Annotated in this window: 34 protein-coding genes and 1 pseudogene (1 of these 35 cut by a window edge); 22 read left to right on the plus strand and 13 right to left on the minus strand. The window is 38.2% G+C overall.

Annotation, left to right across the window (positions count from 1 at the left end; translation table 11 throughout):
• On the plus strand, positions 1-934 hold the 3' portion of the coding sequence (pseI, locus tag R7E42_RS12510; RefSeq protein WP_065275031.1) for a pseudaminic acid synthase. It extends 113 nt beyond the left edge of the window; 934 of the gene's 1,047 nt are visible here — the last part of the coding sequence; the start codon falls outside the window, past its left edge; it ends in the stop codon at positions 932-934.
• 228 nt (positions 935-1,162) lie between these two features.
• On the opposite strand, the gene R7E42_RS12515 is transcribed toward pseI, so the two are convergent.
• The 10 genes from R7E42_RS12515 to R7E42_RS12560 form a co-directional block, all read right to left on the minus strand.
• Positions 1,163-2,587, minus strand: a complete 1,425-nt coding sequence (locus R7E42_RS12515; RefSeq protein ID WP_065275032.1) for a hypothetical protein — start codon at positions 2,585-2,587, stop codon at positions 1,163-1,165.
• A 75-nt stretch (positions 2,588-2,662) separates the two neighbouring features.
• Positions 2,663-3,919, minus strand: coding sequence for a lipid IV(A) 3-deoxy-D-manno-octulosonic acid transferase (gene waaA / locus R7E42_RS12520; protein ID WP_318072714.1), 1,257 nt, complete (start codon positions 3,917-3,919; stop codon positions 2,663-2,665).
• Positions 3,913-4,968 (minus strand): lipopolysaccharide heptosyltransferase II, encoded by a 1,056-nt coding sequence (gene waaF, locus R7E42_RS12525; protein ID WP_318072715.1) that lies wholly within the window; start codon positions 4,966-4,968, stop codon positions 3,913-3,915. The genes waaA and waaF overlap by 7 nt, the downstream gene beginning before the upstream one ends.
• Positions 4,965-5,687: a glycosyltransferase family 25 protein gene (locus R7E42_RS12530; protein WP_318072716.1), complete on the minus strand. Its 723-nt coding sequence runs from the start codon at positions 5,685-5,687 to the stop codon at positions 4,965-4,967. The genes waaF and R7E42_RS12530 overlap by 4 nt, the downstream gene beginning before the upstream one ends.
• Positions 5,684-6,670, minus strand: a complete 987-nt coding sequence (lpxM, locus tag R7E42_RS12535; RefSeq protein WP_318072717.1) for a lauroyl-Kdo(2)-lipid IV(A) myristoyltransferase — start codon at positions 6,668-6,670, stop codon at positions 5,684-5,686. The genes R7E42_RS12530 and lpxM overlap by 4 nt, the downstream gene beginning before the upstream one ends.
• 126 nt (positions 6,671-6,796) lie before the next feature.
• Positions 6,797-7,738: an ADP-glyceromanno-heptose 6-epimerase gene (gene rfaD / locus R7E42_RS12540; protein WP_318072718.1), complete on the minus strand. Its 942-nt coding sequence runs from the start codon at positions 7,736-7,738 to the stop codon at positions 6,797-6,799.
• 148 nt (positions 7,739-7,886) lie between these two features.
• Positions 7,887-10,079 carry a YjbH domain-containing protein gene (locus R7E42_RS12545; protein ID WP_318072719.1) on the minus strand — a complete coding sequence of 731 codons (2,193 nt, stop codon included), beginning with the start codon at positions 10,077-10,079 and terminating at the stop codon, positions 7,887-7,889.
• On the minus strand, positions 10,076-10,834 hold the full coding sequence (locus tag R7E42_RS12550) for a YjbG polysaccharide synthesis-related protein (RefSeq protein WP_318072720.1): 759 nt from the start codon (positions 10,832-10,834) through the stop codon (positions 10,076-10,078). The genes R7E42_RS12545 and R7E42_RS12550 overlap by 4 nt, the downstream gene beginning before the upstream one ends.
• Complete coding sequence (locus R7E42_RS12555) at positions 10,831-11,511, minus strand: YjbF family lipoprotein (protein WP_318072721.1); 681 nt, start codon at positions 11,509-11,511, stop codon at positions 10,831-10,833. The genes R7E42_RS12550 and R7E42_RS12555 overlap by 4 nt, the downstream gene beginning before the upstream one ends.
• Before the next feature lie 76 nt (positions 11,512-11,587).
• The gene (locus R7E42_RS12560; RefSeq protein ID WP_025520696.1) at positions 11,588-11,806 is read right to left on the minus strand and encodes a hypothetical protein; all 219 of its coding nucleotides are present in this window, start codon (positions 11,804-11,806) and stop codon (positions 11,588-11,590) included.
• A gap of 408 nt (positions 11,807-12,214) precedes the next feature.
• On the opposite strand from R7E42_RS12560, the gene R7E42_RS12565 reads away from it, so the two are divergent.
• From R7E42_RS12565 to R7E42_RS12610, 10 genes are all read left to right on the plus strand, one after another.
• A complete protein-coding gene (locus R7E42_RS12565; RefSeq protein ID WP_172605925.1) occupies positions 12,215-12,733 on the plus strand; it encodes a porin family protein in 519 nt (172 codons plus the stop codon).
• A gap of 64 nt (positions 12,734-12,797) precedes the next feature.
• Positions 12,798-15,500 (plus strand): SLBB domain-containing protein, encoded by a 2,703-nt coding sequence (locus R7E42_RS12570; RefSeq protein WP_318072722.1) that lies wholly within the window; start codon positions 12,798-12,800, stop codon positions 15,498-15,500.
• Between the two features lie 82 nt (positions 15,501-15,582).
• Positions 15,583-16,563, plus strand: a complete 981-nt coding sequence (locus tag R7E42_RS12575) for a Wzz/FepE/Etk N-terminal domain-containing protein (protein ID WP_065275038.1) — start codon at positions 15,583-15,585, stop codon at positions 16,561-16,563.
• A 59-nt stretch (positions 16,564-16,622) separates the two neighbouring features.
• Positions 16,623-17,636 (plus strand): UDP-N-acetylglucosamine 4,6-dehydratase (inverting), encoded by a 1,014-nt coding sequence (pseB, locus tag R7E42_RS12580; RefSeq protein WP_065275039.1) that lies wholly within the window; start codon positions 16,623-16,625, stop codon positions 17,634-17,636.
• Positions 17,637-17,798: 162 nt separating this feature from the next.
• A complete protein-coding gene (locus R7E42_RS12585; protein WP_318072723.1) occupies positions 17,799-19,076 on the plus strand; it encodes a lipopolysaccharide biosynthesis protein in 1,278 nt (425 codons plus the stop codon).
• Positions 19,077-19,132: 56 nt separating this feature from the next.
• Positions 19,133-19,612 carry an acyltransferase gene (locus tag R7E42_RS12590; RefSeq protein ID WP_065275041.1) on the plus strand — a complete coding sequence of 160 codons (480 nt, stop codon included), beginning with the start codon at positions 19,133-19,135 and terminating at the stop codon, positions 19,610-19,612.
• Between the two features lie 9 nt (positions 19,613-19,621).
• Positions 19,622-20,887, plus strand: coding sequence for a hypothetical protein (locus R7E42_RS12595; RefSeq protein ID WP_065275042.1), 1,266 nt, complete (start codon positions 19,622-19,624; stop codon positions 20,885-20,887).
• Positions 20,888-20,910: 23 nt separating this feature from the next.
• Positions 20,911-22,194 (plus strand): hypothetical protein, encoded by a 1,284-nt coding sequence (locus R7E42_RS12600; protein ID WP_318072724.1) that lies wholly within the window; start codon positions 20,911-20,913, stop codon positions 22,192-22,194.
• Positions 22,191-23,378, plus strand: a complete 1,188-nt coding sequence (locus R7E42_RS12605) for a glycosyltransferase family 4 protein (RefSeq protein WP_318072725.1) — start codon at positions 22,191-22,193, stop codon at positions 23,376-23,378. The genes R7E42_RS12600 and R7E42_RS12605 overlap by 4 nt, the downstream gene beginning before the upstream one ends.
• Positions 23,379-23,387: 9 nt before the next feature.
• Complete coding sequence (locus R7E42_RS12610; protein WP_082240133.1) at positions 23,388-24,137, plus strand: glycosyltransferase family 2 protein; 750 nt, start codon at positions 23,388-23,390, stop codon at positions 24,135-24,137.
• A 52-nt stretch (positions 24,138-24,189) separates the two neighbouring features.
• Here the strand turns inward: R7E42_RS12610 and R7E42_RS12615 are convergent, their stop codons facing one another.
• Positions 24,190-25,197: a sugar transferase gene (locus R7E42_RS12615; RefSeq protein WP_318072726.1), complete on the minus strand. Its 1,008-nt coding sequence runs from the start codon at positions 25,195-25,197 to the stop codon at positions 24,190-24,192.
• 239 nt (positions 25,198-25,436) lie between these two features.
• Positions 25,437-26,753 (minus strand): MBL fold metallo-hydrolase, encoded by a 1,317-nt coding sequence (locus R7E42_RS12620; RefSeq protein ID WP_318072727.1) that lies wholly within the window; start codon positions 26,751-26,753, stop codon positions 25,437-25,439.
• A 1,145-nt stretch (positions 26,754-27,898) separates the two neighbouring features.
• On the opposite strand from R7E42_RS12620, the gene wecA reads away from it, so the two are divergent.
• The 11 genes from wecA (at position 27,899) to R7E42_RS12675 (ending at position 40,525) form a co-directional block, all read left to right on the plus strand.
• Positions 27,899-28,978, plus strand: a complete 1,080-nt coding sequence (gene wecA / locus R7E42_RS12625) for a UDP-N-acetylglucosamine--undecaprenyl-phosphate N-acetylglucosaminephosphotransferase (protein WP_065274082.1) — start codon at positions 27,899-27,901, stop codon at positions 28,976-28,978.
• Between the two features lie 377 nt (positions 28,979-29,355).
• Positions 29,356-30,363 carry an NAD-dependent epimerase gene (locus tag R7E42_RS12630; protein ID WP_318072729.1) on the plus strand — a complete coding sequence of 336 codons (1,008 nt, stop codon included), beginning with the start codon at positions 29,356-29,358 and terminating at the stop codon, positions 30,361-30,363.
• Positions 30,364-30,767: 404 nt separating this feature from the next.
• The gene (locus tag R7E42_RS12635) at positions 30,768-31,973 is read left to right on the plus strand and encodes a hypothetical protein (RefSeq protein WP_318072730.1); all 1,206 of its coding nucleotides are present in this window, start codon (positions 30,768-30,770) and stop codon (positions 31,971-31,973) included.
• Positions 31,927-33,033 carry a hypothetical protein gene (locus tag R7E42_RS12640; protein ID WP_318072731.1) on the plus strand — a complete coding sequence of 369 codons (1,107 nt, stop codon included), beginning with the start codon at positions 31,927-31,929 and terminating at the stop codon, positions 33,031-33,033. Before R7E42_RS12635 ends, R7E42_RS12640 begins: the two co-directional genes overlap by 47 nt.
• Positions 33,030-34,157 carry a glycosyltransferase gene (locus R7E42_RS12645; RefSeq protein ID WP_318072733.1) on the plus strand — a complete coding sequence of 376 codons (1,128 nt, stop codon included), beginning with the start codon at positions 33,030-33,032 and terminating at the stop codon, positions 34,155-34,157. The genes R7E42_RS12640 and R7E42_RS12645 overlap by 4 nt, the downstream gene beginning before the upstream one ends.
• Complete coding sequence (locus tag R7E42_RS12650) at positions 34,154-35,302, plus strand: hypothetical protein (protein ID WP_258515397.1); 1,149 nt, start codon at positions 34,154-34,156, stop codon at positions 35,300-35,302. Before R7E42_RS12645 ends, R7E42_RS12650 begins: the two co-directional genes overlap by 4 nt.
• A 162-nt stretch (positions 35,303-35,464) precedes the next feature.
• Positions 35,465-36,352, plus strand: coding sequence for an ATP-grasp fold amidoligase family protein (locus tag R7E42_RS12655; RefSeq protein ID WP_318072734.1), 888 nt, complete (start codon positions 35,465-35,467; stop codon positions 36,350-36,352).
• A gap of 232 nt (positions 36,353-36,584) precedes the next feature.
• Entirely contained in the window at positions 36,585-37,697 is a 1,113-nt protein-coding gene (locus R7E42_RS12660) for a glycosyltransferase family 4 protein (RefSeq protein ID WP_258515400.1), read from the plus strand.
• Positions 37,698-37,880: 183 nt separating this feature from the next.
• On the plus strand, positions 37,881-38,678 hold the full coding sequence (gene kdsA / locus R7E42_RS12665; RefSeq protein WP_258515402.1) for a 3-deoxy-8-phosphooctulonate synthase: 798 nt from the start codon (positions 37,881-37,883) through the stop codon (positions 38,676-38,678).
• Positions 38,679-38,852: 174 nt separating this feature from the next.
• A complete protein-coding gene (gene kdsB / locus R7E42_RS12670; protein ID WP_318072735.1) occupies positions 38,853-39,599 on the plus strand; it encodes a 3-deoxy-manno-octulosonate cytidylyltransferase in 747 nt (248 codons plus the stop codon).
• Positions 39,599-40,525, plus strand: a complete 927-nt coding sequence (locus R7E42_RS12675; protein WP_258515405.1) for an SIS domain-containing protein — start codon at positions 39,599-39,601, stop codon at positions 40,523-40,525. Before kdsB ends, R7E42_RS12675 begins: the two co-directional genes overlap by 1 nt.
• A 353-nt stretch (positions 40,526-40,878) precedes the next feature.
• Here the strand turns inward: R7E42_RS12675 and tnpC are convergent.
• Positions 40,879-41,910 (minus strand): annotated as a pseudogene (gene tnpC / locus R7E42_RS12680) (IS66 family transposase); the annotation flags it as partial.
• Positions 41,911-41,991 lie beyond the last annotated feature (81 nt).

Raw genomic sequence — 41,991 nt, forward strand, 5'->3', positions numbered from 1 at the left:
CATGGAAGAAGCGAAGAAGGCGGGTGCAGACGCGATAAAATTACAAACCTATACTCATGAAACTATTACTATGGATTGTGACTCTGAAGAGTTTCAAATTCATGGTGGTTTATGGGATGGGCAGACTTTGTATGAGTTATATAAAGGTGCTCATATGCCATGGGAATGGCATAAGCCGTTATTCGAAAAAGCTCAAGAGTTAGGTATTACTATCTTTAGTTCTCCTTTCGATTTTAGCGCAGTAGAGCTTTTGGAAGAACTCGATGCTCCGGCTTATAAGATTGCTTCGTTTGAAGTGATTGATCTACCTCTTATTAAACGCGTTGCCCAAACAGGCAAGCCAATGATCATTTCAACGGGAATGGCGAATCAAGAAGAGATTGCTGAAGCTATTAAGACAGCAAAAGATAATGGTTGTCAGGAGTTGGTTGTGCTTCATTGTGTCAGTGGTTACCCTGCACCTGCAGACCAATACAATCTAAGAACGATTGCAGATATTGCCGAGCGTTTTGATGTTCTTTCAGGTTTATCTGACCACACTATTGATAACGCGACAGCAGTGACATCTATCGCCCTTGGTGCTTGCTTAATTGAGAAGCATGTAACAATGGATCGCAATGGTGGTGGCGCTGATGATAGCTTCTCACTGGAGCCTCTAGAGTTACAGGCATTGTGTAAAGATACGAAAACAGCGTGGCAAGCTCTTGGTAAGGTTAATTATGAAAGAACTGAAGCGGAAAAAGGTAATGTGAAGTTTCGTCGCTCTCTTTACATTGTGAAAGATATTAAAGAGGGCGAAATATTAACGCCAGAACATGTTCGTAGTATTCGTCCCGGATTTGGTCTAGCACCAAAGTATTATGATGAAGTGATTGGAAAAACTGTAAAAAAGAATATTAGTCGTGGAACTCCAGTCTCTTTTGAACTTATCTAACGGTTATAACTAAGTTCAATCCTCTTTTTATATTCTAATAGCGAGTAAAAAATCACACACTCCTATCTATACTTTAAAAGTAGTGTGTGATTTTTAGAAAGTAGTAATAAATTGAAAGGTAAGACGATTAAAGAGGATTTAAGTGCTTTAATGATGAGTTTTTATTTTCTAGTCTAGACATAAGCAATACCTAGCTGAGCATTGCTTATGTTTGGTTAAAAAGTAGAACTACGATTTTATTGATTTTAAGTAATATTTTGTATATTTACTCTCTATTTTTTGTAGTAGAGACTTCTTCCTTTTTATTTCTTTGCCATTTATATAGCCTTTCTTGTTATTAAACGAATATCCGTGAACCTTGAATCCTGGATTTATCATATGGCTTGCCATTTTTAGGCAACCTAATTTATTATCTATTGGCTCCAAATCGCTTTCTATTAAGGTAATTAGTTCTTTGGTTGATGTTGGGTTGTAAGTTATATTTAAATGTCGATAGAAACAGTTACCTAATAGGATTGATGGTTTGCTCCAGTATGTCGCCTCTACACCAATACTACTACCAAATGTTATAATTGCATCGCAATTATACATTAGATTATAAGTTGAAATTTTACTTTCAGGTGGAATTACAACAAAGTTATCACTTTTTAGTGCCAATAGTTTTTCTAGGTAAGATTTTTGAGTGCCACGAAGATTTGGGTGAATCCTAAGATAGAAAATAATATTATGATCCTTCGCGTAATTAGAAATAAACGTAAGGCCTTCATATTGGTTTTTAAATAATCTGTTTTCTTCCCAGCTTCCTCCAATGGCCATAAATTCATCTTCTGAACTATTGAATATAGCGATCTTCTTTTTTTTTGGATCCCAGTTGTCAGGTAAGAGGTCTTTATTCTGCTGTTTGGTATAAGACTCTTCATTGCTAAATAGTGATTTTGCTCTATTATTGAAGAATTCTATCGCTCTTTGTTCAGTCTTTGCATAGCCCAGATTTTTAAACAAGCTTTCTACTAAATATCCATTATATGCAATATCATGAGGCATTGCATTTTCAAAAATCATTGCATTGTCTTTGCTAAAGTTTAACTCAACAACAGTAACTGGGATATTTTTTATTTTTGCTAAATCAAAAAAACTACGATAAGTATTCAAACGAGAGTTAAATAATACGAACTTATCAAATGAAAAATGTTGTTGTAACTGCACAACAGAATCGGTTAGCTTACAGGCAGTAGACAGATATTTATCTATAATTAATCTAGTTTTTTTATTACTATAGTCAATATCAACACTACGTGTAAGAGATGCATAACTAGATAAGGCTGAGTAGCCCACATTTGTACCTTTATATTTAATAGCTTTTAGTTCTTCAGTGGAATGGTAGTTAAATTTATAACTTCTTAATCCTAAAGTTTCCTCGTGTTTATAGCCACCGATAAGGTGAGACAACGCTTCTCGAGTCCGACGTTTACAAGAACGGCAGGTAGATGGAAGGCCTAGAGGATTGTATAAGCAGCTATCATCGGAACCCGAGCAAGTTAATATCGTAATATCATTACCTTGCTTAATCAGTTCATTAGTATAGCTAAGCGTTATTTCTAGGTTTGGACTATGAGCTCCAATTGGAAGTTGGACTAAGATTTTATTAGTCATTTTGCCTCTCAAATACGATAAAAACTAGAAAAGAGTTGTTCATTAATAATGGGGTTGAATTTTTATGTTAGATACTTATATTTTGTTAAGAGTTCTATTTAATGCGCCTTTATTTTCTTTTAGCCACAAGTTAGCTCTATGAACACTTTTTGACGCTGTGTTACATGATAGAATGATTAGTATTGTTTCTGCTAAGGATGTAAAATCATCAATTAGGTAGATCGCCTTACATTCACGAAGACTATTTATTATTTCTATAAAGTTGAAGTAGCTTGGTCCATTGATAGTTGGTTTAGAGAGTGCAATAGGCTCTAGCACATTATGACCGCCAACCTTATCTCCAATTAGGCTTCCACCCATAAAGCAGATGTCTGCTGCACCCATCAACGTTAGCATCTCACCCATTGTATCGCCGAGATATACTTGAGTATTTGTCTCTACTGCATGCGTTGAAGTACGACGCACAGTGTTAAAGCCTTGCTGTTGGCAAAGCGTGAATACATCATCAAATCGTTCCGGATGGCGAGGAACCAAAATAAGTAATGCATTTGGATGAGATTTTAAAACTTGTCTATGTGCATCTAATACCTGTTCGTCCTCGCCTTTGTGGGTGCTAGCTGCAATCCAAATTGGACGATCCTTTCCAAGCTGGGCTCGAAGCTGCTGTCCTTGCTGTTTCACTTGCTCTGATATTTGAATATCGAACTTAATCGAGCCGGTAACGGATAGTTTCTTTTTCTCAACGCCTAAGCGTTCGAAGCGCTCTGCATCTGAATCCGTTTGGCAGAGTACTTGAGTTAGGCATGGATGAAGCTGGTTAAAAAGCCGCTGTATTTTGGCGTAGTTCTGACACGATTTTTCAGATAGGCGAGCATTCACGACTGTTATAGGGATACCCGCTTTGTAAACATGGTGAAGCGTGTTTGGCCACAGCTCAGTCTCAATGATCAACATTTGTTTTGGTTGTACTGCTTTAAGAAAACCTTTGATAGCAAACCCAAAGTCAATTGGCATATAGCGGTGTTCAATTAAATCACCCAACTTAGCAATCTGTTCAGCTCCGGTACTTGTTGTTGTAGTAACTAGAATAGATTGTTCGGGGTTTTGTTCCTTAAGGGCTTTAATTAAAGGTGTTGCTGCTATGCTTTCACCAACAGATACGGCATGTATCCAAATAGGTTTGTCGTTGCTTTTTAGCTTGGGAGTGATACCAAAGTGCTCTTTCCAGCGAGAGCCGAACTTAGGCTTATTTGGTTTGCTCTTGTACAAACCAAATAAAAGCAGCGGTGACGCTAGAGCGAGTAGTAAGGTATAAACAATACGAACTAACATGAGCTTATCGTAATGGCGTCAAGTTTTTGGATGCTATCTAGCACTTGCTTAGGCGAAAGTTCTGTCAAGCACTTAAGGTGTTTGTATTGACATTCACGCTGGAAACAAGGGCGACAATCAATATCGGTATGAACAATCTCCACTTTTTCTGCGAGTGGGGGGGTGTACTTCGGTGAAGTTGAGCCATACACGGCAACAACATTACAACCAACCGCAGCTGCCACATGCATTAAGCCTGAGTCATTCGCGACAACAGTCTTACATGCAGCAAGTAGATCGACTGCTTCAATTAAGCTGGTTTGGCCTGCCAGAACATGAATGTGCTCATGGAATTGCGTCGGAACAAGTGCGCGAATATTGTTACAAGTCTCTAAGTCTTTTTGAGAACCAAACAACCAGATTTGATGCCCAGATCGAGCCATTTGCGTCGCAACTTCAGCGTAGTGTGTTTCGGGCCATTTTTTTGCAGGACCAAACTCTGCTCCTGGGCACAGTCCAATGATTGGTTGGTCTTGCGTTAAGTTGAATTTTTGGATCGTGGCTTTTTGCTCTGCTTCGTTGATTGCGAGGCGTGGGCGAGGTAAGGTTTCAAGCCCGCCAAGAGAGTTAGAATCCACCATTTCTGCTTTTGGATAAGCTAACGCTACATAGCGCTCTACCATGTACTGAAAAGACTTCATGTTAGGGCGTAAGTCATTCAATAAACCATAGCGCATTTCTCCTTTCCAGCCAGTACGAAGAGGAATGTTGGCAAACCATGGGATCAGTGCTGATTTCGCTGATTTAGGCAAGATATAGGCGTGGTCATATTGCTTTTCACGTAATGATTTACCAATTTCCCTGCGGCCTAATAAGTTAAACTCACCATGACCGATAGGCATTTCAATCGCTTGGTGGATTTCTGGCATACGCTCAAGAATCGGTTTACACCATCCTGGAGCGATAACGTCAATTTGGCTATCTGGATGACGTTGCTTTAATACGATATATAACGATTGCGACATTACCATATCGCCGACCCACGCAGGGCCAATGACTAAAATCTTCATGCTTTGTTTTTCCAGTATAGGAATTTCAAAATTGACTCATAAGTTCTAAAAAGTTCAGCGTATATTTTATTCGCAGGAGTCATTTTGGATTTATCTTTTCTTTTACCACCAATCGTCGAAGCAATCTCGGCTCTAGTAAAAAGATCCGGAGACACGCTGTAAACTTGAACACCATGTCTCCATGGTTTTTCCATGTAGTCATCGACTGGTTCAATAAACTCTTGAGCATGCATAACAAACTTTGAGGCTGCTTTAGGTGTGACGATATAAGCGGTGGTACCACAAGTGCCTGCTGAGTATCCCCCTAGCATATGATTATCATCAATAGGTACGATTGGGGTGAATACACGCTTCTGAGTGGCAGACAACTTGATGTAGTCATAATTAGAAGTCAATGGAAGGGTATGTTCGAGTACTTGCTTCAACCCTTCTACGGGGTCGACGTTGTCTTCTAAGATGACGATCGGTTCATCAAGCTCAACACAGCGAACCCACAACTCGTAATGGCTTGCAAAACAGGCGACTTCACTGGTTTTTAATTGATACCCTTTGCGGCGTAGAGTAATGGTTGGACAACTTTTTTCTGAATGAAGAAAACGGCCAACAGAGCCATCTACGGCATCAAAAAACTCAAACCTAATGCCTTGTTGTTTTAACTTTTCTTCAATACGTTCTCGGCGATCCAGCGATCGAGCCAAGCTTACGACAAATACTTTCACTGCACTTTCCAGTCGCTGTTATATCTTGGTTTAAACAAATTGTAATAGTTATTGCCGTCTTCTTGAGAGTGCAGCAACTGCAGTACCCACATATATTGTTCGGGTTTATCACCGACAAAATATTCAATGGCTTCATTACAGGTACGAGCGTCTTGCTCTTCGCCTTTATCCAGCTCAAACGCCGGTAAAATCTCAATATCAAACGTACCATCTTCAGTGTTCATCGACGCAAATAGAGGCAGTACTTTTGAGCGTGATAGTTTCGCAATTTTGCCTAAACCAGGTAGCGTTGCTTTACGTGTAGCAAAGAAATCTACGAACACACTATGCTCTGGGCCGTGATCTTGATCGGGTAGATAATAGCCTACATAGCCATCTCGAATGGATTTCAGAAAAGGCTTAATGCCACCTGAGCGTTCATAAACACGACCACCGTATTGAACTCTTTGCTTGTGCATCAGCCAGTCAGCAACATCATTCTTTTGTTTCTTCGCCATTGCAGAAACTGGCATTCCCATTGAAGCGAGCAAGATAGCAGGCACATCAATTGCCCAAGAGTGGGGAACCATTAAAATCACATTTTCGTTGTTATCAATGTGCTGTCGTAAAATGTCTAGGCCGCGAATTTGGCAACGGTTCTGAAGCCACTTTGGTGAGCGTAAACTTAGTAACCCGAAGCGAAAAAAGAACATGGCCGCTGTGTAGAGTGTTTTTTCTATCAAAGCTTCACGTTCTTGGAACGACTTTTCCGGAAAACACAGCTCAAAGTTAACTCTTGCTCGGTGAGCTGGCCCCTTGTGGGATTTCGACAGTTTTTGGGCTATGGTTTTCGCCAACCACTTTTGTAAATCCAGTGGCATTAATGATAAAGGTAAAAATAAGATAACACCTAACCACGTGCCCCAGTACTTAGACGACAGAAAGTGGCGCTTAAACTCAGGGTTATATGCTTTAGGGTCGAAGTCATCACGTTTTATGGTCATGGCGTGTCTAGTTACCTATTCGTGTACTGGCGAAGTGGTTTTAATGAGAAAAAGATAGTTAGGAATGATACAGGCTATTACAGTGGAGTAAAGGTGGCAGGTTATGGTTCTGCCACCTTGTGGTGCTTAACGGTTTTGGATAGTTAAGTATTCGGCAACGCCTTCTGCAACTGTCTTGAATTCAACATCACAACCTGCGGTGCGCAGTTTGGTCAGATCCGCTTGTGTGAATTCTTGGTAAGCGCCTTTTAGGTGCTCAGGGAATGGGATGGTTTCAATTTGGCCTTTGCCATGATACTTGATAACTGCATTTGCTACCTCTTCAAAAGATTCAGCACGGCCAGTACCACAGTTAAAAATGCCTGATACGCCGTTTTCTAAGAACCACAGGTTTACTTTACATACATCACCAACGTAAACGAAGTCGCGTTTGAATGATTCGCTGCCCGCGAACAATTTAGGATTTTCACCTGCGTTAAGTTGGTTGTTTAGGTGGAATGCAACTGATGCCATGCTACCTTTGTGGTCTTCACGTGGGCCATATACGTTGAAGTAGCGGAAGCCGGTGATTTGAGAAAGGGTCTCACCATGTTCTTCAGCATCTTGCCATAGGCGACGAACGTAGTTATCAAACTGCTGTTTCGAGTAACCGTATACATTCAGTGCGCCTTCGTATTCGCGTTCTTCAACGAAAGTATCTGTATCGCCGTAAGTGGCTGCTGAAGAAGCGTATAGGAATGGAATCTCGCGATCTAAACAGTAATGCAGCAGCTCTTTAGAGTACTCATAATTGTTTAGCATCATGTACTTACCATCCCACTCAGTCGTTGCAGAACAAGCACCTTCGTGGAAAATTGCCTCAATCGGACCAAAATCATCGCCCGCCATAATTTGGGTCAGAAAGTCGTCACGATCCATGTAATCTGTGATGTCCAGATCAACTAAGTTCTTAAACTTTTTGCCATTTTTTAGGTTGTCGACAACCAGGATATTGTTAATACCAGCTTCGTTTAGTGCTTTAACAATGTTGCTGCCAATCATGCCAGCGCCACCAGTTACGATGATCATAGAACTTCCACCATAGATTAAAATTTTCTCAGGAATTCTAGCAAGAAACGAAAAGTAGCGCTATTGGAAGCAGGAAGATAGGTTTTAGTCTTCTATGACTCAGTATCTAGATATGAAAAAGGGAGCCGCAGCTCCCTTGATTACTTTATTATTCCACATCCGAACGGTTAGGCCTTTGATACCAAGGATTTCGCTCATCGGTCAATTCAATCAAGCTGTATTTACGTCCGAGTTTCTGTCCTCCGTCACGAGTAAGAGGCTGCCAACTAAAGTTCGCACGATTGTTGCTTGGCTTAACGGTCATGATGTCAAATGGAATCGACAAGTAGAAACCTTTGGTAAAGCTACCTTCACCAAATTCATCCGCAGACAAGTCTGTAAATGACGCAAAAGCACCAGCAATTACGCCACTCTTGAACTGCTTAGAAACATTGATTTGTGTACCAACATCACCAGCTAGGAATTGACCAACATCGACTTGGATCATCAAATCTTGTAGGAAATCCCATTGAGGGTAGTAGTACCCAGATACAAAACCAGTGAAGCCTTTATCAATAACTTGGAACGGACGTCCATATTCTGGCACGTTTTGCCATTTCTCATCGTAAACACCGAAGTAACTTTGTGGATCACGTTGAGAAATTACGTTGACGTCAGCGCCAATCGCCCAGTTAGCTCCTTGTGGACGGTAAAGAAACTCAGTACCGACTCCAGCAAACATGCTCTCCAGATAACCCGCGTAGAATTGCTGCTCCATGGTATTGGAATACTCTTGGAACCAAGTCAATTGTAGGTTTGACATGGTTATAGCATGTTCATTTTGGTAAGCACGGAACATGGTGCGAACACGAGGAACGGTAGTGCCATCAGGTGGAGTGACATAGATAAACTTATCGTAGTTGTTATACCAATCCCAGTATAACGAACCGCCAATTTCAAGGTTGTCCGTTAGCCAGTATGAGGCATTACCGCTTAGCCCTACACTAAAGAGATAGAAATCTTCAGCGTTTCCGAGAGTTTGAACAAGCTTAGGTGCAAAGCCCCAATCAAAACGTTTAAAACCATCATAGACAGATTCTCCACTTGGCTTATTGCTAGCTTTTGCGGTTGCATCTTCTATTTTGGGGTTGATGTAATTAACTTGGGCAAAGTCGCGATATTTCTCCTTGGAAATAATCGTTTGTTCGCCGACTAAGCCTCGGCTGCGTTCATTGATCGCATAGGTATCAATATCGTCAGGCATTTCATTGTGAAGTACAGCCGCCGCTTTTTCGTGTGCCTCTGTACGGTCACGATATTTCTTCTGCTCACCAACGACAGTTACTGTACTGTCATCAACATAAATACGCGTGTTTTGGTAACCAGCAATTTTGTCTAAATCTTCTGTTACACGTTCCCAATCAACATCAGACAGTTCTTCAGGCTGGCTATCTTCGATTTCTGGTGTTGGTGTGTCTCGCCAGAATGATGGCATGTCATTGAAATTAGTGTTTAGCGTTAAGCCCGCGACCAACGTGTCGCCGCGTTCATAACTTAAACGAAAGTCGGCCATTCCGATACGGTAGAGCACACCAAAGTTCCATGGCGTGTGGGGAGACATATCTACACCGGCCTGAACTACAGGGTAGTCTGTGCTGTAATCGTTGCCGTCGTATTCAAGCTTGAAGCGAAGAGGCTTATGAAGAGTTTGATATTCAATACCACCAAAAAGGGCAGCAGGGCCTTTAAAGGCTCTATCGAAGTTAGTTGTTCCGCCAGTAGATAGAAATTCGGAAGGTCTATTACAGAATTTGTCTGATGCTTTACAAAAAGGATTTGTGACTGTATCTCTAGTTCCTAGGTAGCCCCAGCCCATACCCAAAGTAAAATCAAAAGCACCTAATTTCGAATTAGAATATCGTTTTGTCGCTGCAATAAACTCAGCATCAAAAAGGCCGGTACCAGCAAAGTCTCTCACTCCTAGGGCAATTTCTGGCATATATTCAGATTCTTCCCATAATCTAAATTTAAAATCTATCCCCTTGTCTGTATATTCATTGTCAACATCGGGGAATGATGACGAATAAGGCAGATCGTGAACTCGAGTGTACCGGATAGTTGTTTCTAACCACGGCATGAGTTGCAGAGTCACATTGTAAAAAAGGTACTCATCACTACCTGTTACCGAAAAGTTGAATTCCCCTTCAGGAGCCATACGTCCGGTTGGCATCTGCATTAAGCCAACACCACCAAAGTCAGATTGAGAAGGCTGTAACGAGGGAGCCTCAAAGGGTATTTCTTGAGCCCAAACCAATGCTGGGCCCATTAAAGAAAGGGTTAAGCTTTTTCTAATTGGCATCATTGTGGTCTCTTTATTGAATTTGGTATCAGTTGAGTGAGTAGTCGGACAATATCTTGGTCCATTTCGGAGTATTCAAGATCACCAAACGGGACATATACCAATGTCAGCGGTGGTAAGTAATATTGTGTTGTTAACCAAGCTCCGTGATGCGGCTTAACTACATGACCATCTGGGTAGATCAACACTGGCGGTGTTGATAACGTACCAATATTACTTTTCAAACTCTCTATTTGTGTCTGCAAAGGGATGCCTGCTTGCTCCTTAATGGAATACACGCTATTTAGGTTTCCCAGGAAGTACACTTTTTCTTCGCGTAGAGGGCTTGCGAGCAGGTAATTGCCGCGTAACAGAGGGTTGTCGAATTTATTTAGTCGAATTTTATCAACATCGATCGCAGACAGTAATCGTGGTGCAAAGCTCTGCTTCTGAATGAATTTGTAGAATGGATGTGCAACCAAATTGTGTTGAATCATTTGATTGAGCACCGAGTTCTTTAAGGCGGTAGAGGTCTTATTAGCTCGTTCCGATTTATCAAACAAAGTAGTACCAAGAGGGTATTGCAGCGAGACGCTTTGCTCCTTAGCAAGTGCTAACACACTTTCTAAACGAGCCGGCCCTTGAAATTGTAGCTGTTTACCTACCTCCAATAACTCAACATTTAATGACTGTGTAGTAGAGGTTTCTGTTTGAGCGAAGCTATGTATGCTCAAAAGCGGCATGATCAAACCGAATAATGTGAGTAGTCGCTTGCTCATGATTTGCTATACCCCTTTAAAATGGTTAACTCAACCGGAATCATATTTGGCCCTAAATGTTGTAAGGTTTTGACAACCTGACCTTGTTCATCTACCCAATAGTAGTTTTCGACCGACTGAGAAAAGCTGCTAAACTCAACGACTTCTTTATATACGTCGGTCGTGGCGTTAGAAATAGGTGTCGTCAACGTTTCTTTGCCTGCATAAAAGCGATTCACATTTGCAGGAAAGCCATAACGATATTGTTTTGTCCAATCGTATGAGAGCGTGTAGTTGACAGAAGCCGAGTTTGAAGAAAAGTCTGGCACATCACCATAAACGCCCGCTAAGTCTCCATTCTGTAGTCCAATCGTTTTGACGATATGCCCATTCTCTGTAACGAGCATAGCTTTGTCAGCACTTACCCATTTCAGTTGTATTTTTCCATTGAGAGAGTTTCGTTCTGCAAAAGCTAAAACAACAAAGACCTGTTTTTGATTCCCAAGTTTCAAATAGGCACTGGCATAAGGAACGGCATTTATTTCTTCTGGGGTCATCTCTACATCGATGTAGTTACCATATGCTTCTTGGACTGTGGCTGATACATCATTGAACTTTTGTGTGCAACCAAAGAGTAAGGAGAATAGCGGAAGAGTGAGAACTGTGCGTAGCCATTTAGACGTTCGGAAGATATTCATTGATCCCTCTTATCAAATAAAATCGCCCTGAGTGAATCAGGGCGATTGTCTTCTATCTACAAACTACAAAACAAAATTAGTTAGTAGTAGGAGCTGATGCTGAAGTAGACGTCGTAGTCGAATCGCTATCTGACGCTGCAACTGCTACTACAGTCACTGCTGCTGCCGCACCTACTGCTACAGCTGTTGTGCCTGTTGCAGAAGCAGAAGCTGCACCTGCTGAACCTGCTTCTTCTGCTGCAAATGCAGTTGATGCGCTTAGAGCCATAAGAATAGCTAGAGCTGTATTCTTCATTATTAATCCTTGTGTATCCGGTATAAAAACATCGATGTTTGGTAGCATAAAATATGCACCAAATTATATTCTAGATAAAAAAGCATTGGCATGTAAATAGTTTCTTATTTTGCCATGTCTGTCGTTCTCATTTCTAACACCAACGTGACATTACGCGGTTATCTTGCTCCGTTGCTTGCTGATAAACTACCAAGAGTGCATAATTTGTCGGCTCGTTTCGTTCAGTATTAGATTATTTGGGGTAAACAGGCCGTTTCACTTATACCATATAAAGAGCGATACAGTGGCTTACGCTCAACGCCTCGGGGCGGTAGCGTGCCATTTATGACGACAGCATTTAATGATCTGCATAGCAAGCTTAACTTTGCCTAGCAGTCCATAATTATTACCAGTACTAGGAACTTTTACGTGATAAGAAATCAGCATTGTTTGGGAATACTTAGTGCACTGGGCTTGAGCCTGACTTCTTTTTCAGCGTCAGCCGATTTTTACGCGGGCGCTCTAGTGAGCTACTCAAATGCAGAATTGAAAAGCTCGTCTTCCGGATCCGTGAAAGAGGGAAGTCCTTTCCTTCTTAGTGCGCAAGCTGGTTATTTTTTTAATGACTATATTGGCTTAGAAGGGCGTTATGGGACGTCGGTTCAACGCGACAGTGGTCTTGCGGTTGATAGTGCGATGAGTGGCTTTGTTAAGCTGAATATGCCGGTTTCAGGGCAAATTGCACTTTATGGTTTAGCTGGGTATTCAAGCGTTCAGCTCGATCTGCAAAATGTAGGCTCACATAAAGAACAAGGATTTAGTTTTGGGCTTGGTATGCACTATGCGTTGAACAACCAAAGTGCAGTGATATTTGAGTTTGTTGATAACGTATCGGAAGATCAGGTTCGCCTTAACTCGATTACACTGGGCTTTCAGCACCGATTCTAATTTAAATACCTAGAGCTCAAATTTGGGGCTAGGATTTTTTATTCAATTATTATAGTGACATACCATGTTTAAAGGATTTCTTTCTGTTGCCGCTTTTATACTAGCAAGTACGTTTGCGTCTTATTCGATGGCACAAACACCTACTCCAGAACAAATAAAAATGTTTCAAAACTTACCCGCCGACCAACAGCAGGCACTGGCGAGTAAATATGGTTTCTCAATTCCCTCTAGTTCGTCCTCAAACAAATCTCCTTACGAAAACCCGCAAGTAATCAAACCTAGAGCTGAAGCTAGTGGTGCCTTATCTTCCAATATAGAAGAACAATGGCTAAAAAAAGGTGAGCAGGAAGAGTTAAAACGTTTTGGTTTAGATCTTTTTGCTGGTTCTCCAAGTACTTTTGCTCCGATCAGTGATGTACCTGTACCAGCAAATTATACCGTGGGAGCAGGCGATGAAATCATTGTACAGTTGTTTGGTAAGGAGAATGAAACACATCGTTTACGTGTAAATCGTGCAGGTACAATCAACTTTCCTTCTCTTGGTCCGGTAAATGTTGCAGGTATGCACTTTTCCGATGTTAGAGATTCTCTGACACAACGTGTAAAAGAACAAATGATAGGTGTTCGTAGTGATATCTCATTAGGTGAACTACGCACCATGCAAGTGTTTGTAATGGGGGATGCATATAAGCCTGGTGCCTACACGGTTAGCGCATTAACGACAATATCACAAGCTATCTATTACAGTGGCGGTTTTGGTGAAAGTGGAGCGTTGCGAGATATTCAGCTAAAGCGTGATGGTAAAATCATTCGTAAGTTGGATATGTATGACCTGTTACTAAAAGGTGATGCAAGTAATGATGTGCGCTTACTACCGGATGATGTTGTTTTAATTGGTTCTGTTAACGATACAGTGTCTATAGAGGGCGAGATCAACCGTCCGGCAATTTATGAAGTCAAGGCCGGTGAAACTTACCAACAACTTATTCAGATGGCAGGTGGTTTTACTGCGAATGCTCATGTCGAGCAGTTGGAGATAAAACGCTACGCTTCACATGGCGCTCGTGAGGCTTTGACGCTTGATTTCAATAAAACGCAAGATCGACAGAGTAAAGTTAAAAATGGCGACGCCATCAAGATCTTGAAAAAAAGCGAAGAGCTTACTCGTTACGTGCAGATAGAGGGGGATGTTCGTCATCCTGGCTATGTGGAATGGCGCAATGGCCTTCGTGTTGCCGATCTTTTCAAATCTGTTGACTCAGCTTTTAATTCTACAGCTGATGTTAACTATGCCGTTGTGGTAAGAGAGATTAATCCACAGCGTGATATTGAAGTGTTCCAACTAAGTTTAGCCAACGCAATTCTATCACCAGGTAGCCAAGACAACCTCCAGTTACAATCACGAGATCGTATATTGGTTTTCAACCGCTTTAATAACGAAGATTTGGATACATTGGTAACACAAGAGGCTATTTCAAAAGCAAAAACATTGGAGCAAGCGCAAGAGCAAGCTGAGCTGGAACAACAGAAAGAGCAAGAAGTGATGAGCTCTTCTGTTGCCGTTTCGCATTCAGAAAATGGTATGCTTAACAACCAGAACGCCACAGAGCAGGCTAAACCCGCTAAAATCATTTTCCGTGGTAAAGAGATTACAGAGGAAGATTTTGAAAAGCTGAAGCAAAATACTCGTCGCACTTTACTTGCCCCAGTTTTGTTACAACTTCAGCAACAGTCTCGTTTGGGGCTAGCCCCTCAAATTGCTGAAGTCTTTGGTGAAGTGAAGCACCCAGGGCGCTACCCGATCACTCCAAGAATGACGGTATCAACGCTTATTGAAGCTGCTGGTGGATTGACTTACAACGCATTCACAATTAATGCAGAACTAGCGCGAACCGCGATTAATAGTGCGGATGAGCGTGCGTATATTGATGTTGGACGTATTGATTTGCGTAAAGCAATCCAAGGCAGTGCTTCGGACAATGCACTTATCGTAGGCCGAGACCGTTTGAACATCCTAGAAAAGCCAAATGTGAAGCTACAAAGCACAGTAACTCTACAGGGTGAAGTTCGCTTCCCTGGAACCTATACCGTGCGTCAAGGTGAAACCTTAAGTGAGTTATTGGACCGAGCTGGCGGTCTGACAGAGTTTGCTCACCCTCAAGGAGCAATATTTACGCGTGAAGCATTGCGTTTACAAGAGCAGAAGCTTTTAAACCAATACGCCGCAGATATGCGAAAAGAAACAGCGAAGAAGACGTTCCGAGCTGATAGCAATATAGGTTCTGTAATTTCAGACCCAGAAAAAACGTTAGCATTTGTTGAAGAAGCAAGTCGCAGCAAAGCACTTGGCCGTATGGTGGTACAGTTAAACCGTATTTTAAAAGGCGAGCGTTCAGCAGACTTTATGCTCGAGGACGGTGATTTCCTCTTTGTTCCGACTTTCCGAAACACAGTATCAATCATGGGGGAAGTTCAGGTTCCAATTACCTACTTGTTAGATAACAAACTTGACGTCAACGATTATCTGAACAAAGCGGGTGGTGCTAAAAAGCAAGCGGACGAAGATCGCATTTTTGTAGTGCGTGCGGATGGTTCTGTTTACAAGCCTTCATCAGGTTATTGGTTCGGAAACAATAAAGAAGGGTTAAAAGCTGGTGATACTATCGTTGTACCAATTGACACTGACTATAGAGATGCACTAAGTACCTGGACAGCTGCGACACAGATCCTATATCAAACCGGTGTAGCGATAAACGCACTTAAGTAACAAGGATATTGTACTGGAGGCTCAGGTATTTGAGCCTCCTTTAAGTTATAGAAAGTTCTTAAATGGGAATCCTTTACACAGCATGATAGAGAAAAAAGACACTAGTCAAAGTTATGAGAAGTCAATAAATCAAATAGATGATGAGAAGAAAGATATAGATCTAAGAGATTTATTTTCTGCATTCTGGAAAGGTAAATTGCTTATTATCATATTTACGGCAGTTTTTGCTGTTGGGGCCGTATTTTTTGCGATCAAACAACCTAATATATACTCAGCGAATGCCCTGCTAGCACCAACTGAAAGTTCAGATGGAGGGGCCCTATCTAAAATGTCTGGACAGCTAGGTGGCCTCGCTGCGATTGCTGGAGTTAACTTAGGTGGAAGTGAGGCTAGTCGTACAGACCTCGCTGTTCAGGTAATTCAATCTCGTCAATTTATAAATAAGTTCATATCTGAACACGAGATTTTAGTTCCTTTAATGGCAACAAAGGGCTGGAATCTAGATAAAAACACGTTATTAATTGATAGTGATATTTATGATGCAAAGACCAAATCATGGCTGAGGTTAGCTGAAGGTTTAAGGACTAGTGAGCCAACGCTTCAAGAAGCATCGAGTTATTTCAAAAAAGAAATATTTAGTATTGAAGAGGACAAAGAAAGCGGCTTTTATTTAATCAAAGTTTCACATTTCTCACCTTATGTTGCTAAACAATGGGTTGATCTTTTAATTGATGATATTAACAAGGTGATGCGAGAACGAGCCATTAAAGAATCAACTAAAAACTTGGAGTATTTAAACAATCAGCTCAATAAAACGGCAGTGGCAGACATGCAAAGCATGTTCTACAAACTAATCGAAGAGCAGACTAAAAGTTTAATGCTTGCTAAAGCTCAAGATGAGTTTGTCTTTAAAGTAATTGATCCTGCAGTTGTGCCTGAGATTAAAGCAAGTCCGCAGAGAGCCCTTATATGTGTACTGGGCACAATGCTCGGTTTTATGTTAGGGGTGTTTATTATTTTTGTTCGATTTCTCTTTGTTGGATATAGCTCTAATAGAAAATAATCGTAAACTAAGAGTATACATCCAAGTTATTATATAAAGATATACTATAAGGCATGAAAATGTTAAACCATAAGACGGCCCTTATCACAGGTGGCACCGGTTCGTTCGGTAAACAGTTCATTAAAACCATTCTTGGACGCTATCCAGAAGTTAAAAAAATCATCATTTTCTCTCGTGATGAACTAAAACAGTTTGAGCTGAAACAAAAGTATCCTGCAAAAGACTTTCCTCAACTTCGCTTCTTCATTGGCGATGTGCGTGACCAAAATCGTATGATTCAAGCTTGTGAAGGCGTTGATGTCATCATCCATGCCGCGGCGATAAAGCAAGTTGATACTGCAGAATATAACCCAACTGAGTGTATACGAACTAATATTACGGGCGCAGAGAACGTTATTAATGCGGCGTTACATTGCGGTGTAAAAGATGTTGTAGCTCTTTCCACAGACAAAGCGTGCGCTCCCATAAACCTTTATGGTGCAACGAAACTGGCGTCTGATAAGTTGTTCACTGCTGCCAATAACATCAAAGGCTCTAAAGATATCCGTTTCAGCGTTGTACGTTATGGTAATGTCATGGGCTCTCGTGGTTCAGTGATCCCATTCTTTTTGAGCAAACGCGAAGAAGGTATTCTACCAATCACTCATGAAGATATGACGCGTTTCAATATCTCATTGCAAGATGGTGTGAACATGGTGATGTACGCTCTGGAAAATCACTTAGGTGGTGAGATTTTTGTACCGAAAATCCCATCTTACAAAATCTTAGATATCGCTGAAGCTATTGCTCCTGAGTGTGAAACTAAAGTGGTTGGTATTCGTCCTGGTGAGAAGCTCCATGAAGAGATGATCACTGATACTGATTCTCTAAACACGATAGATCTAGGTAAATACTATGCAATTCTGCCTTCTGTTTCGTTCACTTATACAGAGAAAGAATACCTCGAACACCACAAAGCTGAAAAAGTACCGTTTGGTTTTAAATACAACTCAGGTACGAATACAGAGTGGGAAAGTATTGAAGGCCTACGAGAGCTAATCAAAGAGCACGTTGACCCAAACTTTACAGTGTGAGAACAGTTGTGATTCCTTACGGCAAGCAAGATCACAACTGCAGATGTTTTATTGGAGGCTTTGAGTTAGGGTGAAGCAAAGAGCCGCGTATCGAAACGGATTTATCAATTAATATGCCAGCTATTACCTTACTGGTCTTACCTGACTTTTTATATACACGTTATGTCCTTAACTAAGAATTCAATAATATACTTATCAGCCAATATAGCAACTGCTGCTATTCCTTTTTTACTGTTACCTGTTTTGACGCGAGCCCTTCTTCCAGAAGAGTATGGACAAGTGGCTATGTTTCAAACGTTAGTAGCGGGGTTAGTTGCATTCGTTGGATTAAACACAGTTGGTGCTGCAAATAGAAAGTTTTACGATCATACAAATGAGAAAGAACTTGCACAGTATAATGGGGCCTGCATTCATATTCTCGTTATAAGTACAATAGCATTACTTTTTATCTGTTTTTTATTCTCTGAACCTTTGAGTCAGTTTTTATCCATACCTAAAAGCTGGTTGTATGTAGCATTAATTTATAGCGCATTAAGCTTTGTCATGAATTTACGTTTAGGGCAATGGCAAATACGGAGTAATGCAAAAAAATATGGGCTAATGCAGTTATTTTATGGTGTGTTTAATATGGTGCTGTCTTTAATCTTTGTTTTATATTTTGAATATGGAGCACAGGGACGAGTTGATGGGCAAGCATTAGCTATGACATCTATTGCATTTGTTGCGCTGATTAGTTTGTTTAAAGACAAACTAATCAATGTTACTTTGTTCAGATTAACTTATATTAGGGAAGCATTAAATTTTGGTTTGCCATTGATACCACATTTTTTTGGTGCATTTCTTTTGACTACGGCTGATAGATTTGTAATAAATCAGAATTTGGGTTTAAGTCAAGCTGGCATATATATGGTCGCAGTGCAGATAAGTATGGCTTTTAATATAATCTTTAATGCTATTAATAAAGCATATGTACCTTGGTTATTTAATATATTAAAGGAAAATGATAGTAAAAAAAAGAAACTAGTTGTAAAGTATACGTACATATATTTCTTATTCTTATTGGCTTTCTCACCGTTACCTTTTGTTTTAGGTCCTTGGTTAATGAATCTCATCGCGGGTGAACAATATCAAGAGGCCGGTAAAGTTATAGGGTGGTTATGTTTAGGACAAATATTAGGAGGGATGTACTTGATGGTCACAAATTATATATTCTTTTCAAAGAAAACGGGAAAGCTATCTATCGTTACTTTGATATCTGGTGCTATCAACCTCCTTTTGTTGGTCTACCTTGTTGATATAATAGGGTTTGTTGGCGCAGCAATTGCTTTTACTGTGGCAAAATTATTCCAATTTTTATTTACTTGGCTCTTGGCATATAAAGCAGTTGATATGCCTTGGTTTACGATTGAAATTATTAGTGATCAAAAGAGAAATGTCTAGCGATTAATTAATTCTTATGAAAGTTTTAATCTAAATATATTATAGAGTTAGAGGCAATGAAGAAAAAGATAAAGAAGTTTCTATTTACAAAGCTAGCAAAAAGGAATATTCAATCATTTGGTGATGGCCTTACAGTTAATAATAGAACAATATTTAACAAAAGAACAATAATAGGTGAAGATTGTCACTTTAATGGGCTTAGAGTTCAAGGTGATGGTCAAGTTACTATCGGAGATCATTTCCATTCTGGTCATGGATGTATATTGATTACAAGTAATCATAATTATATGGGAACGGCTCTTCCATATGATCATACGAATATAAGTAAAGATATAACGATTGGTCGTAATGTTTGGCTAGGTCTCAATGTAATTATTTTACCTGGTGTTCGAATAGGAGATGGTGTAATTATCCAGGCTGGTTCAGTTGTGACAAAAGATGTCCCAGATTTAGCGATAGCAGGCGGACATCCTGCTAAAGTATTCTCTTATAGGGATAAAAAACATTACTATAATCTTGACAAAAATAAAGTATAAGTGGTTTATATGTTTAAGAAGCTTAAACAATTCGATTACCTTACCTTTTCAACAACCGATAGCTATCTAAGGTATAGAATCTTTTGTCAAGGAAAGCATGGTCTGACTTATCGAATTGCGAGCTATTTTTATAATTTCATAAAGTCATTAAACCGTCTTAGTTTTAAAATTAAAAAAAGTGATGTTATTTTCATATATAGTACTGAAAACCAAAAAAAATCATTAGATTTAATACAAGAAAAATATAAAGAAAAGCATGGTAATGAATGTGGTGTCAGCTATTCATTAAAAAATAAGTTAAAATCTAACTATTATTTTCCTGAATTATACACATATTTAATTTCTCTAGTGTTTTTTCCTTTAGCAATCGTAGAGTCATTATATTCTATTTTGTTTAAAAAGGACTATGATAAATATGCTCATGGTATAGATCGTTATATATTATCCTTCGGTCAATATATAGTATACTGGTTTTTCTTGTCATTAATTAAGCCGAAAATAATAATATTAAGCAATGATCATAACTCTGAGATTAGAGTGGTTTTAAGCATAGCAAGAAAGAAAGGAATAAAAACAATCTATGTTCAGCATGCTTCTCCCAATGCTCAATTGCCACCTTTAGAACAATTTGACAAGTCTCTTCTCGATGGACAGGCTTCACTTGATGTTTACCATAGCATTGGCGAGTTATCAGAAGATGTTGACTTAGTTGGAATATCAAAACTTGATAGAGTAAAAAGAATAAAAGAAGACGATTATTCTCGTGAGTTTATATCTGTCGCAATAAATTCTAGTTTTGAGATATCTAATTTGATTCGTTTGATAAAAGAAATCAACTCTTACGGGGAAGCTGTCAGATTAAGACTTCACCCCGGTCAAATGGGAAGTCAGAATTCAATTAAAAAGAAGCTCAATGGACTTGATGTGATTTTCAATGACCCGAAAAGAGATGACCTATTTGAGTTTATTCTAACGTCTAAGTCATTAATCGCTGGTAACTCCAATATATTGCTTGAAGCAGCGTTGCTAAATACCCCTACGTACTATGCAAAGTTAGATAACTCTGAATTTGATTACTATGGTTTTGTGAAAAATAAAATCAGTGTGGAAATTAAGGAGGATTTTAGCAACATCAATCAAGTCTTTGATATTAATTCGGTCAGAAGTAAAGAAAGCTTAAAGTATTATGACCACTCTGTAGGTGAAAGTTACTTTGGCTATAGTGATGAACTCATATGTGAGCATATCGATAATTTACTGAATAAGTGTAATTAGGTTAAAAGATTTATGAGTCATATATGAATAATGAAAGGATATTTCTTAAAATAAAGTACGAAACGATTATCAAGTTATTGTTATTAATAAACTTCTTCTTTCCTACTTTCAATAATATATTTGAAAGTACAGGTGATACGGGGGTGATGATGATCAACTTGATGATGCTTTCTCTTTCATTGCTAACGATATGTTTTATTGTCAGAGATTATGGGTTTGAGTTTGAATTTGGAATTAATGTTTTTTTAATCATTGCGTTTCTGTACCTTATACTAACAATTTCCGGTAACTTTATTAATAACAGAGTTATTTTCTCTGATGTATTCGAATTGTTTAGGCCAGTGTACTATACGATATCTTTTTTGCTTTTTTATTTACTTGTTAAGTTTGATATTGTAATACCAGAAAAAATACTTAAGCTCTTTAGTCGATTTATATTAGCTACAGCCTTTTTTAGCTTCATTTGTTTGCTCTTTTACCAACACTTTGGGCGAGAAGTGATGGCATTCTATGCAAAAGCCTCTTTGTTATCTACTCGCCGTTTTACAGGAACGTTCCAAAACCCATATGATTTTGCTTTTGTCGCTGTTCTGCCATTAATGTACTTAATCATGAAGTTCGTAACAGAAGGTAAAGTATATCGTTTGGTTTGCATTTCAGTTTTATTTATAACGATTCTTTTTGGTCAAAGTAAATCAGGCTTTGCAAGTTTTCTTGTTGCAACAACAATAGCATTGTTTGCTTCTTTATTTATCGTTAATCGAGATAAGATTAGAAAAAGTATTGGTTATCACGTTAGGTTTCTTTTCTTTCCTGCTTCAGTGGCAATATTCGCGCTAATTATCGTGCTATTCTATTTTGATGATTTTTCATACTTGTTAAATGGAATTATTAAGATAATTTCTGGGGATGGAGATAAATCAAGTCAAATAAGAATATATCAAGCTAAAGTGGCTTTAGATATGTTGGAAAATAGCTTGCTTGAATTGATGATGGGATTTGGTTCATTCAAAGCATCTGGTTTGAAGTTTGAGTCTCTATACTTCCTATATCTTTTTAGGTATGGCTTTCTTTCCGTGCTGATTCTGTTTTTCTGGATAATATTTCCTATTGTTATACTTGCTTTTCAAAAGGTTGAGCTAGAAAAACTTTACAAGGTGTTGCTGTTTGGTCTGTTTGTGTCTGTTATACCAGCCGGTTTTGGTAACAATGTAATAGATCAATCTAGAATTCCATTCATTTACTTTGGTTGTTTGGGCGTTACCTACGCGTTAATTCATAAAAGAACTGTAAAGAGGTCAGTTTGAAAACTATTTTACTGTCATCACTATCCTATGAAGGCTGCTATGGTGGTGTTGAAAACTCATTACGTTATCTATCTAAATCCTACAAGCGCAATGGTGACAATGTGATCATTTTGGCGTCTGCCTATTTTGATAAAAAGTTTGAGCGATTTGGGGGGGAAGATGGCGTCACGTTAGTTCGTTTTAGACGTGAATTCTTTGTCAATAAGTATCTAAACATGATGCTTTTCCCTTTGTTTATTTTGGATCTTGTTTGGGCGTTGGCACTGATAAAATACAAATATCCAATAGATAAATCTGTTTGTCGAAATCAATTTGTTTGTTTCTTCGTCAATTTGCTTTTTGCTGAAAAAAACGTTTACTTAGCCCCAGGCTTTAGCCATCGACAGTCAGCTAAAGAGAATATGACCAATGGGGGCTTTACGCTTACTTTGAGACGTAAGCTACATATGCTGTTTGATTATGCTGCGTTACGGTTTAGTAAGTCTGTATGTGTCTTTTCTCATAATATGTTGCAGCAAGCTCAGGAAGTCTCTTCAAGTTTTTCTTCTGGGTCTATCGCTAAAAAAATTTCTCTGACAAAACCAGGTGTCGATAAATCAGTTTTCTTTCCTATTTACGGAGAAGAGAAGGATTCTCTTAAGGCATTTTTGGGCCTACCACACGATAAAGTAATTTTGCTTTGTGTGGGACGTTGCGTGAAGGCGAAAGGCTTTGAGTTAGCACTGCAAGCGATGGAGAGCAATGAACACTGTCATTTAGTCATAGTTGGTGATGGGCCGGAGCTTGATAATTTAAAGGAGCTTGCAAGTTCACTTTGTGTCGAACAAAGTGTAACGTTCTTTGGAGCTCGTAGTGATGTTAAGAACTTTTATCAATCTTCAGATTATTTCTTTATGTCTTCTACTTATGAGCCGTTAGGTCAGACTATTCTCGAGGCCATTTCTTGCTCTCTTCCTGTTTTGGCATTTGAATCAGGTGTACTGACAGCAACTAAAGAACTGATGCAGGATAGAGGAGTCATTTTTATCAAAAGTACCGATCGTGATACTATGAAAGCTTCCGTTGCTTCACTGCCAGCTGTAGAGTCGAATGACTATAAACTCCTTTCAGAAAGTGCGTTTGAGTTATCCGCTCTTTTTGACTGGGACAAGCTAGCACAAGATTTAGTCGCAGATATTGAGTAAAGGTAAGAAATGCTTGTATCCATAATAATGCCTGTATACAACGGCGAAAAAACGATACTTGGTGCAATTAATTCAGTATTGGCTCAGACTTATGAAAACTGGGAGCTAGTTATCGTGGATGATTGCTCTAAGGACCAAACTTATTCGGTTGTGAAAAGTGTTGACGATGAACGAATAAAGTTCTATCAACTGGATTCTAACACTGGAAGCCCAACATCTCCCCGAAACTTCGGGTTATCTGTATGCAACGGTCAATATGTATCATTTCTTGATGCAGATGATCTATGGGAGCCTAAGAAGCTAGAGCTGCAAGTCGCTGTACTCGAACGTGGATATAATATTGTTTGCTCTAATTACTCTGTATTTGTAGATGAGAATTGGGAAGCTCCGATTTCCTATCGCCAGTTTCCAAAAGAGTTCAACTTTCGTAAAATGTTGAGAGGAAACTGCATCGGCAACCTTACTGGTATCTATAATAGAGATAAACTTGGTATTGTGCCTCAAAAACATCAAGGTCACGAAGATTATATTATGTGGCTAGAATTGGTGAAAAAAGGTGGAAACGTATACTGTGTTCAGGAACCATTGGCGCGATATCGGCTATCTTCGAGTTCTGTTTCTTCAGATAAGCTACGGGCAGCAAAATGGCAATGGCGAATTTATCGAGAAGAGCTAGAGCTAAATGCCTTAGTGAGCAGTTACTATTTCTCGCAGTATGCCCTTAACGTAGTAAGGCGAAACTTTTTTAAGTTTTTATAAACAAAAAAGGGCCTATACTGATAGCCCTTTTTTATTTATTTGTTTTCGTTTTCTAGCGCCCCATCCCAAACAACACTGTTTTAACCGTAAGGAAAAGAATCTTCACTTCCATCACCCAGTTTTGGTGTTTGATGTAGTAGATATCGTATTTATGCTTCCAAATAGCATCTTCTACCGATGCGCCGTAAGGGTATTTTACTTGGGCTAGACCAGTTACCCCAGGTTTAACGGCGTGACGAAAGCGGTAGTAAGGAATGGCTTTTTCCAATTCAGAGATGAACACCTCGCGTTCTGGGCGAGGACCAACCATCGACATCTCTCCCTTTAGTACATTGATTAACTGAGGGAGCTCATCTATGCGAGTTTTACGAATAAAACAGCCGACTTTCGTTACGCGAGCGTCGTTCTTGGTCGCCCATTGGGCACCGTTCTTTTCCGCATCGTTTCGCATCGAGCGAAACTTGATCACTTCAAATTCTTCATTATATTGGCCAGTGCGACGCTGCTTAAAGAATACCGGGCCTGGTGACTCAAGCTTAATGAGCAGTGCCGTAATAAGCCCTACTGGGATAGCAACCCATGACAGCATAAAAACAAACAAGAGATCGATGAAGCGCTTTTGCCAGCTGTTCTTACGATTAGAGAGGATAGAAAAAGCTTTTTGGTGTAAGAAGTAGCCGCTATGCAAGAGCTCAGTTTCAGTGTAGCCAAGTGAACGATCAAAGTAGCTAACTAGAGGCTCAACCCAAGCACCTAGTTCTGTCGCAGCTACAAGAAACGCTTGCTGCTCAGGGTTTAGATGTGAGCTTTTGAAGTGGCAAAGCGTTTTACTCTTGAAATCCCTAAGAGCATAGTTATTAACTTGTGCGTTAATCTCAGGATGTCTCTTAAGCACTTGAGCAATCTTTGCTTCGTCTTCTTTCGGACAGTAGATATAAAGGCAAGCGTCTGTTTCACTTGCGGATAACTCGTCCAATGCTGATGTTATGCTGATAGAATTATTTTTAGTTAATTCAGAAGCTTCTCGTTCTTGAAGCGTGTCGCTCATACTGTCTGTCATAGGAATGGAATAAGTTGTTTTCGACTAGCCAATTGCTTACAAGTCGGCGATTATAATTTAATTCGTATAGAAATTATATCCCTTAATCCAGAACATGCTTGTAACTTTGTTAATTTTCTTGAACCTGAGTCCTTACTTATGGCTTGTTTTTGAATCTTGACGTAACTATATCAATGAATTCGACAAACTATGTTTGCGATATATTATGTTGCCTCGAAATTAAATGATTATCTAATTCACTATATTACGCAGTTATATCCGAGGTTGATTAGTTTTTGATAAAGCGCTTTTTTCGAATCTCCCTCACCATGTATAAGGTGAACCTCTTTAGGAGGAGTAGGAATGGCAGTTACAAATTGTATTAAGTCGTTCATATCGGCATGCGCAGAGTAGCCTGACATCGTATGAACTTGAGCTTTCACTTTCACGCGCTTACCTTCAATCAATACACTTTCTTCTCCATCCTGGATACGCCGACCTAAAGTCCCTTCCGCTTGATAGCCAGCAAATAGAACATCATTTCTTTCATCAGGCAGTAAAGCTTCCAAATAATTGACGACACGGCCACCTTCACACATTCCGGAGGCTGCAACCACGATAGCGGCTTCTGATGTACTTGCGAGACGGTTAACGAGCTGTAAATGGTCTGCGTGGCTTTCGATCGTAATGCATTGGTCAAACGCGAGCGGGTGTCGATGATGATCGAGTCGCTCTTTCGCTTCAGATCCCCAAAGTTTTTTAAAATGGCGATAGGTATTGGTCACCTTTTTAGCCAAAGGAGAGTCGAGAATAATAGGCAGTGAATCTTGCAAAGCGTGCTCATGTATAAGCTGCTCTATATCAAAAAGTAACTCTTGGGTTCTCCCGACACTAAAAGCTGGTATCACAATTACGCCACCATCCCCAAGGGCGTGCTCAATAATAGAAAGTAATCTCCTGCTGCGAGACTCTACATCCTCGTGAATTTTATTGCCGTAAGTCGACTCGATAAACAGGTAGTCAGCTTTTTCCGGTGATAAGGGATCCGGTAGGAGAGGTGTGTTGCGAGGTCCCAAATCCCCAGAGAAAACAACAGCCTCCTGGTTTGATAAATGAAATTCAACATATGCTGAGCCTAAAATGTGCCCAGCAGGTTGAAAGCGAAGAGAAGTACTCTCTTCTATTTCTACCCACACTGAGTAAGGACAAGGACGAATAAGCGCTCGAATAAAATCGAGCACTTTCTCTCTTTGATGACGTCGCATACCCAATTGGAGCTTTAAACCATCTTCTAACATAAGCGGCACGAGCTCAGCGGTGGCTTCCGTACAGTAGATAGGGCCCTTATAGCCAGCTGCTAATAGCCAGGGCAGCCTACCAATATGATCGATATGAGAATGAGTCAGCACTACCGCTTTGAGATGAGCGATAGAAAAGTCGATACCCAAACTCTGCTGCTGAGTATTGTCTTGGCCTTGTAGCAAACCACAGTCGATCAGCACACTTCCATTTTGTAACACGAGCTCGTGGCAAGAGCCAGTAACCGTATTTTTCCCACCGTGGTGCAGTACTTTCATAACAAAACGACGCTTTTACCTTTGCTAGCTTACACTTGTGAGTATCTATTTTACACATAGTCAAACCTCACTACTTGGCAGCGATTCGGTAAATCGCTCAGTAGGTAGGGTAAGCAGGCAGATAGTGAATAAGTGAGCGTATTGTAGGCAAGCAAAATAGGAGAAAGAAAATGGCAAAACTGAAAGTTTAGAGAGACTTAGATATTCGTCATAAATTTGACTACGTTTCATTGCAACCGCTTGTGATGCAATTCATATTATTGCAACTATTTTCATTTAAGCTTTTGGAATCAGCGTCACTGGCTGTTTAGTGCTCGCTGCGTAAATGAGTGTCTGATAATTATAATCTTATAAAACACGCCACATTTATGACGGAATAAGTGTCAGAAAAAAGACATTTTTTTGTAAGCTTTTTACACGTTCTACTTTTAGTTGCAACGTGTTTACTATACAATTCGTCTCCTGTTTGGAAATGCAACCGTTCACATTACGTGCAAAAACTTGCTTCTAGGAGCCAGACCTAGGGGCGGTAGCGTGCCCAAATCATCGGTGAAGCCTCCTTCCTAATAAAAGAAAGAGGTCAAACTAAAGAATGTTCAATAATAATAAGCACCTAAGTGCATTTCTGGCAAGATTGATTTATAAAAAACGAGAACTATTACAAATTTATGTAATTCCCTTTTGTCAGAGGGACGCTCAAAGCTAACAAAGTGGCGAGCAAATGTTGGTTAGGCATAGGTTACAATTTAAATCTCCATTTCTCATACCTATCAAAACCAAGCACTAAGCGTGTAGAAGTAGTTAACTGTCGGCCCAAACCGTTAGTTAGCATATACAAGCTTTGTATTTGGCCTGCCTATAAAAAGCTATGAACCCGTGACCGTCATGAGCGAGTATCGGAGTGATTCAGTTACTTACATATCAATATTAAAAATTAGCGTTTGCTGTGCGTTACAACCCATGTTGTCTAATGTGGTTTTGTCACGCCAAAAAATCACCTGCTTGTTCTTGGGTTCGGCTTATTCAGATATGAGCGAAAAAGAATCAGCAGTATCGGACCTGTGATGCAATGGAATCCGTAAAGGGAATCAGTCGGATGCGTTATAGATTTACTTCAAACTTATTTAATAACACAGTTGGCTATCATGAATAATGCATATTTATTTGTATTTATTTTGTCGTTCGTTCTACTTTTTGTTATGCGCAAGGTCGCTAAGCACGTAGGTCTAGTAGATAAACCCAATGCAAGAAAGCTTCACCAAGGTGTGGTGCCACTTGTAGGAGGGATCTCCATTTTCTCTACTATATTGGTGGGGTTCCTTCTGTTCTTACCAATGAATGACAACCTATCACTCTACTTATCTTGTTCGGCTGTACTCATCGTGCTCGGCGCATTAGATGACTATTATGATGTAAGTTTCAAAATTCGCCTTATTATCCAAGCAGGAATATCCCTTGCGATGATTTACATCGGAGGCCACAGCTTACACGATTTAGGCTACTTAATGGGAAGCGAAACCATTGCCCTGAATGAAGTTACTGGCGCGGTGATCACCGTGATTGCGGTAATAGGCGCCATTAACGCATTTAATATGGTTGATGGTATAGACGGCTTGCTGGGCGGGTTAGCCTCTGTCACCTTTACAGCATTAGGTGTTGTATTTGTCTACAACGGAAACGAATACTTAGCCACGATCTGTTTATTGATCGTGACTGCGATGCTCCCTTATATCTTCCTGAACTTAGGTTTCCCACTTGGTCGCCGCTTTAAGATCTTCATGGGTGATGCAGGTAGTATGTTTATCGGCTTTACCGTGGTCTGGATGCTGATTCGCGGCACGCAAGAACCAGGAGCTGTAGCCTTCAAGCCAGTCACAGCACTATGGTTGATAGCTTTACCGTTGATGGACATGGCAACCATTATGATCCGTCGTATTCGTAAAGGTCAGTCACCATTCCAACCAGACAGAGAGCACCTACATCATATTTGTCAGCGTATCGGGCTTTCTCCAGGTGCTACGTTAATTTTCATCTGTTCGTTGGCATCAACTTGTGCCGCTATCGGTTTGTGGGCTGATTTTGTTGGCATTAGTGAATCAATAATGTTTATTGCTTTCTTGATTTTGTTTACGTGCTATTTTTCGGTAATTAGCCATATTTGGCGCATTTCTTCTTGGTTCAATAAGCTATTTCATACTTTAGGACTGCAGTTTACGTCTAAGTAGAAGTTAAAAAAGCCTATTGGGGCAGGGTAGCCAAAATAGGCCAAATCAAGTAATTACAGGCGGTTAGTGAAAACTGACTGTCTCAAAATGAATAAAAACCGTCTCAGCTTGAAAAGAAAACTGAGATGAAATGTAGAAAACTTCACGATTTTAAATGAAGATTTCTATAGATATCGCTGGAAAAACGCTTCGATTGCACAAGCGGTGATGTGTTGAAGCACAGACCCCAAAATGAAAATTAAATAGGAAAAATGCTGGTTACAAACACTAATTTTGTTTAACACCAGTACGTTTTCTTTACGCGTCCCGTATTGATAAATATAAACCATAATATGCCCCTTACGTTCAGGGGGATTTAGGTTGTCTAGGAAAATAATATGAAATACTTAGTAACAGGCGCTGCTGGATTCATTGGCAGTGCGGTTGTCGAGCGCCTGACAGAAATGGGCCACGATGTCGTTGGCATTGATAACATTAACGACTATTACGATGTTAACTTAAAGTATGCTCGGTTAGAGCGAATCAAACACCCTTTATTTAAGTTTGTCAAACTGGATATTGCCGACCGAGTGGCGACCCCAGAGCTATTTGCCAGTGAGCAATTTGATCGCGTTATCCACTTAGCAGCGCAGGCTGGTGTACGCTACTCTCTGGATAACCCGCTTGCTTATGCAGACAGTAATTTAGTGGGACACCTAAATATCTTAGAAGGGTGTCGCCACAATAAAGTGAAACACCTCGTTTACGCTTCCTCCAGTTCCGTTTATGGTCTAAATGGAAAGGTGCCTTTCAGCACCGATGATTCTGTCGACCATCCTATCTCTCTATATGCAGCGACCAAAAAATCTAACGAGTTGATGGCGCACACCTATTCCCACCTTTACGACATTCCTACAACCGGATTACGCTTCTTTACTGTTTACGGTCCATGGGGGCGTCCGGACATGGCGCTGCTCAAGTTCACCCATAAAATCGTGAAAGGTGAAACCATCGATGTTTATAACAATGGCGATATGAGCCGTGACTTTACTTATATCGATGACATCGTGGAAGGTATTATCCGTATCCAAAATGTTATACCTGAAAAGAACATTGATTGGACTGTAGAAGATGGTTCGCCTTCAACCAGTTCTGCTCCTTATAGCGTATATAACATTGGTAATGGTCAGCCAGTGAAACTGATGGATTATATTCAAGCATTAGAAGACTCATTAGGCATTGAAGCGAAGAAGAACTTTATGCCAATGCAACCTGGTGATGTTTATCAAACCTTTGCGGATACAAATGCGCTTTATGAAGCTACTGGATACAAACCTGAAGTAGATGTGCGGAAAGGTGTGGCACTGTTCGTTACTTGGTATAAAGAATTTTATCTGAGTAATTAACTCAAATTACGACAGCCTAGCTTATAGAAAATGATAGAGTTTTAATGGAAAACTTACTCTTTTAACTCGGTGTTAGTAATCTGATTAGAAAAATGAATTACATTAATTAAGTCATTAACATTTGGAAGTTTGAATGGTTTTTTTGGTAAAGATTGAGGGGCTGTTAAAAGTTAAATTTTTTGTAACAACTATAGCGCTTTATATCTATTACCATAATAATATTATAAGTAAATTAATTAACTATATCTGTCCAAAAGAGCTATAGTAACTTTGATGTTGTAATCAGTTATAGAGATCCTATATTTAAAGGTTGTTATAACGCCTGATAGACTAAGTATAGCAATAAAAATTGCACTGTCCTATTAAAGTTCAGATGAAAAAAGTAACGTTAAAACTTAATAAATATGTCAAACAAAATTATATTTACATTAATTAATATATTATATGCTATCAGTCAGTGGGCCATAGTTGTCGTTATAGCAAGAGGTAGCTTACAGGATACTGGTAGTTATAGTTATATATTAGCACTTATAATGCCAGTGTTAATGCTATCAACACTTGGATTACGAAATTTATTAGCAATAGATGAAGATGAAAACTCATTTTTTTCATACCTAGCTATTAGGGTATTGTCAACAATATTTAGCTTGATACTTTGCTTGCTTATCTACCAAATGCTAGGTAATAATAAAGTTAATCTGTTGCTATTTATATATGTTTTCGCATTTAAATCATCTGATTTAATTTTTGATATAATATATGGAAAGTATCAACAGCTTGAAAAGATAAATATAATCAGCGTGTCAAAATTAATAAGAACTATAGTTGTTGTTAGTATATTAATAACATCAACAATTCTAACGTTTGATTTAGATACAATGATGTTTTATTTGATGCTATCGTCTGCTATATGTTTAGTGTTAGAGTTTCTTATTTTATTTAAACGTGAAAAAATAAATACGAATATAAATTTCAAACCAAGCCTTATACGCGCTGGTTGCAAGTTGTCGTCAGTTCTTTTACTCGTAATGCTTATATCCAGCATGCCTAAATATTATGTGGAAGATAAGTTTGGACTTATTGCTTTAGGTGTTTTTACTTTTATAAATCAACTCGTTCAATCTGGAAATATAATAATTCAATCAGTATCATTCTTATACGTTAAGAAGATATCAAAACTATATAAGAGTAATAAAATTCAAGCGTTTAAATTTTTTGAAAGAATTCTTTTGTCTGTTCTAATTATAACTATCATTCCAGGAATATTTATAAGCTTTTATTTTTCTGAAATAGCCAATATAGTGATAGATAAAGAAATAGTTTTAACAAACTATGAAAAGATATCGATTATATTTTTTGCGTTTTTCTCATATAGTCAAGCTATGATTGGTCATTTCTTAACTTCGGTGAAAATAATTACAGTGCAACCATTAATATTTATTAGTAGTATTGTCTTTATGGTAGTGACATTCTCATTATTTGATCTGAGCTTTTCTGGTATATATATGGTAATTGGTTTGTCATATATGATCGTTCTAATCTACTACTTATATATAAGAGTTAATGTTAAAAATGAAAATCTTGGTTCTAGAAAGCAAGCTATACTATAGACGCTCAAATATAATTGACTTTGAAAAGAGTTTTAAGAATGCGACTATAAGTTATAATGGTAACTTGTTATATTGGATGCCGTTTAGCTATTTTAAAAAATATGACTTAATAGTTTCAACGCTTTATCAATCAGTCGCTAACAATATAGTAATTATGACATGTAGAAGACATGGTATTAAAACACTTTTACTTTCAGATGGGATAATTGAATGGCAAAACCTATACAATAATCCATATATGAAAAAGCTTGGTGTTAAATTATACGATCCTATATTTCATGACTATTTTGCTGTAATGGGAAGAGATGAGAAAAACTATCTAAGTACTAATGGTTTAACAAGTTGTATAGGGTTTATACCAAAAAGAGCAAGTTTTGAAATGGATAAAAGTACTCAAGAGAGAACGATGTTTCTTATTACAACTGCAAATAATCCATATATGGATAACGAAGAAAAAGAAGAACTATTCTCCTTTATTTTGAGTGTTCAAAAGTATTTTATTGAAAATAGTATACCTTATAAATTGAGGATATTTGATGAGGAATTAATTAGTCTATTACAAGACAAAGATAAAGATGTATTAAATGATGTAAATACATCTTTTGATTTTTGTATAGATAACGTTCTTGGGTTAATAACAACGCCAAGTTCTATTATTCTAAAGTCTATGAATCAAGGCATACCCACTGCTCAGTTAATCTATAGAAATAGTCCTCTCTTCTTACAATCTGGCTGGATGCTTACATCTCAGAGAAATATATCTTCAACTATAAAGCAGATGCAATCTCACTGTCATGAAAGAATGAAGTTTCAGTCTTCCGTAATAAATAGCTATATGGATGACATTGGAGAAATTGGTGATAAAGTTTTGTTATCTGATGTAAATAAAAATGGATATGAAGATTGTTTTAATAATTTAATTTCTCGTAGCAGATATGTGTTGGACTTTGAACCTATAATAAGAAATTTCGATGATATATTGAAAACATTTTTACCTAAATCAATGTTAAGAAATTGGAAGGTTTTTGTAAAAAAAGCGAAGTATCGAGGTATAAAATGAAGCGTGTATTATTTGTTGTAAGAGGGCTAGGTGTTGGAGGGATTCAACGAGTTACTATAGACTTAGCTAAGGGAATGAAAAGCCTTGGACATGAAGTTGATATACTTACATTCTCTGATAATGCATTTTATGACGTGAGTGAACTGTCTGTTATTAAATTTGAATATCCTTTAAAATCGTTACTTGGTGTCACGATTAGAGTACTGAACAAATTTATTCCATTGTTAGGTTGTATATTATTTAATAAGTTAATTAATAATAAGTTTGAAAATAAAATTAGGGAATTAGAAAAACTTAATAACACAACATATGACCATATATATTTTTGTGGTTTCGGTGTCTCTAGTCTCACATATAAATCTTTTCCTGAAAAATCGACATTTGTTTTTCATAATACAAAAAGTCAGATGTTGAAGTTGAAGTCTAAACGTTTATATAAGTTTACAAGATACTTATACAAAAAAGTATTAAGTGAAATGAATTCATCTATTGCTGTTTCGGATGGTATTAAGAAGGATTTAATAACAGAGTTTAGTGTTCCATCAAAAAAAATTAAAGTAATTTATAATCCAATAAATTACCCGTTAATTTCTAGAATGGCTAATGGTCCAATTTCAAGTGAGTTCAAACCTAAAGAGTATTTTGTATATGTTGGTCGTTTAGTTAAGGAAAAAAGACTAGATATCTTGATTGAGGGGTTTCTGGCTTCTAAGTTTCAGGGTGATTTACTGGTTTTTGGTGAGGGACCAGAAAAAGTCAAATATGATGAATATGTGAAGAATAATAATATTAAAAATATAAAATTTATGGGTAAAACTGATAACCCTTATTCATGGATGAAAAACTCCAAAGCTTTAATATTAACGTCTGACTTTGAAGGTTTGCCTACAGTTTTAATAGAAGCATTAGTGAGCGGGACTAGTGTAATAAGTACCGACTGTCCATCAGGACCCAAGGAAATATTAACTGGTAAGCTTAGTCACAACTTATTCCCTTGCGGGGATGTTAAGTCCTTAGCACATAAAATTAATGACTTCGTTGATGATAATAATGGCTTTAATGTGGAAGTTTATGACATTGTAAATGTAGTAAACAATTACTTGTCGGTATTTGATAAGCGATGAACTATATATTTACGATTGTAATATTTCTACTGTCCACAATAAGTCACGGCCCTATTCCTTGGATAGTAGCCTTAACTATTCTTTTAACTTTATTATTTTTTAAAAGAAAATATATTACCGTTAGTGTTACCGAACAAGTAATTTTATTATTAATGCTAACGTTAATTTTTTTGGATGGTTTGTTTTTTGTTACGGATTTACTATATGGCCCACAAATGGAGGTATATTATAATTCGTTACTAAATAATTTGATTGTTTATAGTATATGCTTATTGAGCTACTTTTGTTTAGCTGTATCCTATAGGGTTTATCAAAATTCAATTGAAGCCGCTCTTGTATTAGTTCTTAAAATACACCTTGCACTTTTTTTTATTCAAGTTGTACTTTACCACGGAGTTGGATATTTTATCGATTTTGTATACCCATTTACAGGTGAATTAACAAGAGCTGGAATTTACAGTGACAATTTATCCGGCTATTACTCACTGATTTCATTTAGACCTACTGGATTTTTTGTTGAGCCTTCTACTTATTCAGCATCTATTATTACTTTAAGTTGGATACTTAGGCTAATATCTTCAAAATATATAAAATTTACTAATATTTCCTTCTTCTCTGCTATTTTAACTTTTTCTACGGCAGGTATAATAATTTCTATTATTTCTATAGTCATATCAAATTATGTACTTGCTAAAAATTCTGCAACTAAAATATTTAGCTTTCTGTTATTTATTATCGCAACAGTTTTGGTATTAGGTACAACTATCGATTATCAACTTGAAAAGATGGATTCCACTTTAGGATATAGAACCAATTTGATTTTCGAAACTTATGAATTAATTAATAATAAAGTTATACCCAGTGGTTTTTTTGCTGTAGATGAAGAAATCTCTAAGAAATCCCATGCTGAATTAGGTCAAAAAAGGGAGTTAGGGTCCCTTAATGATAGCAGCCTATTTATATATATCGCTCTTAAATTTGGTTATTTAGGGTTGGTTTTATATTTATGTATTTGCTTTAATCCATTAGTTAGTCGTAATGTTAAATTAGGTTTAATAATAGTATCTTTGACAAAAGTATCTATTACTTATCCTATATTTTGGATGTTTATAGGACTTGCATATAGAAATAAACACAACGACTAGTATTACTTATATCTACGATGAATTAAGAAAAGTAAAGTAGGTAGCTGGGTTGATGAATAGCAACATGGTAATGTTCATCATAAAAATCACTTATCTTTATAGTGAGAAATAAACTAATTCCATGTTCTTTGGTTTTATCGGTTCAATGTTTTAGGATATACAATGAAAATAAAAAAAAAGATTAAGAATTTTGTAAGAGATTTTCTTCGTTTTTTGTTTGGTGCCAAAATTTATAATAGGGTTCGTTTTTGTTGGGTTCATAGATACTATCCAAACTTTGAAGAGCCTAAAAGCTTTTCTGAAAAAATTTTTGCCAGAAAATTTGATAGCGCGTCATTACTATTTTCTAGCTATGTGGATAAGTTTACAGTAAGAGATTATGTAAGCAGAACCATTGGGGAGGAATATCTAATCCCATTAATCTCTAAAACAGTGAAAATGACTCCAGAGTTCTTTAATAAAGCCCCTAAGAGATTTGTACTAAAAACTAGTAACGGTGGTGGCGGCGAGAATGTCATGATAGTTCTAGATAAATCAAAACTTAGAGATCTAGAGAATATATCTAAACAATTTAATCGCTATTTAAAAATAAAAATAGGTGAAAAAATCGACGAACCTTTTTACGACATAGAACAGCCACAAATTCTTATGGAAGAACTACTAGTTCATAAAGATGGCTCACTTCCGTCTGATTATAAATTGCACATATTCCAAGGCGACAAAGTTGTAATTCAGGTAGACTCCGATCGGTTTAGTCACCATAAAAGATCACTTTTTTCAGAGTCTCTAGAAAAGCTTGATTATGATATTCAACCAAAATATGACAGTGTTGATAGTGACTATGTATTTCCTGATAACATGGATGAGCTAATTAAAATAGCAAAAAAATTAGCCGCACCGTTCAGTTATGTTCGCGTTGATATGTATAATGTCGAAGGGAAAATTTATTTTGGTGAATTAACATTTTGTCATGGCAGTGGTTGGGAACCTCTATCAAATAAAGATGCTGATTTACTATTAGGAAGTTATTGGATGGAATACGACAAGTAAAGTCTATGAAAATATTTCTTTCTGTCCAAGAATTTCATCGGTTAGACTATAGCTCTATATCGAAGAACAAGTTTCTAGTTTTTTGCACACTAGTAATAAATACGTTTTTATATAAGAAGTAGTGTTAATTAATCAGGTGAAAATAAGTTTAACTAATCTAGTTGTTTTTTTATTATGGAAATATTTTTAGTATATAGCTATAAACCGGCTTTTTATGATATAGGTAAATTCAATGAAAACAGTAGCTATTTCAGCTAATACGAGTTGGTACCTTTATAATTTTAGAAGGAATACCATTTCGGCTCTGATTGAGTCAGGATATAAAGTTTTAGTTGTAGCTCCTTTTGATGAATACTCTCTTCACTTGGAGAATCTCGGCTGTCAGTTTTGTCATGTTGATATTGATCAGGGCGGGACAAACCCTATTAAAGATGTCAGTACATTCCTCTCACTTTTAAGAATATATAAAGAGAAAAAACCTGATATAATTCTCAACTTCACACCTAAAAACAATATATATGGAACATTGGCGGGATATTTTGTTGGTTCAAAATCAATTAATAATATTGCTGGTTTAGGTATAGTGTTTATAAATGACAATCTTACCTCTAAAGTGGCTAAGTTTCTTTATAAATTGAGTCAGTCAAGAGCAAGTAAAGTTTTTTTTCAAAATGAAGATGATCGAAAGTTATTCTTAGATAATAACTTAGCTGACATAGCAATTACAGATAGATTGCCTGGTTCTGGAGTAGACTTATCTCGTTTCACCATTCAACCTGCAGATGATGATAACGTGGTTCGATTTTTATTAATTGCTAGGATGTTATTCGATAAAGGAATCGGTCATTACGTTGAAGCAGCAAGAACACTTAGAGCTAAGTATGGTAAAAAAGTAGAGTTTCAATTACTTGGATTTATAGGTGTAAATAACCCTTCGGCTGTTACTGATTCTCAAATGCGGGCTTGGGTAGATGAAGGTATCGTCAATTATTTAGGTGTTTCAGACTCTGTAGAAAATATAATAGCTAAAGTTGATTGTATGGTACTCCCGTCTTTTTATCGAGAGGGTGTTCCCAGGTCTTTATTGGAAGCTGGGGCAATGGGAAAGCCTATAGTTACAACAGATAACGTTGGTTGTCGAGATACCGTTGATGATGGTGAAAATGGTTATTTGTGTGAATTACGTAGCACTGAAAGTTTAACTGAAAAGCTTGAACTAGTGGTTCAAATGACTCACGAAGAACGCTTAGAGATGGGTAGTAAAAGTAGAATGAAAATTGAAAGCGAGTTTGATGAAAAAATCGTTATACACAAATACCTTAATGCAATAGAACAAGTTTTATAAAAATGATCTACGTTTAAGTTTATACAGCCTTTTCGAGTTTAATCAAGCAAGGTTTATTAAGCTTAAATATATATGATAATCGGGTGAGGTGGTTTTCTTTCAGCCTAAAGTTGAAGTGAAAATATCATATAAATTATTCATTAAGTTAGAAATCAGTCTTAATAAGTATTGAGGTTTTATTACATGTTTTTAATCGCAGGTCCATGTGTTATAGAGTCAGAAGGTTTGGTTTTAGATACCTTCGGTAAGCTCCAAGAAATAACTAGTAAATTAGGTATCGAATATATTGCTAAATCTTCATTCACTAAGGCTAATAGATCATCAGTAAGTGCTTTTACAGGTCCTGGAATTGATGAGGGGCTGAGCATTCTACAAAAAGCCAAAGACGTTTTGGGAGTTAAAGTAATTACAGATGTTCATGAGGATACTCCCCTTGAAGAAGTGGCATCCGTTGTTGATGTTTTACAAACTCCAGCATTTCTTGTTCGTCAGACCGGTTTCATACAGCGTGTTGCATCTCTGGGGAAACCTGTAAATATAAAGAAAGGTCAGTGGATGCATCCATCTGATATGGCCCCGGTTGTCGAAAAGTGTCGCGCGGTAGGTAACGATGATATTTGGTTATGCGATCGTGGTACAAGCTTTGGCTTTGGTACATTAATCAACTATATGCCAGGCTTAACTATCATGAAGGAAACTGGCTGCAAGGTAGTTATGGACGCAACGCATAGTGTACAAATGCCCGGTGCTTTAGGTGGTTCAACTGGCGGTAATCGTTATCATGTTCCAGCGATAGCTAGAGCAGCTGTTGCTGTCGGCATTGATGGTTTATTTATGGAAACACATCCTGACCCTGATAATGCTTTGTGTGACGGTCCAAATATGCTTCCACTTAAACACATGGAAGAGTTATTGGAAACATTGTTAGAAATCGACGAAGTTGTAAATCGACGTGCATTTATAGAATCAAAATTAGTATAACGAATATACTAATTAATTGGCTTTGTTTGATGTGGAAATATTTTATTTATACAACTATACCATTCAATGGTTGCGACGTATTTATTTTTCTCGTTAAATTAACCCATATTTTTCCTAAGATAAATTATATTAATGATAAATAGTAATGTCGGGAAAATTAATTAGAGCAACAATATGAATATTAAGATCGTAATTCCCGCTAGGTATAGTTCTAGCCGTCTACCAGGTAAGCCTCTTTTAGAGATAAATGAAAAGCCTGTTGTTTGGCATGTGGTTCGACGCTGTGTCGAGGCTGGATTCTTGTTAAAAGATATCGTTGTAGCAACGGATGATCAACGTATCTTTGATGTCTTAGCTACTCTTGATATAACAGCAGTAATGACTTCAACCGAACATCAAAGCGGTAGTGATCGTATTTATGAGGTAGCATCTATTTTCAATTGGCCCGATGATACTGTTGTAATTAACGTTCAGGGTGATGAACCTTTAATTCCTGCTGCCCTTATTAAATCCATCGTAAACTACGCCAAAGATAAGCCTGAATTTGTAATTACTACTGCTGTAACTCCAATTACTAATATTGAAGAGTTTACTAATCCTAACGTAGTCAAAACCATTCTTGGCCATAATGGAAGAGCTTTATATTTTACTAGGTCTGCATCTCCATTCTGCCGCGATAATTCGGTCTGTTTAGATCTGGCCTTTCGACATATCGGTATTTATACCTACCGTGTTGCGGCACTTCGCGAATTTTTCTCTCATCCAGAAGCTCCTCTTGAGGCCTACGAAAAATTGGAGCAATTAAGAGCCTTAAACCATGGAATACCAATAGGGGCGACTATTTATCTGGGCGATATTCCACATGGTGTGGATACTTTGGACGATTATCAGCATGTAAAAAGACTTATGGAGAATAATTAATGAATACTTCTATTAAAATTGCGAAGAGCGTGATCCAAACTGAAATAGAAGGTCTTGATTATATGGCTTCACGCCTCGACCAAGATTTTACTTCAGCTGTTGACGCTATGATTAATACGAAAGGTCGCACTGTTATCTGTGGTATGGGTAAATCGGGTATTATAGGTAAAAAGATAGCTGCTTCGTTTGCTAGCACCGGAACGCCAAGCTTTTTTATGCATCCTGGTGAAGCCTTTCATGGTGATCTAGGAATGGTGAAACCAGAAGACGTATTTATAGCTATTTCCAATTCCGGAGAGACAGACGAAGTATTAAAACTGCTGCCTTTTTTACGTGACAATGGAAATATAGTAATAGCAATTACTGGTAGAGCTAACTCAACTTTAGCAATTAACGCCCATTACCATTTAGATATAGATGTTCCAAAGGAAGCATGTCCACTCCAACTTGCACCCACAACTTCAACGACGGCTACTCTTGTCATGGGAGATGCATTAACCGTCACACTAATGAAAAGACGGAACTTTAAGCCAGAAAACTTTGCTCGTTTCCATCCTGGAGGTAATCTAGGTCGTCGTTTACTCGGAAAAGTGCGTGACGAGATGGTGTCTGAACTACCTGTTGTACATCCTAGTGCTGCTTTCCATGAACTTATCAATGTGATTTCCAGTGGAAAATTAGGATTGGCTGTAATTACAGACTTTCCAGAAGCCGCAATTATCACTGATGGTGATTTACGTCGTGCTATGGAATCTAATGGTAAAGACGTTTTTGATCTTACTGCGATTAATATTGCTACCTTTAATCCTATAACGATTGCTCCAGAAGCTAGTATTCAGTCGGCCTACAGACTTATGGATGAAAAAAAAATTAATACGTTACTTGTTTCTGAAAACCATAAGTTAATTGGGGTTTTAAAAAAGTAGTCACTTATACATAACGGTGTCTCAAAATAAGACTATTTTGAGACACTTTTTGAGGTTGTTATTTTTTCCCCGGCCCTCTCCCCCATAGAGCATTTCATTAGCGATTAATTTCGGCGCTACTAGAAGCCTGTCATTATTTATTGTTAACCTCATGGTCCGTTGTAATCAAGGAGGGTAAGCGTTATCCCATTGCTTTCACGGGAACCCAATGTATCTCGTAAGAAAAAACATATAAAAAGTTAAACAGGTTTGGACTAGGAAAAATGAAAATTGCTATTGCCGGTACAGGCTACGTAGGCTTATCGTAATCGTTCACCAAGGTAACTTGACTCGATATTAACGGGGGGAACAGCCTATAGATCAAAGATGTTGGGGTACGGTCTCTTCGCCACAACAGCCGTGATGATCTCACTCAACACTGACATTGCCGACAAGCCACGTTTTTTGCAGGTTTCGATGAGGGTATGTATCCTACTGCGGAATTTATCGCCTGCATCCGAGGTCGTTCCGAAGCTGATTTTCCTTTGGATTACAAAACCTCTAATACATCGCTCAGCTTCATTATTGGTTAAGGGGATTGACACTTTCTTGAGGAAAAACCACAAGCTCTCTCTATGTTTGAGCAGTAACTTGCATCGCCCCCGATATCGCTTGACCATGACATCAGTCCCTTTGCTCAACCAATGATCGAACGATTTCTGCAACCTACGCATTCTTCGTAAGTATAGCGCATAATTTAACTCATCTTGTTCATAACGATGCCGAGTATGGAAAATGGCTTTCGTCAGCAAACAAAGATGTCTGCCAATATAAGCGGTGTGGCCACCGCCACTATAATCCGCCATTTGCTGAAGGTTACGCTTCACATGTGCCCAACATAACTGATGACGGTCTGCGGCTATCCAGTTATAGCTAGGGCACTGGTCGCTGACCACAATGCCTGCATAGTCTTCATCAATGACCTTTTTCGCTGATGAGGTCGAGCGCGAATAAAGTATTTGCTCATAGACAAGGTCATCACTTGCCACTAACCAACACCAGCGAAGGCTTTGTTCATCATTTCTGTGATGAGAGGTCTCGTCAGCATGAATCAAAGGCGCTTTCTTTAATGCTTGTTTTATCGCTTGATGTAATGGCGTTAGCATTGAAGCGACTTTCGTTTGAGCTTCGCTGATCGCGCCAACTGAAAAGGTTGTGCCAAGCTGTTCTTTGAGAAGAGATTGGATTTTTCGCTCATGGCGATCTTTAGGACTGTCTGATGAGGGCGATTTTGAAGAGTTTTTGGAGCTAGTGGTAAGCTTATCTTCATAGTGCCTGAGCTGCTCCCACAGCTCATCAATAAGCACCTTAGCCTCATTCAGATCAGAGACTTTAGGTGGTGCGTCTTGGGTAACCGTTCACCAGTAGGAGCTTGATTTAATGGATTACAGACTAAATACGTTGGGGTAAGGCTTGCGAAGTGTAAC

Source organism: Vibrio sp. Vb1337, from assembly GCF_033338715.1.
Classification (GTDB): domain Bacteria; phylum Pseudomonadota; class Gammaproteobacteria; order Enterobacterales; family Vibrionaceae; genus Vibrio; species Vibrio alginolyticus.

What these genes read in the sequence shown, in the direction of transcription:
- R7E42_RS12595 (WP_065275042.1), top strand. Translation starts at nt 19,622, where the DNA reads ATGTTTAAGAAGCTTAAACAATTCGATTACCTTACCTTTTCAACAACC.
- R7E42_RS12550 (WP_318072720.1), bottom strand. Translation starts at nt 10,834, where the DNA reads ATGAGCAAGCGACTACTCACATTATTCGGTTTGATCATGCCGCTTTTG.
- R7E42_RS12590 (WP_065275041.1), top strand. Translation starts at nt 19,133, where the DNA reads ATGAAGAAAAAGATAAAGAAGTTTCTATTTACAAAGCTAGCAAAAAGG.
- kdsA (WP_258515402.1), top strand. Translation starts at nt 37,881, where the DNA reads ATGTTTTTAATCGCAGGTCCATGTGTTATAGAGTCAGAAGGTTTGGTT.
- R7E42_RS12515 (WP_065275032.1), bottom strand. Translation starts at nt 2,587, where the DNA reads ATGACTAATAAAATCTTAGTCCAACTTCCAATTGGAGCTCATAGTCCA.
- waaA (WP_318072714.1), bottom strand. Translation starts at nt 3,919, where the DNA reads ATGTTAGTTCGTATTGTTTATACCTTACTACTCGCTCTAGCGTCACCG.
- R7E42_RS12575 (WP_065275038.1), top strand. Translation starts at nt 15,583, where the DNA reads ATGATAGAGAAAAAAGACACTAGTCAAAGTTATGAGAAGTCAATAAAT.
- R7E42_RS12555 (WP_318072721.1), bottom strand. Translation starts at nt 11,511, where the DNA reads ATGAATATCTTCCGAACGTCTAAATGGCTACGCACAGTTCTCACTCTT.
- rfaD (WP_318072718.1), bottom strand. Translation starts at nt 7,738, where the DNA reads ATGATCATCGTAACTGGTGGCGCTGGCATGATTGGCAGCAACATTGTT.
- R7E42_RS12650 (WP_258515397.1), top strand. Translation starts at nt 34,154, where the DNA reads ATGAACTATATATTTACGATTGTAATATTTCTACTGTCCACAATAAGT.
- R7E42_RS12600 (WP_318072724.1), top strand. Translation starts at nt 20,911, where the DNA reads ATGAATAATGAAAGGATATTTCTTAAAATAAAGTACGAAACGATTATC.
- kdsB (WP_318072735.1), top strand. Translation starts at nt 38,853, where the DNA reads ATGAATATTAAGATCGTAATTCCCGCTAGGTATAGTTCTAGCCGTCTA.
- R7E42_RS12615 (WP_318072726.1), bottom strand. Translation starts at nt 25,197, where the DNA reads ATGACAGACAGTATGAGCGACACGCTTCAAGAACGAGAAGCTTCTGAA.
- R7E42_RS12655 (WP_318072734.1), top strand. Translation starts at nt 35,465, where the DNA reads ATGAAAATAAAAAAAAAGATTAAGAATTTTGTAAGAGATTTTCTTCGT.
- R7E42_RS12610 (WP_082240133.1), top strand. Translation starts at nt 23,388, where the DNA reads ATGCTTGTATCCATAATAATGCCTGTATACAACGGCGAAAAAACGATA.
- lpxM (WP_318072717.1), bottom strand. Translation starts at nt 6,670, where the DNA reads ATGACCATAAAACGTGATGACTTCGACCCTAAAGCATATAACCCTGAG.
- pseB (WP_065275039.1), top strand. Translation starts at nt 16,623, where the DNA reads ATGTTAAACCATAAGACGGCCCTTATCACAGGTGGCACCGGTTCGTTC.
- R7E42_RS12645 (WP_318072733.1), top strand. Translation starts at nt 33,030, where the DNA reads ATGAAGCGTGTATTATTTGTTGTAAGAGGGCTAGGTGTTGGAGGGATT.
- R7E42_RS12585 (WP_318072723.1), top strand. Translation starts at nt 17,799, where the DNA reads ATGTCCTTAACTAAGAATTCAATAATATACTTATCAGCCAATATAGCA.
- R7E42_RS12660 (WP_258515400.1), top strand. Translation starts at nt 36,585, where the DNA reads ATGAAAACAGTAGCTATTTCAGCTAATACGAGTTGGTACCTTTATAAT.
- wecA (WP_065274082.1), top strand. Translation starts at nt 27,899, where the DNA reads ATGAATAATGCATATTTATTTGTATTTATTTTGTCGTTCGTTCTACTT.
- R7E42_RS12640 (WP_318072731.1), top strand. Translation starts at nt 31,927, where the DNA reads ATGTTAAAAATGAAAATCTTGGTTCTAGAAAGCAAGCTATACTATAGA.
- R7E42_RS12545 (WP_318072719.1), bottom strand. Translation starts at nt 10,079, where the DNA reads ATGATGCCAATTAGAAAAAGCTTAACCCTTTCTTTAATGGGCCCAGCA.
- waaF (WP_318072715.1), bottom strand. Translation starts at nt 4,968, where the DNA reads ATGAAGATTTTAGTCATTGGCCCTGCGTGGGTCGGCGATATGGTAATG.
- R7E42_RS12570 (WP_318072722.1), top strand. Translation starts at nt 12,798, where the DNA reads ATGTTTAAAGGATTTCTTTCTGTTGCCGCTTTTATACTAGCAAGTACG.
- R7E42_RS12675 (WP_258515405.1), top strand. Translation starts at nt 39,599, where the DNA reads ATGAATACTTCTATTAAAATTGCGAAGAGCGTGATCCAAACTGAAATA.
- R7E42_RS12635 (WP_318072730.1), top strand. Translation starts at nt 30,768, where the DNA reads ATGTCAAACAAAATTATATTTACATTAATTAATATATTATATGCTATC.
- R7E42_RS12620 (WP_318072727.1), bottom strand. Translation starts at nt 26,753, where the DNA reads ATGAAAGTACTGCACCACGGTGGGAAAAATACGGTTACTGGCTCTTGC.
- R7E42_RS12630 (WP_318072729.1), top strand. Translation starts at nt 29,356, where the DNA reads ATGAAATACTTAGTAACAGGCGCTGCTGGATTCATTGGCAGTGCGGTT.
- R7E42_RS12560 (WP_025520696.1), bottom strand. Translation starts at nt 11,806, where the DNA reads ATGAAGAATACAGCTCTAGCTATTCTTATGGCTCTAAGCGCATCAACT.